The sequence below is a fragment of the Enterobacter sp. EC_64 genome (genome assembly GCF_019584165.1).
GTDB classification, from domain to species: Bacteria; Pseudomonadota; Gammaproteobacteria; order Enterobacterales; family Enterobacteriaceae; genus Enterobacter; species Enterobacter roggenkampii.
In genome coordinates this window covers 1-55,406 of sequence record NZ_VDAS01000024.1, presented here as the reverse complement: position 1 = coordinate 55,406, position 55,406 = coordinate 1, and the positions used below count along the sequence as shown (strand labels likewise).

55 protein-coding genes and 5 tRNA genes (1 of these 60 running past the window's edge) are annotated in these 55,406 nt (G+C 59.6%); 26 read left to right on the top strand and 34 right to left on the bottom strand.

Features of this window, described 5'->3' with window-relative positions; translation table 11 throughout:
• The 15 genes from yqaB to mltB form a co-directional block, all read right to left on the bottom strand.
• Positions 1–397: the 5' portion of a fructose-1-phosphate/6-phosphogluconate phosphatase gene (gene yqaB / locus FHC52_RS17800; RefSeq protein ID WP_008499542.1), read on the bottom strand. Its footprint begins 170 nt before the window's first position; only the first 397 of its 567 coding nucleotides appear in the window; the start codon lies at positions 395–397; its stop codon lies off the left edge, out of view.
• 125 nt (positions 398–522) lie between these two features.
• Positions 523–599: transfer RNA gene (locus FHC52_RS17795), tRNA-Arg, on the bottom strand.
• A 64-nt stretch (positions 600–663) separates the two neighbouring features.
• Positions 664–740, bottom strand: a tRNA-Arg gene (locus tag FHC52_RS17790).
• A gap of 29 nt (positions 741–769) precedes the next feature.
• A tRNA-Arg gene (locus tag FHC52_RS17785) sits at positions 770–846 on the bottom strand.
• Between the two features lie 64 nt (positions 847–910).
• A tRNA-Arg gene (locus FHC52_RS17780) sits at positions 911–987 on the bottom strand.
• Positions 988–991: 4 nt separating this feature from the next.
• Positions 992–1,084 (bottom strand) — tRNA-Ser (locus FHC52_RS17775).
• A gap of 342 nt (positions 1,085–1,426) precedes the next feature.
• Entirely contained in the window at positions 1,427–1,612 is a 186-nt protein-coding gene (csrA, locus tag FHC52_RS17770) for a carbon storage regulator CsrA (protein WP_000906486.1), read from the bottom strand.
• Between the two features lie 241 nt (positions 1,613–1,853).
• Entirely contained in the window at positions 1,854–4,481 is a 2,628-nt protein-coding gene (gene alaS, locus FHC52_RS17765; protein WP_025912372.1) for an alanine--tRNA ligase, read from the bottom strand.
• A gap of 131 nt (positions 4,482–4,612) precedes the next feature.
• Positions 4,613–5,113 carry a recombination regulator RecX gene (gene recX, locus FHC52_RS17760; RefSeq protein ID WP_032675391.1) on the bottom strand — a complete coding sequence of 167 codons (501 nt, stop codon included), beginning with the start codon at positions 5,111–5,113 and terminating at the stop codon, positions 4,613–4,615.
• A gap of 68 nt (positions 5,114–5,181) precedes the next feature.
• Positions 5,182–6,240 (bottom strand): recombinase RecA, encoded by a 1,059-nt coding sequence (gene recA / locus FHC52_RS17755; protein WP_126289088.1) that lies wholly within the window; start codon positions 6,238–6,240, stop codon positions 5,182–5,184.
• Between the two features lie 89 nt (positions 6,241–6,329).
• The gene (gene pncC / locus FHC52_RS17750) at positions 6,330–6,827 is read right to left on the bottom strand and encodes a nicotinamide-nucleotide amidase (protein WP_008499547.1); all 498 of its coding nucleotides are present in this window, start codon (positions 6,825–6,827) and stop codon (positions 6,330–6,332) included.
• 130 nt (positions 6,828–6,957) lie between these two features.
• On the bottom strand, positions 6,958–7,842 hold the full coding sequence (locus FHC52_RS17745) for a metal ABC transporter substrate-binding protein (protein WP_126289090.1): 885 nt from the start codon (positions 7,840–7,842) through the stop codon (positions 6,958–6,960).
• A 14-nt stretch (positions 7,843–7,856) separates the two neighbouring features.
• A complete protein-coding gene (locus FHC52_RS17740) occupies positions 7,857–8,717 on the bottom strand; it encodes a metal ABC transporter permease (protein WP_021241951.1) in 861 nt (286 codons plus the stop codon).
• A complete protein-coding gene (locus FHC52_RS17735) occupies positions 8,714–9,367 on the bottom strand; it encodes a metal ABC transporter ATP-binding protein (protein WP_023344785.1) in 654 nt (217 codons plus the stop codon). The genes FHC52_RS17740 and FHC52_RS17735 overlap by 4 nt, the downstream gene beginning before the upstream one ends.
• 300 nt (positions 9,368–9,667) lie before the next feature.
• Positions 9,668–10,768 (bottom strand): lytic murein transglycosylase B, encoded by a 1,101-nt coding sequence (mltB, locus tag FHC52_RS17730; protein WP_206513389.1) that lies wholly within the window; start codon positions 10,766–10,768, stop codon positions 9,668–9,670.
• A gap of 251 nt (positions 10,769–11,019) precedes the next feature.
• Between mltB and srlA the strand changes: the two genes are divergently transcribed.
• The 7 genes from srlA to gutQ all read left to right on the top strand — a co-directional run bounded on the left by srlA (position 11,020) and on the right by gutQ (position 15,954).
• Positions 11,020–11,583, top strand: a complete 564-nt coding sequence (gene srlA, locus FHC52_RS17725; RefSeq protein ID WP_045354347.1) for a PTS glucitol/sorbitol transporter subunit IIC — start codon at positions 11,020–11,022, stop codon at positions 11,581–11,583.
• Complete coding sequence (locus FHC52_RS17720) at positions 11,580–12,539, top strand: PTS glucitol/sorbitol transporter subunit IIB (protein WP_008499553.1); 960 nt, start codon at positions 11,580–11,582, stop codon at positions 12,537–12,539. Before srlA ends, FHC52_RS17720 begins: the two co-directional genes overlap by 4 nt.
• A 12-nt stretch (positions 12,540–12,551) precedes the next feature.
• Positions 12,552–12,914: a PTS glucitol/sorbitol transporter subunit IIA gene (gene srlB / locus FHC52_RS17715; protein ID WP_008499554.1), complete on the top strand. Its 363-nt coding sequence runs from the start codon at positions 12,552–12,554 to the stop codon at positions 12,912–12,914.
• A 14-nt stretch (positions 12,915–12,928) separates the two neighbouring features.
• Entirely contained in the window at positions 12,929–13,708 is a 780-nt protein-coding gene (gene srlD / locus FHC52_RS17710) for a sorbitol-6-phosphate dehydrogenase (protein ID WP_008499555.1), read from the top strand.
• Positions 13,709–13,799: 91 nt separating this feature from the next.
• Positions 13,800–14,159: a transcriptional regulator GutM gene (gutM, locus tag FHC52_RS17705; protein WP_126289095.1), complete on the top strand. Its 360-nt coding sequence runs from the start codon at positions 13,800–13,802 to the stop codon at positions 14,157–14,159.
• Between the two features lie 63 nt (positions 14,160–14,222).
• Positions 14,223–14,996, top strand: coding sequence for a DNA-binding transcriptional repressor (locus FHC52_RS17700; RefSeq protein WP_008499558.1), 774 nt, complete (start codon positions 14,223–14,225; stop codon positions 14,994–14,996).
• Complete coding sequence (gene gutQ / locus FHC52_RS17695) at positions 14,989–15,954, top strand: arabinose-5-phosphate isomerase GutQ (RefSeq protein ID WP_021241948.1); 966 nt, start codon at positions 14,989–14,991, stop codon at positions 15,952–15,954. The genes FHC52_RS17700 and gutQ overlap by 8 nt, the downstream gene beginning before the upstream one ends.
• Here the strand turns inward: gutQ and norR are convergent.
• A complete protein-coding gene (norR, locus tag FHC52_RS17690; protein WP_021241947.1) occupies positions 15,951–17,462 on the bottom strand; it encodes a nitric oxide reductase transcriptional regulator NorR in 1,512 nt (503 codons plus the stop codon). The two genes, gutQ and norR, sit on opposite strands and share 4 nt — an antisense overlap.
• A gap of 188 nt (positions 17,463–17,650) precedes the next feature.
• Between norR and norV the strand changes: the two genes are divergently transcribed.
• Together norV and norW are read left to right on the top strand one after the other, a co-directional pair.
• Positions 17,651–19,093, top strand: coding sequence for an anaerobic nitric oxide reductase flavorubredoxin (gene norV, locus FHC52_RS17685; RefSeq protein WP_220420169.1), 1,443 nt, complete (start codon positions 17,651–17,653; stop codon positions 19,091–19,093).
• Positions 19,090–20,223, top strand: a complete 1,134-nt coding sequence (gene norW / locus FHC52_RS17680) for an NADH:flavorubredoxin reductase NorW (RefSeq protein WP_135345443.1) — start codon at positions 19,090–19,092, stop codon at positions 20,221–20,223. Before norV ends, norW begins: the two co-directional genes overlap by 4 nt.
• 81 nt (positions 20,224–20,304) lie before the next feature.
• Here the strand turns inward: norW and FHC52_RS17675 are convergent, their stop codons facing one another.
• The 4 genes from FHC52_RS17675 to FHC52_RS17660 all read right to left on the bottom strand — a co-directional run bounded on the left by FHC52_RS17675 (position 20,305) and on the right by FHC52_RS17660 (position 25,244).
• Positions 20,305–21,327, bottom strand: a complete 1,023-nt coding sequence (locus tag FHC52_RS17675; protein WP_023325958.1) for a HoxN/HupN/NixA family nickel/cobalt transporter — start codon at positions 21,325–21,327, stop codon at positions 20,305–20,307.
• 1 nt (position 21,328) lies between these two features.
• A complete protein-coding gene (gene hypF, locus FHC52_RS17670) occupies positions 21,329–23,545 on the bottom strand; it encodes a carbamoyltransferase HypF (RefSeq protein ID WP_220420168.1) in 2,217 nt (738 codons plus the stop codon).
• 5 nt (positions 23,546–23,550) lie between these two features.
• Entirely contained in the window at positions 23,551–24,096 is a 546-nt protein-coding gene (hydN, locus tag FHC52_RS17665; protein WP_220420167.1) for an electron transport protein HydN, read from the bottom strand.
• A gap of 134 nt (positions 24,097–24,230) precedes the next feature.
• Positions 24,231–25,244 carry a LacI family DNA-binding transcriptional regulator gene (locus FHC52_RS17660; RefSeq protein WP_023325960.1) on the bottom strand — a complete coding sequence of 338 codons (1,014 nt, stop codon included), beginning with the start codon at positions 25,242–25,244 and terminating at the stop codon, positions 24,231–24,233.
• Positions 25,245–25,457: 213 nt separating this feature from the next.
• Between FHC52_RS17660 and ascF the strand changes: the two genes are divergently transcribed.
• Complete coding sequence (gene ascF / locus FHC52_RS17655; protein ID WP_008499568.1) at positions 25,458–26,909, top strand: PTS cellobiose/arbutin/salicin transporter subunit IIBC; 1,452 nt, start codon at positions 25,458–25,460, stop codon at positions 26,907–26,909.
• A gap of 18 nt (positions 26,910–26,927) precedes the next feature.
• Entirely contained in the window at positions 26,928–28,352 is a 1,425-nt protein-coding gene (locus tag FHC52_RS17650) for a 6-phospho-beta-glucosidase (RefSeq protein ID WP_045354360.1), read from the top strand.
• 81 nt (positions 28,353–28,433) lie between these two features.
• Here FHC52_RS17650 and hycI read toward each other — a convergent pair whose 3' ends face one another.
• The 9 genes from hycI to hycA all read right to left on the bottom strand — a co-directional run bounded on the left by hycI (position 28,434) and on the right by hycA (position 36,213).
• Positions 28,434–28,889 (bottom strand): hydrogenase maturation peptidase HycI, encoded by a 456-nt coding sequence (gene hycI / locus FHC52_RS17645; RefSeq protein WP_032664243.1) that lies wholly within the window; start codon positions 28,887–28,889, stop codon positions 28,434–28,436.
• Positions 28,882–29,292, bottom strand: coding sequence for a formate hydrogenlyase maturation HycH family protein (locus tag FHC52_RS17640; protein WP_021241939.1), 411 nt, complete (start codon positions 29,290–29,292; stop codon positions 28,882–28,884). Before FHC52_RS17640 ends, hycI begins: the two co-directional genes overlap by 8 nt.
• Positions 29,289–30,056: an NADH-quinone oxidoreductase subunit B family protein gene (locus FHC52_RS17635; protein ID WP_021241938.1), complete on the bottom strand. Its 768-nt coding sequence runs from the start codon at positions 30,054–30,056 to the stop codon at positions 29,289–29,291. Before FHC52_RS17635 ends, FHC52_RS17640 begins: the two co-directional genes overlap by 4 nt.
• On the bottom strand, positions 30,056–30,598 hold the full coding sequence (locus tag FHC52_RS17630; protein ID WP_008499573.1) for a formate hydrogenlyase complex iron-sulfur subunit: 543 nt from the start codon (positions 30,596–30,598) through the stop codon (positions 30,056–30,058). The genes FHC52_RS17635 and FHC52_RS17630 overlap by 1 nt, the downstream gene beginning before the upstream one ends.
• A gap of 9 nt (positions 30,599–30,607) precedes the next feature.
• Positions 30,608–32,317 (bottom strand): formate hydrogenlyase subunit HycE, encoded by a 1,710-nt coding sequence (gene hycE / locus FHC52_RS17625; protein WP_025912384.1) that lies wholly within the window; start codon positions 32,315–32,317, stop codon positions 30,608–30,610.
• Positions 32,318–32,332: 15 nt separating this feature from the next.
• Complete coding sequence (locus FHC52_RS17620) at positions 32,333–33,256, bottom strand: respiratory chain complex I subunit 1 family protein (RefSeq protein ID WP_023294425.1); 924 nt, start codon at positions 33,254–33,256, stop codon at positions 32,333–32,335.
• Between the two features lies 1 nt (position 33,257).
• Positions 33,258–35,072 carry a formate hydrogenlyase subunit 3 gene (hycC, locus tag FHC52_RS17615; protein ID WP_032664254.1) on the bottom strand — a complete coding sequence of 605 codons (1,815 nt, stop codon included), beginning with the start codon at positions 35,070–35,072 and terminating at the stop codon, positions 33,258–33,260.
• Positions 35,069–35,677 carry a 4Fe-4S dicluster domain-containing protein gene (locus FHC52_RS17610; RefSeq protein ID WP_023294427.1) on the bottom strand — a complete coding sequence of 203 codons (609 nt, stop codon included), beginning with the start codon at positions 35,675–35,677 and terminating at the stop codon, positions 35,069–35,071. The genes hycC and FHC52_RS17610 overlap by 4 nt, the downstream gene beginning before the upstream one ends.
• 71 nt (positions 35,678–35,748) lie before the next feature.
• A complete protein-coding gene (gene hycA, locus FHC52_RS17605) occupies positions 35,749–36,213 on the bottom strand; it encodes a formate hydrogenlyase regulator HycA (protein ID WP_126289117.1) in 465 nt (154 codons plus the stop codon).
• Between the two features lie 210 nt (positions 36,214–36,423).
• On the opposite strand from hycA, the gene hypA reads away from it, so the two are divergent.
• The 10 genes from hypA to FHC52_RS17555 all read left to right on the top strand — a co-directional run bounded on the left by hypA (position 36,424) and on the right by FHC52_RS17555 (position 46,359).
• Positions 36,424–36,774, top strand: a complete 351-nt coding sequence (gene hypA, locus FHC52_RS17600; RefSeq protein WP_220420166.1) for a hydrogenase maturation nickel metallochaperone HypA — start codon at positions 36,424–36,426, stop codon at positions 36,772–36,774.
• A gap of 3 nt (positions 36,775–36,777) precedes the next feature.
• On the top strand, positions 36,778–37,641 hold the full coding sequence (gene hypB / locus FHC52_RS17595) for a hydrogenase nickel incorporation protein HypB (protein ID WP_126289119.1): 864 nt from the start codon (positions 36,778–36,780) through the stop codon (positions 37,639–37,641).
• The gene (locus FHC52_RS17590; protein WP_008499582.1) at positions 37,632–37,904 is read left to right on the top strand and encodes a HypC/HybG/HupF family hydrogenase formation chaperone; all 273 of its coding nucleotides are present in this window, start codon (positions 37,632–37,634) and stop codon (positions 37,902–37,904) included. Before hypB ends, FHC52_RS17590 begins: the two co-directional genes overlap by 10 nt.
• A gap of 2 nt (positions 37,905–37,906) precedes the next feature.
• Positions 37,907–39,028, top strand: a complete 1,122-nt coding sequence (gene hypD, locus FHC52_RS17585; RefSeq protein ID WP_126289121.1) for a hydrogenase formation protein HypD — start codon at positions 37,907–37,909, stop codon at positions 39,026–39,028.
• Positions 39,025–40,035 carry a hydrogenase expression/formation protein HypE gene (hypE, locus tag FHC52_RS17580; RefSeq protein WP_032653169.1) on the top strand — a complete coding sequence of 337 codons (1,011 nt, stop codon included), beginning with the start codon at positions 39,025–39,027 and terminating at the stop codon, positions 40,033–40,035. Before hypD ends, hypE begins: the two co-directional genes overlap by 4 nt.
• A gap of 64 nt (positions 40,036–40,099) precedes the next feature.
• The gene (gene flhA, locus FHC52_RS17575; protein ID WP_021241929.1) at positions 40,100–42,172 is read left to right on the top strand and encodes a formate hydrogenlyase transcriptional activator FlhA; all 2,073 of its coding nucleotides are present in this window, start codon (positions 40,100–40,102) and stop codon (positions 42,170–42,172) included.
• 153 nt (positions 42,173–42,325) lie between these two features.
• On the top strand, positions 42,326–43,324 hold the full coding sequence (locus FHC52_RS17570) for an ABC transporter substrate-binding protein (RefSeq protein WP_023325969.1): 999 nt from the start codon (positions 42,326–42,328) through the stop codon (positions 43,322–43,324).
• Positions 43,324–44,361 carry an iron ABC transporter permease gene (locus FHC52_RS17565; protein WP_008499587.1) on the top strand — a complete coding sequence of 346 codons (1,038 nt, stop codon included), beginning with the start codon at positions 43,324–43,326 and terminating at the stop codon, positions 44,359–44,361. The genes FHC52_RS17570 and FHC52_RS17565 overlap by 1 nt, the downstream gene beginning before the upstream one ends.
• Positions 44,361–45,122: an ABC transporter ATP-binding protein gene (locus tag FHC52_RS17560; RefSeq protein ID WP_220420165.1), complete on the top strand. Its 762-nt coding sequence runs from the start codon at positions 44,361–44,363 to the stop codon at positions 45,120–45,122. The genes FHC52_RS17565 and FHC52_RS17560 overlap by 1 nt, the downstream gene beginning before the upstream one ends.
• A 16-nt stretch (positions 45,123–45,138) precedes the next feature.
• Positions 45,139–46,359 carry an MFS transporter gene (locus FHC52_RS17555; protein ID WP_220420164.1) on the top strand — a complete coding sequence of 407 codons (1,221 nt, stop codon included), beginning with the start codon at positions 45,139–45,141 and terminating at the stop codon, positions 46,357–46,359.
• Between the two features lie 5 nt (positions 46,360–46,364).
• Here FHC52_RS17555 and FHC52_RS17550 read toward each other — a convergent pair whose 3' ends face one another.
• The gene (locus FHC52_RS17550; protein ID WP_008499590.1) at positions 46,365–46,709 is read right to left on the bottom strand and encodes a nitrous oxide-stimulated promoter family protein; all 345 of its coding nucleotides are present in this window, start codon (positions 46,707–46,709) and stop codon (positions 46,365–46,367) included.
• 175 nt (positions 46,710–46,884) lie between these two features.
• Here FHC52_RS17550 and FHC52_RS17545 point away from each other — a divergent pair, with 175 nt between their 5' ends.
• Entirely contained in the window at positions 46,885–47,115 is a 231-nt protein-coding gene (locus tag FHC52_RS17545; protein ID WP_008499591.1) for a SymE family type I addiction module toxin, read from the top strand.
• 113 nt (positions 47,116–47,228) lie between these two features.
• On the top strand, positions 47,229–49,790 hold the full coding sequence (mutS, locus tag FHC52_RS17540) for a DNA mismatch repair protein MutS (protein ID WP_047748599.1): 2,562 nt from the start codon (positions 47,229–47,231) through the stop codon (positions 49,788–49,790).
• Between the two features lie 93 nt (positions 49,791–49,883).
• Here the strand turns inward: mutS and FHC52_RS17535 are convergent, their stop codons facing one another.
• Genes FHC52_RS17535 through FHC52_RS17525 form a run of 3 tightly spaced genes read right to left on the bottom strand, consistent with a single transcriptional unit; the run spans position 49,884 to position 52,135 of the window.
• A complete protein-coding gene (locus tag FHC52_RS17535) occupies positions 49,884–50,105 on the bottom strand; it encodes a non-oxidative hydroxyarylic acid decarboxylases subunit D (RefSeq protein ID WP_003862116.1) in 222 nt (73 codons plus the stop codon).
• Positions 50,106–50,115: 10 nt separating this feature from the next.
• Positions 50,116–51,543: a non-oxidative hydroxyarylic acid decarboxylases subunit C gene (locus tag FHC52_RS17530; RefSeq protein WP_220420163.1), complete on the bottom strand. Its 1,428-nt coding sequence runs from the start codon at positions 51,541–51,543 to the stop codon at positions 50,116–50,118.
• Positions 51,533–52,135: a non-oxidative hydroxyarylic acid decarboxylases subunit B gene (locus tag FHC52_RS17525; protein ID WP_008499595.1), complete on the bottom strand. Its 603-nt coding sequence runs from the start codon at positions 52,133–52,135 to the stop codon at positions 51,533–51,535. Before FHC52_RS17525 ends, FHC52_RS17530 begins: the two co-directional genes overlap by 11 nt.
• Positions 52,136–52,307: 172 nt before the next feature.
• Here FHC52_RS17525 and FHC52_RS17520 point away from each other — a divergent pair, with 172 nt between their 5' ends.
• The gene (locus FHC52_RS17520; RefSeq protein WP_047746443.1) at positions 52,308–52,715 is read left to right on the top strand and encodes a MarR family winged helix-turn-helix transcriptional regulator; all 408 of its coding nucleotides are present in this window, start codon (positions 52,308–52,310) and stop codon (positions 52,713–52,715) included.
• On the opposite strand, the gene FHC52_RS17515 is transcribed toward FHC52_RS17520, so the two are convergent.
• Positions 52,712–53,599, bottom strand: coding sequence for a LysR family transcriptional regulator (locus tag FHC52_RS17515; RefSeq protein ID WP_126289131.1), 888 nt, complete (start codon positions 53,597–53,599; stop codon positions 52,712–52,714). The two genes, FHC52_RS17520 and FHC52_RS17515, sit on opposite strands and share 4 nt — an antisense overlap.
• A 108-nt stretch (positions 53,600–53,707) precedes the next feature.
• On the opposite strand from FHC52_RS17515, the gene FHC52_RS17510 reads away from it, so the two are divergent.
• Positions 53,708–54,910: an MFS transporter gene (locus tag FHC52_RS17510; RefSeq protein ID WP_220420162.1), complete on the top strand. Its 1,203-nt coding sequence runs from the start codon at positions 53,708–53,710 to the stop codon at positions 54,908–54,910.
• On the top strand, positions 54,907–55,287 hold the full coding sequence (locus tag FHC52_RS17505; protein WP_021241912.1) for a DUF4440 domain-containing protein: 381 nt from the start codon (positions 54,907–54,909) through the stop codon (positions 55,285–55,287). Before FHC52_RS17510 ends, FHC52_RS17505 begins: the two co-directional genes overlap by 4 nt.
• The last annotated feature ends 119 nt before the right edge of the window (positions 55,288–55,406 follow it).

Below are 55,406 nucleotides of genomic sequence, written 5' to 3'. Positions count from 1 at the left end.
CCACGGCAGAAAAATAGTGGCGCAGGCCAAGATGATTGAGCAAGGCTTCTGCAATCGCGCTTTCGCTGCCCGTCCCCACCGACATCGGGCGACGCCCGTGCCACTCTTTTACCACATCAATCAGTGGTAACGGACGTACCGTATCTAAAAGCATGGCTTTTACCGCATCGGTTTTTTCGCGCGCGAGCAGGTGCGGGTCGAGATCGGCCTGATTCAGTTCAATCACGGCCTGCGCAATACGCCAGGTGGGGGAGCCGTTGAGGGCGATCATCGCCTGAAGGTCGAAACGCATGCCGTAGCGGCCCAGGACGTCGGTCCAGGCTTGACGATGCGTGGGTTCGGTGTCCAGGAGGGTACCATCCATATCGAAGATCAAACCGTCATACTGTGCGTACATCGTGCTCTCGCTAACCGATTAACAAAGCATTACTTTATCGTAAATGGTGGTTTTTGTCGCTGATTGCGAAATGATAACAACGAGAGTGATTAAGAACTAAACATCGAAGGGAAAGGCAGAAGAGATGGTGCATCCGGGAGGATTCGAACCTCCGACCGCTCGGTTCGTAGCCGAGTACTCTATCCAGCTGAGCTACGGATGCATCGGGATTTACTACTGTACTGCTCGATATTCATATCACTTCTAAAGCAATATGAATTAATAGATGGTGCATCCGGGAGGATTCGAACCTCCGACCGCTCGGTTCGTAGCCGAGTACTCTATCCAGCTGAGCTACGGATGCATCAGGGTACTGCTTTCAGAAATAGTAAATGGTGCATCCGGGAGGATTCGAACCTCCGACCGCTCGGTTCGTAGCCGAGTACTCTATCCAGCTGAGCTACGGATGCATCGGGATTTACTACTGTACTGCTCGATATTCATATCACTTCTAAAGCAATATGAAGTAATAGATGGTGCATCCGGGAGGATTCGAACCTCCGACCGCTCGGTTCGTAGCCGAGTACTCTATCCAGCTGAGCTACGGATGCAAAATGGCGGTGAGGCGGGGATTCGAACCCCGGATGCAGCTTTTGACCGCATACTCCCTTAGCAGGGGAGCGCCTTCAGCCTCTCGGCCACCTCACCACACAACGCCTCTTTCGAGTGCTTCGAGCAACTCGTTAAGAGCTTCTCGTCGCTGCGTGGCGCATATATTACTTTCTGGGACTTATAAGTCAAACAATTTTCCAAAAGCTTTTATCGTTTGCACAAATCACACGCAATTCGCATGTAAAAGCCGCAAAGAGGGTGTTTTATAAGCGGATTTTGCAGGCATCTTCACAGAAAACTGATGCGGAAAGTACAGTGTTGGGACGAGATAAGGGTAACGGAGTGGTCAAAAAGAGAGCGATTGAAATTAAACGGTAACTTTGAGCAGGAAAAATAGCGGGAGGGTTGCGTCTCGCCCGACAGCGAGACGCGACAATATCAGTAACTGGACTGCTGGGATTTTTCAGCCTGGATACGCTGGTAGATCTCTTCACGGTGGACAGATACTTCTTTAGGAGCGTTAACACCAATACGTACCTGGTTACCCTTTACCCCTAAAACTGTCACGGTGACCTCATCCCCAATCATGAGGGTCTCACCAACTCGACGAGTCAGAATCAGCATTCTTTGCTCCTTGAAAGATTAAAAGAGTCGGGTCTCTTGTATCCCGGCATTATCCATCATATAACGCCAAAAAGTAAGCGATGACAAACACGTAAAGTGTAAGCAGTCACGGCATCACATTCTGTTAAACGTAAGTTTAGCCGATATACACAAACTCAACCTGACTTTATCGTTATCGATAGCACAGTGAACAAGACGCCATAACGTTACCGCTATGGCGCCTGCTTGTGCTTTGTAGTTATTACAGTTTCGCGCTTACCCAGCTTTCAACGCTGGCTAATGCCGCAGGAAGTGCCGCCGCATCCGTACCACCGGCTTGCGCCATGTCCGGACGACCGCCACCTTTGCCGCCCACCTGCTGAGCGACCATACCAATCAGTTCCCCTGCTTTTACGCGGTCAGTCACATCCTTAGAGACGCCCGCAATCAGAGAAACCTTACCTTCTGCCACTGTCGCCAGCACGATAACGGTAGAACCAAGCTGGTTCTTGAGATCGTCGACCATAGTACGCAGCATCTTAGGCTCAACGCCCGCCAGATCGCTGACCAGCAGTTTGACGCCCTTAATGTCTACAGCCTTGCTGGAGAGGTTTGCACTCTCCTGCGCCGCAGCCTGCTCTTTCAGCTGCTGCAGCTCTTTTTCCAGCTGACGCGTGCGTTCCAGCGCAACGCGCACTTTCTCGCCCAGGTTCTGGCTATCGCCTTTCAGCAGCTGCGCGATGTCGTGCAGCTGATCGCTCTGCGCATGCAGGCTGGCAATCGCGCCTTCACCGGTCACCGCTTCAATACGACGCACGCCTGCCGCCGTTCCCGACTCGGAAACGATGCGGAACAGGCCGATGTCACCGGTGCGCGAGGCGTGTGTACCGCCGCACAGTTCGGTAGAGAAGTCGCCCATGCTCAGCACGCGAACACGTTCGTCGTATTTCTCGCCAAACAGCGCCATCGCACCTTTTTTCTTCGCGTCTTCGAGATCCATGATGTGGGTCTCGATTGGCAGGTTACGACGGATCTGCGCGTTCACCAGATCTTCCACCGCGCGGATTTCAGACGGCTTCATCGCTTCAAAATGCGAGAAGTCGAAGCGCAGCACTTTATCGTTAACCAGAGAACCTTTCTGTGCAACGTGGGTACCGAGCACGTCGCGCAGGGCAGCGTGCATCAGGTGGGTTGCCGAGTGGTTCAGACGAATGCGCGCGCGGCGAGCTTCATCAACGTTAGCCTGGACGCCCTCGCCCACTTTCAGAGAACCGGAAACCAGTTTGCCCTGGTGGCCAATCGCCTGACCGTATTTCTGGGTGTCGGTCACGCTGAAGCTAAAGCCATTGCCTTTCAGCTCGCCTTTATCGCCAACCTGGCCGCCGGATTCGGCGTAGAACGGCGTTTTGTCCAGAATGACTACGGCTTCCTGACCTGCGCTGATGCTGTCCACGGCTTTACCGTCAACAAACAGAGCGGTCACTTTGCCGGTCAGTTCCAGCGCCTCATAGCCTTTGAATTCAGACGCGCTGTCAACGCGGATCATCGCGTTGTAGTCTGCACCGAAACCGCTGGACTCGCGCGCACGACGGCGCTGCTCTTCCATCGCGGCTTCGAAGCCCGCTTCGTCAACTTTGATGTTACGCTCGCGGCAAACGTCCGCCGTCAGGTCAACCGGGAAGCCGTAGGTGTCGTACAGGCGGAAAGCAGTTTCGCCATCCAGCGTGTCGCCCTTAAGCTTCGCCAGCTCTTCGTCCAGCAGCGCCAGACCGCGCTCCAGCGTACGGGCAAACTGCTCTTCTTCGGTTTTCAGAACCTGCTCAACCTGCGCCTGCTGGCGTTTCAGCTCGTCACCGGCTGACCCCATCACGCCAATCAGTGGCCCAACGAGTTTATAGAAGAAGGTGTCCTTCGCGCCCAGCATGTTGCCGTGACGAATAGCACGACGAATGATACGACGCAGCACGTAGCCACGGTTTTCATTCGACGGGATAACGCCGTCAGCAATCAGGAACGCGCAGGAACGAATGTGGTCTGCGATAACGCGCAGCGATTTATTATTCAGGTCGGTCGCGCCGGTCACTTCCGCAACGGCTTTGATCAGGGTGCTGAACAAGTCAATCTCATAGTTGGAGTTAACGTGCTGCAGTACCGCGGCAATACGCTCCAGACCCATACCGGTATCAACGGACGGCTTCGGCAGCGGCTCCATGGTACCGTCGGCCTGACGGTTGAACTGCATGAAGACGATGTTCCAGATCTCAATGTAGCGATCGCCGTCTTCTTCCGGGCTGCCTGGAGGGCCACCCCAGATGTGGTCGCCGTGATCGTAGAAGATCTCGGTGCACGGACCGCAAGGACCGGTGTCACCCATCTGCCAGAAGTTGTCAGACGCGTATGGCGCGCCTTTGTTATCACCGATGCGAATAATACGCTCGCGCGGGATACCGACCTCTTTTTCCCAGATTTCGTAGGCTTCGTCATCGGTTTCATAGACGGTAACCCACAGACGCTCTTTCGGCAGGTTGAACCAGTTTTCACCGGTCAGCAGTTCCCACGCGTATTGAATGGCATCGTGTTTGAAGTAGTCGCCGAAGCTGAAGTTACCCAGCATTTCGAAGAAGGTGTGGTGACGCGCGGTGTAACCGACGTTTTCCAGGTCGTTGTGTTTACCGCCCGCACGCACGCAACGCTGTGAGGTTGTGGCGCGGGAATAATTACGCTTGTCGAGACCAAGGAACACATCCTTGAACTGGTTCATCCCGGCGTTGGTAAACAGCAGAGTCGGATCGTTGTTCGGTACCAGGGAGCTGCTGGCAACAACCTGGTGTCCCTTACTATGGAAAAAATCGAGAAACGCCTGACGGATCTCAGCGGTGCTCTTGCTCATAATTATCCTGAAATCAAGCTAACGAAATGTCGTAGCCAGCCTGTATCGGTAAACCGTTGGACAGACCAGCTACTGGAAAAAGTGGGAATAAGATAAGTTTTCTTTAGTGGGAAGTAAAATCCCGCATGCGTTCAATCGGCAAAATTACGCCAGATATCCTGAATATCTTCCATCAGAAAGCCGCGGTAGAGCAAAAAGCGCTGGATTTTGACTTTTTCTGAAAAATCACGCGGCAGCGGTTCGCCGTACTTGCGAATCGCCTGCTCTTTTGCCAGCTCGCACCAGTCCGTATCGCATTCGCGCATCGCTTTTTCGATGGACTCCCGGGCCACCCCTTTCTGGTTCAGCTCCTGCCGGATGCGCGCAGGGCCGTACCCCTTGCGGCCGCGGCTGGCGAGAAAGCGGGAAGCAAAGCGATCGTCGTCCAGGTAATGATGCTCATAGCACCAGGCCACCACGCGGTCGTAGTCTTCCGCCGTGGCATCAATCTCTTCCGGCCCGTTTTTACTCATCACCGGAGCCGACAGCTTCCGCCGCAGCTCCTGCTCACTGTGGTCACGCACGGCCAGGATGCGCACCGCACGATCCAGCAAGCGCGCGTAGGCGGGTCGGCGTGATGTCGGTTCACTCATAAAAAACCTGTAGAATCAGAAATGCAAAAAGGGCCGCATCAGCAGCCCTTCATCTTTACACGAGAGACTTAAAAGTCTTCGTTGGTTTCTTCAGCATCCTCAGCATCGACTACGAAATCAGGTTTGGAGTCCTGGTTGTTCAGCAGAAGCTCGCGCACCTTCTTCTCAATCTCTTTCGCCGCAGCCGGGTTCTCTTTCAGCCAGGAGATAGCATTCGCTTTACCCTGACCAATCTTGTCACCGTTGTAGCTGTACCAGGCGCCCGCTTTTTCAATCAGCTTCTCTTTCACGCCCAGGTCAACCAGTTCACCGTAGAAGTTGATCCCTTCACCGTAGAGGATCTGGAACTCAGCCTGTTTGAACGGTGCAGCGATTTTGTTCTTCACCACCTTCACGCGGGTTTCGCTACCGACGACGTTTTCACCCTCTTTCACCGCACCGATACGGCGGATATCCAGACGGACAGACGCGTAGAATTTCAGGGCGTTACCACCGGTTGTGGTTTCCGGGTTACCGAACATCACACCAATTTTCATACGGATCTGGTTGATGAAGATCAGCAGCGTGTTGGACTGCTTCAGGTTACCGGCCAGCTTACGCATCGCCTGGCTCATCATACGTGCCGCGAGGCCCATGTGAGAGTCGCCGATTTCACCTTCGATTTCGGCTTTTGGCGTCAGTGCGGCAACGGAGTCAACAACGATAACGTCAACTGCACCGGAGCGCGCCAGCGCGTCACAAATTTCCAGGGCCTGTTCACCGGTGTCCGGCTGAGAACACAGCAGGTTGTCGATGTCCACGCCCAGCTTACGCGCATAAACAGGATCCAGCGCGTGCTCGGCATCGATGAACGCACAGGTTTTACCTTCGCGCTGTGCCGCAGCAATCACCTGCAGCGTCAGGGTAGTTTTACCGGAGGATTCTGGCCCGTAGATCTCTACGATACGGCCCATTGGCAGGCCGCCCGCGCCCAGCGCGATATCCAGAGAAAGCGAACCGGTGGAGATCGTTTCCACATCCATGGTACGGTCTTCACCCAGGCGCATGATGGAGCCTTTACCGAATTGCTTTTCGATCTGGCCCAGTGCTGCCGCCAACGCTTTCTGTTTGTTTTCGTCGATAGCCATTATTACTCCTGTCATGCCGGGAGAAGCGACTGTGCTTCACCGTGGATTTCTGTTCTGTTGGTGCAATTATACTGTATGGTCATACAGTATCAAGTATTTTGTAGAAATTGTTGCCAGAGCGTTTTTAACGCATATTCCGTTGCCTGACGGCGCACGCTTTCGCGATCGCCGCTGAAGCACTCCCGACGGGTGATCCCTTCCCCTTTAGACGTGGCAAACCCAAACCAGACGGTGCCAACAGGCTTCACGTCGCTGCCGCCGTCCGGCCCCGCGATGCCGCTAATGGAAATCGCGTAATCTGCCCGCGCCGCCTTGAGCGCGCCAATGGCCATTTCAATGACCACCGGTTCACTGACCGCGCCATGCTGTTCCAGCGTAGCTTCACGCACGCCAATCATTTGTGCCTTAGCTTCGTTACTGTAGGTCACAAAACCGCGTTCAAACCAGGCGGAACTGCCGGCAATATCGGTAATCACTTTCGCCACCCAGCCGCCGGTGCAGGATTCCGCGGTGGTCATTGTCGCCCCACGCTGCTTAAGCGCCAGGCCAACGATCTCGCTAAGCTGCATCAATTCATGGTCAGTCATTCTCGCTCCAGGCATCAGAAAAACGTGCTGCACAAGATAGCACTTTCTCGTCAGATGTGGGGATGCGCTTCAGGTTTTACGAGGGGGCTTCAGAAAAAAGCCGGTGCAAACGCACCGGCTGTGGAAGAGGTTATTTCATGCTGTCGGCGAGGGTATTCACATTGTGGCGGAACGCCTTGACGTAGGTGTCTGCCACGCCGCCTTTTGCCGACAAGGCCTCCGGATAAAGTTCTCCCCCTGGCTGCGCGCCCGTCGCTGAGGCAATCTGCTTCACCAGACGCGGATCGAGCTGGTTTTCCATAAACCAGGTTTTTACGCCGTCGGCTTTGATCTGATTGATGATCTCAGCAACCTGCGCCGCGCTGGCCTCGCTCTCTGAAGAGAGTCCTTGAGGTGCCATGAAGGTTACGCCATAAGCGCGGCTGAAATAGCCGAAGGCGTCATGGCTGGTCAGCACCTTGCGCTTCGCCTGCGGGATCTGGCTAAAGCGCGTTTTGGCCCAGCTATCCAGCTGGTTGAGCTGCGTGATATAGGGTTTACCGGAGGCTTCCAGCGCGGCTTTGTCCTGCGGATCGGCTTTCACCAGCCCGTTAAGAATATTTTGTGCATATAACGCCCCGTTCGCCGCGCTGTTCCACGCGTGCGGATCGGTCACGGTCTTTCCATCTTCCTCAAGCGTGTGCGTTTTCACGCCTGTTGAGGCGACGACCAGTTGCCCTTTGAACCCGGAGGCTTTCACCAGGCGGTCAAGCCAGCCCTCCAGCCCCAGACCGTTCACCACCACCACATCGGCCTTGCTCAGCGCCGCGCTGTCCTTCGGCGACGGTTCGAAGGTATGCGGATCGCCGTCCGGCCCCACCAGCGTCGTCACCTTCACATGATCGCCGCCCACCTCCTGGGTGATGTCCCCCAGTATCGAGAAGCTGGTGACCACATTCAGCGTTTTCGCCATCACGCCATGCGACATCATCCCCAGCGCGAGCGCCACTCCCACTACTAGTCCTGTACGTTTCATCGTTTCCCCTTGCGTTAAAAATACGCCCGCAGACTGCCAGCGAGCCTGCTTCGCGTACCCAATAAAATGGAAATAAAGAACAGCGCGCTGGCGGTGAGCACAATGGATGGCCCAGCCGGGAGACTCATCGCCCAGGAGAGGCTCAACCCCAGCCATGCGCAGACAATACCGCTGATGCCCGCCATCAGGAGTAACGCCGGTAGCGTGCGTACCCAGCAGCGTGCCGCCACGGCTGGCAGCATCATCAGACCGACGGCCATCAGCGTGCCGAGCACCTGAAAACCGGCCACCAGGTTAAGAACCAGCAGCGCCAGAAACAGTCCGTGCAGCAGGCCGGGCAGCCAGCGGGCGTTCACCTGTAGCCAGGCGGTGTCAAACGCTTCGGTAACCAGGCCGCGATAAAACATTGCCAGCACGATAAGAGTGAACATGCACACGCCCGTGACAAACAGCGCGGCGTCGTTGTCCACGGCGAGGATGGAGCCAAACAGCAGATGCAGCAGATCGACATTCGACCCACGAAGCGATACCAGCGTGACCCCCAGCGCCAGTGAGCCAAGATAAAACCCGGCAAAGCTGGCATCTTCCTTAAGCGGCGTGCGTCGGCTGACCAGACCGGCCAGCAGCGCCACGGTAATGCCCGCGACAAAACCGCCGATACTCATTGCCAGCAGCGACAGGCCGCTGAGCAGGTATCCCACGGCGACGCCCGGCAAAATAGCGTGAGAAAGGGCATCGCCCATCAGGCTCATCCGGCGCAGCTGGAGGAATACGCCGAGCGCGGTGGTGCTGATAGAAAGCGCCAGGCAAACCACCAGCGCGCGGCGCATAAAGCCGTACTCGATGAACGGCTGGAAGAATGTGTGCCAGATCATGCCACCCTCACCCGCTCGGTTTTCCACTGAGGCACATCAGCATCCAGCCGCAACGTCTGCGGGAAGTGGCGCGACACGCGCTCGCTGTCGTGCAGTACCGCGAGCAGCGTTTGCCCCTGCATATACATCTCCAGCATCACATCCATCAGCACGTTACAGGTGGCTTCATCGATGCCGGTAAAGGGCTCGTCCAGCATCACCAGCGGCGCCTGCTGTACCAGGACGCGGGCAAACAGCATGCGCTGGAACTGACCGCCGGAGAGCTCATCAATGGTGGATAACGCCATGGATGCCAGCCCGACCCGCTCAAGCGCGCTGGCAATGCGCAACCGCGTTTCGCGACGAAACCCGGAAAGCAGCGAAATGCCCGGCCAGCAGCCCATGCTGACGACATCGCGCACGGTCAGCGGAAACTGCGCCTCCAGCGCGTGACGCTGTGCCAGCCAGCCAATCACCGGGCGCTTCCCCTGCCAGCGAAAACCGCCGCTTACGGGTGGGATAAAACCGGCGAGCGTTTTCAGCAGCGTGGATTTGCCGCAGCCGTTGGCCCCAACAATGGCGGTCATGCTGCCGCGTTCAATGACGCCCGAAAGCGCGCGCGTGACGGGCTGGTGGTCGTAACCCGCAACCAGTTCATTCATCACGATCATGGCAATGCCACCGCCCAGCGCACGGCCAGGCCGAGAAAGACGATAAGCACCAGCGCCAGCAAAAGCCGAACCGGCGCAGAAAGAGAGAAAAGGGACGTTGACATCTCGGCACCAATTTAAATGTTATAACATAACAATAATGAAAGGTGGTTAGGATGTAAATGGCAGGGTTGAAAAGGGAGTGTGGCGAAATGTTTCTGCAAAACGCCCTCTCCCGTGGGAGAGGGCAACAGGCCGCACCGTGCGCGCAGCCATGCCGGGTGGCGGCGTTGCCTTACCCGGCCTACCCGTCGGGGTAACTTACTGACTAAACGGTGACGCCGCCGGCACGCGGGCCTGCGATACCGCCAGCCCCAGCTGCCACACGGCCATCGCATAGTGGGTGCTGTGGTTATAGCGGGTGATGGTGTAGAAGTTCGGCAGCCCGTACCAGTACTGATAGCCCGTTCCGACATCGAGACGCAGCAGACTCGCCTGCTGTGCATTGCCCAGCGGCTGCGTTGGCGTTAGGCCTGCCGCGGACAGCTGCGAAATGCTGTAGTTGGTTTTGAAGCCGTTTTCCAGCCCCGGCGCCTGGCCGTTCGCCTGCACCGCCACCTGGCCACCCGGCACCCAGCCGTGCGCTTTGAAGTAGTTCGCCACGCTGCCGATGGCATCCACCGGATCCCACAAGTTGATATGGCCATCTCCGTTAAAGTCGACGGCATACTGTTTATAGGACGACGGCATAAACTGGCCGTAGCCCATCGCGCCGGCAAACGACCCTTTCAGATCGAGCGGATCGTCCTGCTCGTTGCGCGCCATCAGCAGGAAGGTTTCCAGCTCGGAAGAGAAATACTCCGCGCGGCGCGGGTAGTTAAAGGAGAGCGTCGCCAGCGCATCCAGAATGCGGGTTTTGCCCATCACGCGGCCCCAGCGGGTTTCCACGCCGATAATCCCGACGATGATTTCAGGCGGCACGCCGTACACCTGCCACGCGCGGTTAAGCGCATCTTCATGCTGATTCCAGAACGCCACGCCGTTTTGCACGTTGTCCGGGGTAATGAACTGTTTGCGATAGCGCAGCCACGCCCCGTTTGGCCCGCTCGGCACCTGGGCCGTCGGCGCCTGTCTGTCCATCAGGCGCAGCACGTAGTCCAGACGCTTGGCCTGAGACAAAATTTCGTGCAGCTGCTGTCTGTCAAAGCCGTGCTTGCTCACCATTTTATCGATGAACTGCTCGGCCGCCGGGTTATTCGCGAAGTCGCCGCCCATCTGCATCATATTGTGCTGCGGCTCCAGCAGGAATCCTCCGGAAGGCGCGCCCGCCGTTTGCTGAACGGCTTCGGTCTTAGGTTTGCTACTACAGGCAGACAGCAGAATAAGCGCAGGCAACAGCGCTGCATAACGACGCTTGAACATGAGACATCCATTTAACGGGTTCGATAAGAACCCAGTATGGTAAAGCATCCGCAACACCTCAAGGAAGCGGTACGCACCTCCCCAACGCAAATCCGTGCTTTTTTCCCCCGAAAATCATTCACCACGTCAATTATCTTTCAAAATAATCCATTTTTCTTTCATTGTGAGATCTAACTAACACTTTAAAACCTTTCAAAGTGATTATTATTAGCCACAGATAGACAAAAACAAACGCCCTACAGGAGAGAAGAATGATAGAAACCATCACCCACGGCGCCGAGTGGTTCATCGGGCTGTTTCAGAAAGGCGGAGACGTGTTCACCGGCATGGTGACCGGGATCCTGCCCCTGCTGATCAGCCTGCTGGTGATCATGAACGCGCTGATTAACTTTATCGGCCAGCAGCGCATTGAGCGCTTCGCCCAGCGCTGCGCCGGAAACCCGCTGTCCCGCTACCTGATACTGCCCTTTATCGGCACCTTCGTGTTCTGCAACCCGATGACCTTAAGCCTCGGCCGCTTTATGCCAGAGAAGTACAAGCCGAGCTATTACGCCGCCGCCTCCTACAGCTGCCATTCCATGAACGGCCTGTTCCCGCACATCAACCCCGGCGAACTGTTTGTCTATCTCGGGATCGCCAGCGGCCTTACCACGCTTGGCCTGCCGCTCGGCCCGCTGGCGGTGAGCTACCTGCTGGTCGGTCTGGTGACCAACTTCTTCCGCGGCTGGGTGACCGACCTCACCACCGCTATTTTCGAGAAAAAAATGGGCATCCAGCTTGAACAGAAAGTCCATCTTTCAGGAGCAACAGCATGAACCGGATCCGCATTGAGAAAGGCACGGGCGGCTGGGGTGGCCCGCTGGAGTTCGACGCCACCGAAGGCAAAAAGATTGTGTACATCACCGCGGGCACGCGCCCGGCGATCGTCGACACGTTGCGCGATCTGACCGGCTGGGAAGCGGTCGACGGCTTCAAGGAAGGCGAACCGCCGGAAGCGGAAATCGGCGTGGCGGTGATCGACTGCGGCGGCACGCTGCGCTGCGGCATCTATCCGAAGCGCCGCATTCCGACGGTAAATATTCACTCCACCGGGAAATCCGGCCCGCTGGCGCAGTACATCCTCGAAGACATTTATGTCTCAGGCGTTAAGGAAGACAACATCACCCTGGTGAAGGGGACGTCTGCGCCGCAAAAAGCGGCCCCGCGCGAGTACGACACCAGCAAGAAAATTACCGAGCAGAGCGACGGCCTGCTGGCGAAGGTCGGGATGGGGATGGGGTCCGCCGTGGCGGTGCTGTTCCAGTCCGGGCGCGACACCATCGACACGGTGCTGAAGACCATTCTGCCGTTTATGGCGTTCGTCTCGGCGCTGATCGGCATCATCATGGCCTCCGGCCTGGGCGACTGGATTGCCCACGGCCTCGCCCCGCTCGCCAGCCACCCGCTCGGGCTGGTAACGCTGGCGCTGATCTGCTCCTTCCCGCTGCTGTCGCCGTTTCTCGGCCCGGGCGCGGTGATTGCTCAGGTTATCGGCGTGCTGATTGGCGTGCAGATTGGTCTGGGGAACATTCCCCCGCACCTCGCCCTGCCCGCCCTGTTTGCCATTAACGCCCAGGCAGCGTGCGACTTTATCCCCGTGGGGCTGTCGCTGGCGGAAGCACGCCAGGACACCGTGCGCGTGGGCGTGCCGTCCGTGCTGGTCAGCCGCTTCCTGACGGGCGCGCCGACGGTGCTGATTGCCTGGTTTGTCTCCGGCTTTATTTATCAATAAGAGGTTCCTGCCATGACCGTGATTTACCAGACCACCATTACCCGCATCGGCCAGAGCGCGGCGGATGCGCTGAGCGACCAGATGCTGATCACCTTTCGCGAAGGGGCGCCTGCGGATATCGAAGAGTTTTGCTTCATCCACTGCCACGGCGAGCTGAACGGTGAGCTAAAGGCCGGGAGCCAGCTGGAGCTGGGCGAGGCGCGCTATGCCGTGACCGCCGTCGGCGACGTCGCTGAACAAAACCTGCGCGAGCTGGGCCACATCACCCTGCGTTTCGACGGTCAGCCGCAGGCGGAGTATCCCGGCACGGTTCACGTAGCGGGCCCGGTTCCGCAGGCCGTTACCCCAGGCTGCACGTTAAAATTTGTTGCGTAATTAAGGAGATAGACATGAGTCAGGTTGCCGTTGTCATTGGTGGGGGACAAACCTTAGGCGAGTTCCTCTGCCGTGGGCTTGCCGCTGAGGGTTACCGCGTGGCGGTAGTGGATATTCAGAGTGAAAAGGCCGCCCGCGTGGCGGACACCATCAACACCGAGTTTGGTGAAGGAATGGCGTACGGGTTTGGCGCCGACGCCACCAGCGAGCAGAGCGTGATGGCGCTCGCGCGCGGCGTGGACGACATTTTTGGGCGTACCGACCTGCTGGTTTACAGCGCCGGCATTGCGAAAGCGGCCTTTATCAGCGACTTCGAGCTGGGGGATTTTGACCGCTCGCTGCAGGTCAATCTGGTGGGCTATTTCCTCTGCGCCCGCGAGTTTTCCCGTCTGATGATCCGCGACGGCATTCAGGGGCGCATCATTCAGATCAACTCAAAATCGGGGAAAGTGGGCAGCAAGCACAATTCCGGCTACAGCGCGGCGAAGTTTGGCGGCGTGGGGCTGACGCAGTCTCTGGCGCTGGATCTGGCCGAGTACGGCATTACCGTGCACTCGCTGATGCTGGGCAACCTGCTGAAATCGCCGATGTTCCAGTCCCTGCTGCCGCAGTACGCCACCAAGCTCGGTATTAAAGCGGAAGAAGTGGAGCAGTACTACATCGATAAAGTGCCGCTCAAGCGCGGGTGCGACTATCAGGACGTGCTGAACATGCTGCTGTTTTACGCCAGCCCGAAAGCCTCGTACTGCACCGGACAGTCGATTAACGTCACCGGTGGGCAGGTGATGTTCTGAGTTCATTCCCCGGTGGCGCTGCGCTTACCGGGGCTACAATCCCCGTAGGCCGGGTAAGGCGCAGCCGCCACCCGGCAATTAAGGAGCCGATATGGTCACCGCACTCATTACCGTCGCCGCCCTCGCCTGGATCTGCCAGATGGCGTTTGGCGGCTGGCAAATCCATCAGTTTAACCGCGCGTTTGACGCCCTGTGCCAGAAAGGCCGCGTGGGCGTCGGGCGTTCCGGTGGACGCTTCAAGCCGCGGGTCGTCGTCGCTGTTGCGCTGGATGAAAACAACAAGGTCTGTGATTCCCTCATCATGCGCGGCATGACCGTCTTTGCCCGTCCGGTGAAAATCCAGGCAATCAACGGCATTTCGCTGCAGGAATTGCAGCCCGATGTGATCTTTCCCCATGATCCACTTTGTCAGAATGCACTATCATTAGCGCTTAATCTGAAACATGGATAATTTCGTTGTGAAAGATATAGACTTGCGAAATTATCATTTCGCAACCTAAGGAACGAAGCGCCTATGAAACCTCGTCAGCGGCAGGCGGCCATTCTTGAGCATCTGCAAAAGCAGGGAAAATGCTCGGTAGAGGATCTGGCCCACTACTTTGACACCACCGGCACGACGATACGCAAGGACCTCGTATTGCTCGAAAACTCTGGCGCCGTCATTCGAACCTACGGCGGCGTGGTGCTCAATAAAGACGAAGCGGATCCGCCTATCGACCACAAAACGCTGATCAATACCCACCAGAAAGCGCTGATTGCCGAAGCCGCCGTTAAATTTATCCACGATGGCGACTCGATCATTCTGGATGCAGGCAGTACCGTCCTGCAGATGATCCCCCTGCTCAGCCGCTTTAACAACATCACGGTGATGACCAACAGCCTGCACATCGTCAACGCCCTGTCGGAGAACGACTGCGAGCAGACCATCCTGATGCCCGGCGGCACCTTCCGTAAAAAATCCGCGTCGTTCCACGGGCAGCTGGCGGAGAACGCCTTCGACCACTTCAGCTTCGATAAACTGTTTATGGGTACCGACGGCATCGACCTGAACGCGGGCGTCACGACGTTTAACGAGGTGTTCAGCGTCAGTAAAGCCATGTGCAACGCCGCGCGGGAAGTGATTTTGATGGCAGACTCGTCGAAGTTTGGCCGCAAAAGCCCCAACATTGTCTGTAGCCTTGAAAGCGTTGACAAGCTGATTACCGACGCGGGTATCGACCCGGCGTTCAAAAAAGCGCTGGAAGAGAAAGGCATCGACGTGATCGTAACCGGAGAGAGAGATGAGTGATTTTCTGTTAGAAACGGGCCGCCAGACGCTGATGCTGGAGCTGCAGGAAGCCAGCCGCCTGCCGGAACGTCTGGGCGAGGATTTTGTCCGCGCGGCCAACACCATTATCCACTGCGAAGGCAAAGTGATCGTGGCGGGCATCGGTAAATCCGGTCACATCGGCAAAAAGATTGCCGCGACGCTGGCCAGCACCGGCACCCCGGCCTTCTTCGTGCACCCTGCCGAAGCGCTGCACGGCGATCTGGGAATGATTGAGAGCCGCGATGTGATGCTGTTTATCTCCTACTCCGGTTCGGCGAAAGAGCTGGATCTCATTATTCCACGCCTGCAGGAAAAATCGGTCGCCCTGCTGGCGATGACCGGGAAATCCCGCTCGCCCCTGGCGCTGGCCGCCAAGGCAACGCTGGATATTTCCGTTGAGCGTGAAGCCTGTCCGATGCACCTCGCCCCCACCTCCAGCACCGTGAATACCCTGATGATGGGCGACGCGCTGGCGATGGCGGTAATGCAGGCGCGCGGGTTTAACGAAGAAGATTTCGCCCGCTCGCATCCGGCGGGGGCGCTTGGGGCGCGCCTGCTCAACAAGGTCCACCACCTGATGCGCACAGAAGATGCGATTCCGCAGGTCAAGCTCAATACCAGCGTCATGGACGCGATGCTGGAGCTGAGCCGTACCGGTCTGGGGCTGGTGGCGGTGTGCGATGACGACGGATACGTCAAAGGCGTGTTCACCGACGGCGACCTGCGCCGCTGGCTGGTTGGCGGCGGCAAGCTGGAAACAGACGTGTCGGACGCCATGACCCAGGGCGGGCTGACGCTGAACGCCGAGAGCCGCGCCATTGAAGCCAAAGAGGTGCTGATGAAGCGCAAAATCACCGCCGCACCGGTGGTGGATGACACCGGCAGACTGTGCGGTGCCATTAACCTGCAGGATTTCTATCAGGCCGGGATTATCTAACCCTTCAGCCCGAGACGCTTCGCCAGCCGGTGCAGGTTGGCGACGTCCATCTCCAGCGCCCGGGCGCACGCCGCCCAGTTGCGGTTATTCTGCTCCAGCGCGCGGGTAATCATCTGACGCTGAAACGCCTCCGTGGCGTCACGCAGATTTTCATTCGCTCTCTCTGGTACAGCCTGCGCAATAGACGCAATTTCATCATGCTGCGCAAAATGCCGGGCATGTATAACCACTTCATCACCCGAACGCGTCGCTCGCGCCAGCACCACCGCGCGGTGAATCGCGTGCTCCAGCTCGCGCACGTTGCCCGGCCAGCCGTAGCTCAGCAGATGCGCCCTCGCCCCCGGGCTTAACACCACGCGGGAAAGCCCCATCCTGAGACGGCACTGCTCGCAGAAATAGCCCGCCAGCAGCACCACGTCGTCCCCGCGCTCGCGCAGCGGCGGCACGGTAAGCGGGAACACGCTCAGGCGGTGGAACAGGTCGGCGCGGAACTGCCCGGCCAGCACCGCCTCACGCAGGTCGCGGTTCGTCGCCGCCAGCACGCGCACATCCACTCTTAAGCTGCGGTCATCCCCCACGCGCTGGATATCGCCGTACTGTAATACGCGCAGAAGTTTGGCCTGTAGCGACAGGGAAAGCTCGCCTATTTCATCCAGAAACAGCGTACCGTTATCGGCCATTTCGAACTTGCCGCTGCGGTTGCTGATGGCGCCGGTAAACGCCCCTTTGACGTGACCAAACAATTCGCTTTCCGCCACGCTTTCCGGCAGCGCGGCGCAGTTGAGGTACACCAGCGGATTAACCGCGCGCGGCGACGCTTCGTGAATCGACTTCGCCACCAGCTCCTTGCCGGTGCCGGTCTCCCCGAAGATCAGCACATTCAAATCGGAGGCGGCAACAATCTCAATCTCTTTTTTGAGCTGCGCCATGCCCGGCGAGAGGCCAATCATCTCCGTGTGCGTCACCTGCTCAAACGCCGCCGGGCTGCCGGGAGAAATATTCTGACTCTCCAGCTGTTCAATCAGCAGCGCATTGTTCAGCGCCCCGGCGGCCAGGGCGGCAATCAGGCGAAGCTCCTCATCGCTGAAGGTATCGAACTGGTCCGGCGACAGGCCGTCGAGGGTCAGCGCCCCAATCAGATTCTGCCCGGCAAACAGCGGCAGGCCGATACAGGCGTGCACCTTCAGGCTCTCCTGGCCTGGAATCAGCCCGTCGTACGGGTCGGGCAGATCGCTGTCCGCCGGGAAGCGCACCACGTCACCCGCGCGGGCGATAGTTTCCAGACGCGGATGGCCTTCAAGGGTAAAGCGCCGCCCGAGCACGTCCTTCGCCAGGCCGTCGATGGCCAGCGGAATAAACTGCCGTCCTTCGTAGCGCAGCAGCGCCGAGGCGTCGCACGCCAGCACGTGGCGCAGCGTGGAGATCAGCCGCTGGAAGCGGTCCTGATGACCAATACCGGTTTGCAGTTCAATGGCGATTTTCGCCAGCACGTCTACGGAAAAGCTCATCTCTGCCTCGCTGTCATTTTGACAATGCATGTTGTCATAGTGACACTGTTTTTAATAGTCATAATGACTACCCATTTCGGATCATCAAAATATTAACCTATAAAAATCAATAGATTAAAAGTTGGCACGCGGCTTGATATAAGCAAACCATCCTATTTGAAAAACGCAATATTACGCTGAGGTTTGCTATGTCTATTCTGGTTAAAAATAACATTCATTGGGTGGGTCAACGTGACTGGGAAGTGCGCGATTTCCACGGGACGGAATATAAAACGCTGCGCGGCAGCAGCTACAACAGCTATCTCATTCGTGAAGGTAAAAATGTGCTGATCGATACCGTCGATCACAAGTTCAGCCGCGAGTTCGTGCAGAACCTGCGCGGCGAAATCGATCTGAACGCCATCGACTACATCATCATCAACCACGCGGAGGAGGATCACGCCGGGGCCCTGACCGAGCTGATGTCGTATATTCCGGACACCCCGATCTACTGCACCACCAACGCCATCGACTCGATCAACGGCCACCACCACCATCCGGAGTGGAACTTCCACACCGTGAAAACGGGCGACGCGCTGGATATCGGCAACGGCAAGCAGCTGATCTTCGTGGAAACGCCGATGCTGCACTGGCCGGACAGCATGATGACCTACATGACCGGCGACGCGGTGCTGTTCAGCAACGACGCCTTCGGCCAGCACTACTGCGACGAACGTCTGTTCAATGACGAGGTGGATCAGACCGAGCTGTTCGAACAGTGCCAGCGCTACTACGCCAATATCCTCACCCCCTTCAGCCGTCTGGTGACGCCTAAAATCACCGAGATCCTCGGCTTTAACCTGCCGGTGGAGATGATTGCCACCTCCCACGGCGTGGTGTGGCGTGAAAACCCCACCCAGATCGTGGAGCTGTACCTGAAGTGGGCGGCGGATTACCAGGAAGATCGCATCACGATCTTCTACGACACCATGTCCAACAACACCCGCATGATGGCGGACGCCATTGCCCAGGGCATCAACGAAGTGGACCCGAACGTGGCGGTGAAAATCTTCAACGTGGCGCGCAGCGATAAAAACGAGATCCTCACCAACGTCTTCCGCTCCAAGGGCGTGCTGGTGGGCACCTCCACCATGAACAACGTGATGATGCCGAAGATTGCCGGTCTGGTCGAAGAGATGACCGGCCTGCGTTTTCGCAACAAGCGCGCCAGCGCCTTTGGCTCCCACGGCTGGAGCGGCGGCGCGGTCGACCGCCTTTCCACCCGTTTACAGGATGCAGGGTTTGAGATGTCGATGAGCCTGAAGGCGAAATGGCGGCCGGATATCGGCGCACTGGAAATCTGCCGCCAGCACGGCCGCGACATCGCCCGTCAGTGGGCGCTCGCACCGCTGCCGGAAACCGCCCCCGCCGCGGCGGTTGCGCCGGAAGCCGTAGCTGAAGCCGCCGCTGCCGACCTCGGTCCTTGCATGCAGTGCAGCGTGTGTCAGTGGATTTACGACCCGGAACGGGGCGAGCCGCTGCAGGATGTCGCCCCGGGCACGCCGTGGAGCGAGGTGCCGGACAATTTCCTCTGCCCGGAATGTTCCCTCGGGAAAGACGTCTTTGATGAACTGGCAACGGAGGCAAAATGAGCCACGGTATCGTCATTATCGGCTCGGGCTTTGCTGCCCGCCAGCTGGTGAAAAATATCCGCAAGCAGGACGCTAACGTGCCGCTGACGCTGATCGCCGCCGACAGCATGGACGAGTACAACAAGCCTGATTTAAGCCACGTCATTAGCCAGAACCAGCGCGCCGATGATCTCACCCGCCAGACGGCGGGGGCGTTCGGAGAACAGTTTAACCTGCGTCTGTTTCCGTACACCTGGGTTACCGATATCGACGCCAACGCCCGTCTGGTGAAAGCGAAAGATAAAACCTGGCACTACGACAAGCTGGTGCTGGCCACGGGTGCCTCTGCGTTTGTGCCGCCGGTTGAGGGCCGCGAGCTGATGGTCACGCTCAACAGCCAGCAGGCGTATCAGGCCAGCGAAACGGAGCTTCGCGACGCCACGCGGGTGATGATTGTCGGCGGCGGGCTGATCGGTACCGAGCTGGCGATGGACTTCTGCCGGGCGGGAAAATCCGTGACCCTGGTCGACCACGCGGCGAGCATTCTGTCAGCGCTGATGCCCGCGGAAGTGAGCAGCCGCTTACAGCATCGTCTGACCGACATGGGCGTCCATCTGCTGCTGAAATCGCAGCTGCAGAGCCTGAGCAAAACCGGCAGCGGCATACGTGCAACGCTCGACCGCAGCCGCAGCGTGGAGGTGGATGTGGTGATTGCGGCGACGGGGCTGCGCCCGGAAACGGCGCTGGCGCACCGCGCAGGCGCCGAAATTAATCGCGGCGTGAAGGTTAACAGCTACCTGCAAACCACCCAGCCGGACATGTATGCCCTGGGCGACTGCGCGGAAATTAACGGCCAGGTGCTGCCGTTCCTGCAACCGATTCAGTTAAGCGCTATGTGCCTGGCGAAAAACCTGCTCGGCGGCAACGCTCCGGTGAAATTACCCGCCATGCTGGTGAAGGTAAAAACGCCGGAATTACCGCTGCATCTCGCAGGCGAAACGCAGCGTCAGGATCTGGACTGGCAGATTGCCCTTTCGCCGCAGGGCATGGTGGCGCGCGGCACCGATACCGACGGTCAGATGCGCGCCTTTGTCGTCAGTGAGGACAGAATGAAGGAGGCCTTCGCCCTGCTGAAATCGCTCCCTGCTTAACCCTCGTATTGCCGGGTGGCGCTCCGCTTACCCGGCCTACATGCAGACCCGTGAAAGCATAGCGCCACCGGACTGGGTCGTTCAGGAACGCACCACCAGCGCGTCGTAGCCGCGCCAGCGGTAATTCGCCATGGAGATCAGCCAGCAGGCGACAAACAGACCCACGACGACAAACCCGGCGTTGCCCAGATTGTCGTTCACCGCGCCAATCAGATCCCACAGGCCGCCGCTGAGGGCAAATTTATCCATCAGCAGACCCAGCGCTTCCAGCCCGCCGATAAACAGCGCCACCACCACCGAGGTGCCGGTGATGGTCATGTTGTAGTAAAGCTTGCGCTGCGGTTTGTTAAACGCCCAGCCGTAGGCGCCCACCATCAGCAGGTTGTCGAGGGTATCCACCAGCGCCATGCCGCTGGCGAAGAGTGCCGGGAAGATCATGATTGACCACACCGACATTCCGCTGGACGCGCTGGCGGCAGAGATCCCCAGCACGCCGATCTCGGTGGCCGTGTCAAAGCCGAGACCAAACAGGAAACCGACCAGGTACATCTGCCAGCTTTTATTGACGAGGCGGAAGGTCTTGCCGAACAGCCAGTTCATCACCCCGCCCTGAGCCGGTAGCGTGATGTCGTCCTGCACGGGCCTGCCGCGTTTTAGCGCCTGAAAATTGCGCCAGACGCCGCGCAGGATCACCATATTCACCAGCGCCATCGCCAGCAGGAAGGTCGCGGAAACGGCGGTGCCAATCAGGCTGCCGGTTTCGTGGAACCACGCCATGTTCTTCTGAAACGCCGTGGCGGTAGCGGCGATGGCAATGGAGGCCAGCACCACGATGGTGGAGTGGCCCAGCGAGAACCACGCCCCCACGCCAGACGGGCGTTTGCCCTGCTGCATCATCTTACGCGTCACGGTATCAATGGCGGCAATGTGGTCAGCGTCCACCGCATGACGCAGTCCGTAGCACCACGCCAGCAGGCTTGCCGCCATCAGCGCCGTGCTGCCGCTAAAGGTGTGCCATGCCCATCCCCAGGCCAGCAGGTTTGCCATTACCAGAGCCAGCAGCAGGAGCGCGGCGCGAGGTTCATTGCGTAACAGTCGTAACATTTTAATTCCTTTGTAAACATGACCGGGCAGCGGCGACCACCGCCTGCCCGAAGGAGATCGCTCCGTCACCTGCGGGCAGGCGCGAAGGAAAAAGAAGCGTAAAGTCAGAAAGATAATGACGCAGACGCGCGCGCAGCAGACGGTTGTGCAATACCCCGCCGCTGAGGCAGATTGTCGACAGCGACAGGCGCCGGGCGTGAAACGCGGCGAGCTGCGCCAGCCCTTTTGCCAGCGCGTCGTGAAACGCCCAGGCGCGCGCGCAGGGCTCCGCCTGCCAGCTCAGCCACTGCTGCCAGAAAAGCGCGAGATTATCCGCGTCCAGCGTCACCGGATGGTCGACACCCGCGCACTGCGATGCCAGGGCTTCCAGCCGGCAGGCGGCTTCACCTTCCCAGGATTGCGTTTCGATACCCAGCGCGCAGGCGACTGCATCAAACAGGCGACCGCAGGACGAGGCCCGCGGCGCGTTGAGGCCACGCTGGATCGCCGTCGCCAGCAGCGGCCAGTTCTGGCGCTGTACCGCGTGGGTTTCCGGGTACTGCTGCCAGTCAGGCACAAACGCCAGGCAGTGGGCGAGCAGATTGCGCCACGGCTGCCGCGCCGCCAGATCGCCACCCGGCAGCGCAACGGCAGGCAGTCCACCCAGATGCGCGTATTCGAGATAGCTGACCCGAAGGCACTCTCCGCCCCACAGCGCGCCGTTTTCCCCCATGCCGATCCCGTCCAGCGTCAGGGCGATAACGTCTCCGCCCTCGCGCGGCCAGCCGTTTTCGGCCATGCACGCCGCTGCGTGAGCGTGATGGTGGTGTACCTCTTCAAGGGGCAACGCCTGCGCCTGCGCCCACTGGCGAGCGCGATACCCCGGATGGGCATCGCACACCACGCGCGTCGGCTGAAAGGCGTAAATGTCCTGCATCACCGACAACGCGGAACGCCACTGCGCTTCCACACCCTCGTCACCGAGATCGCCAAAATGCTGGCTCAGCACCGCCTGGTTCCCACGCACCAGGCAGAAGGTGTTTTTCATCTCCGCCCCGGTGCACAGCATGGCGGGAATATTGTCGAACCCGGCAGGCAGCGTGATGGCATCCGGCACAAAACCGCGCGCGCGGCGCAGCATCGCACCGTCCCGATCCATCACCGAATCGTCCATCCGCTGCAGGATATCGCGGTTATGCAGCAGGAAACCGTCCGCGATGCCGCTGAGCTCATCCAGTGCCTGGCGGTTGGTGACGGCAGGTGGTCTGCCGCTGAGGTTGCCGGAGGTCATCACCAGCGGGCGCTGACAGTCCATCATCAGAAGATGCTGCAGCGGGTTCGCAGGAAGCATGATGCCCACGGAATCCAGACCGGGCGCGATACCTTCCGGGAGCGCGGGCAGCCAGGCTTTTGGCGCGAGCACAATGGGTGCGGCGGGTGAGCGTAGCAGCGCCTGAACCGTCTCCGGCAGGTCATCCGCATGTGGGATCATTACCGCCAGCGGCTTCGACGGGCGCTGCTTGCGTGACCGAAGCGTCGCGACCGCCTGCGGGTTACGCGCATCGCAGACGAGGTGAAAGCCGCCCAGCCCTTTAACCGCGACAATACCGCCGCTTTTCAGCATCGCCACCGCCGCGCGCAGCGCAGCCTCGCGCTCAGCGGTCATGTCGCCCGCACGCCACGCCAGCGCGGGTCCGCAGTCCGGGCAGGCGACCGGCTGGGCGTGAAAACGGCGGTCGGCAGGATTACGGTACTCTGCTTCACACGGCCCGCAGAACGGGAACGGCGCCATTGCCGTGGCCGGGCGGTCGTAGGGCATGGCGCGGATAATGGTAAACCGCGGCCCGCAGTGGGTGCAGTTGATAAACGGATAGCGATAGCGGCGTTCGCGTGGGTCGCCCATCTCAGCCAGACACGCCGGGCAGGTCGCGGCATCGGGGACAATCTGGGTGTCCATCGTCCCGGCCCCGCTGTGGCGGATGGTAAAGTCCTCCGGCACGTGCGCCCAGGTAAACGGCTGCGTTTCCACGCGATCAATGCGTGCCAGCGGCGGGCAGTCCTGATGCAGCCTCGCGGTAAAGGCCCCCCCATTACCCGCGAGGCGCACCAGCACGCCCTCTCCGTCATTGCAGACGTCACCGGTCAGCTGAAGCGCCTGCGCCAGCTGCCAGACGAAGGGACGAAACCCCACGCCCTGCACCTTGCCGCGCACCCGCAGCTGAACGCCGTTGCTGCTCATACGGTTCAGAATAGCAGTGATGACGAGGTGTCGAACGCCGCGCGACGGCGCTTTTCGGCGCTCATCTGCTCAAGCTTGTCGCGATCCACGCAGACCAGCGCGTGCGTCGGGCAGGCTTGCATACAGGCCGGGCCGGCCTCACGGTGGTAGCACAGGTCGCACTTGTTGGCTTCGGCTTTCTCCGCCCGCACGCTCAGCCCCATGCCGCTGTTGCGCACGACCGGACGGACCACCACCTCCATCGCGCCATACGGGCAGGCAACCACGCAGGTTTTGCAGCCAATGCAGCGCTCCTGCATCACGTGCACAAAGCCTTTCTCGCGTTTAATCGCCCCGTTCGGGCAGACGTTCGCGCACGGAGCGTCTTCGCACTGGCGACAGATGGCGGCGGTGGAAATATTCACGCCTTTGATGACGTGGATGCGCGGCAGGAAGGTGTCAGGGGTGAGCGACGCACAGTCCTGCTCCGCCTGATGGGAAACCACGCACGCCACTTCACAGGTACGGCAACCAATACACTTACTGGCATCGGCCATAATAAAACGGTTCATCTGCTTCTCCAGCATTACAGTTATGCGCGGAGATATTCATAAACCGTGCCAATAATTAACACATTGATTTTATAGAACTTTAAAAATCGCAGCGGCGCTGTCATCGTCACTTATGACGATGACAGCTGTCGACATCAGCGGTGTGGGCCGTCAATAACCGAGTCGCGCAGGACAAGCTCGCCGGAGAAGGTTTGCTGATATTTAAACTCGCCGCCGTCGAGCATGAAGATCAGGCGGCTGATGGTCTCCTGAATCATCTCCGTTACCGGAATGCGTACGCTGGAGAGCGACGGCACGATGTAGGGCGCGATGGCCACATCGTCGAAACCGATCACCGACACCGCGTCCGGCGTGGCCACGCCGCTGTCGTGCAGCTGCTTCAGGGCACCGATGGCCATATCGTCATTGCTCGCCACCAGCGCCGTAAAGCGCTCACCGCGCGCAAGCAGGTCGGACACCGCCGCCGCACCGCTGGCGGGGTTCCACTTCCCCTGTGCGATCAGCCCCTCGCGCAGCGGAATACCGTGCTGCGCCAGCGCGTCCTTGTAGCCGGAGAGACGCTCGACCCCGGTGGGGGAATCCATCGAGCCGGTGATAAAGGCGATCTCCCGATGCCCTTTCGCAATCAGCTGTGACACCGCGTCCTGGCTGGAGGCTTTATGATCGGACCAGACGCTGTGGCTGCTGTTTTTCCGCAGGCGGCGGTTGAGCACCATAATGGGCTGCTCGCACTTCTCGACGATCGCATCCATCTCATCCACGCTCAGAAAACGCGGATAGATGATCACCGCGTCGCAGCGCATATCCAGCAGATACTGGATCGCCTCGCGCTCCTCATCGGCGCTGTGCTTGCCGTCCGCGAGGATCAGCTGTCGCCCTTTCTCTTCGGTCATGCGCGCGGCGTGAAACAGCAGTTCGCTAAAGTAGACGCCGTGATAAAGGGTGTTCGTCACCACCAGGCCCAGCGTCTGGGTGCGTTTGGTCGCCAGGTTGCGCGCCAGCAAATTTGGGCGATAGCCGCTCTCTTCAATGGCCTGAAACACCCGGTCTTTGGTCTCCTGGCTGACGTAGCCATTACCCGACAGCACCCGGGACACCGTCGCTTTCGAAACGCCTGCCCGCTTCGCCACTTCCAGCATCGTGGTCATGTTTTTTTTCCATCCGAAACTCATGCGGGCAGTGTACTGCACTGCAGAAAAATTGTCGCAGCGGCGACATCACGCTTTCGGCACCTCATTGCGACATTCATCACGAAACGAAAAAATGGTCAAAAAGCGATCTTGTTTCATTCATAAAAACTCATGATGATTATGTGGAACCGGTTTCCTACATTTCACACAACGATAACAGGATCACATCCGATGGCCAAAAATTACGCTGCGCTGGCGAACGACGTTATCAGCGCGCTGGGCGGCAAAGAGAATATCGTCGCCGTCACCCACTGCATGACGCGACTGCGTTTCGTTCTGAAAGACGAAACCCTCACCGACGCCGCGCGCCTGAAAAGCATCAGCGGCGTGCTCGGCGTGGTGCGTAACGACAACCAGTGCCAGGTGATTATTGGCAATACCGTCTCTCAGGCGTACCGCGAGGTGGTAAGCCTGCTGCCCGCTGACCTGCAGCCCGCGGTGCCGGAAGGCCCGCAAAAGCTGACGCTTCGCCGCATTGGCGCCGGGATCCTCGACGCGCTGATCGGCACCATGTCCCCGCTGATCCCGGCGATCATCGGCGGCTCGATGGTCAAGCTGCTGGCGATGATCCTCGAGATGACCGGCGTGCTGCCCAAAGGCGCACCGACGCTCACCATTTTGACCGTCATCGGCGACGGCGCGTTCTTCTTCCTGCCGCTGATGGTGGCGGCCTCGGCGGCGGTAAAATTCAAAACCAACATGTCGCTGGCGATAGCCATTGCGGGCGTGCTGGTGCACCCGAGCTTTATCGAGCTGATGGCGAAAGCCGCGCAGGGCGAGCACGTTGAGTTCGCCTTTATCCCGGTGACGGCGGTGAAATACACCTACACCGTCATCCCCGCGCTGGTGATGACCTGGTGCCTGTCGTACATCGAACGCTGGGTGGATCGCATCACCCCGGCGGTGACGAAAAACTTCCTCAAGCCGATGCTGATCGTGCTGATTGCCGCCCCGCTCGCCATCGTGCTGATTGGCCCGCTGGGGATCTGGATCGGTAGCGCCATCTCCGCGCTGGTCTACACCATTCACGGCTACCTGGGCTGGCTCTCCGTGGCGATCATGGGCGCATTGTGGCCGCTGCTGGTGATGACCGGGATGCACCGCGTCTTTACGCCGACCATCATTCAGACCATTGCCGAAACGGGCAAGGAAGGGATGGTGATGCCGTCGGAAATTGGCGCCAACCTGTCGCTCGGCGGTTCGTCGCTGGCGGTGGCGTGGAAAACGAAAAACCCGGAGCTGCGCCAGACGGCGCTGGCGGCGGCGGCCTCCGCCATCATGGCGGGGATCTCTGAACCGGCGCTGTACGGCGTCGCGATCCGTCTGAAACGCCCGCTGATTGCCAGCCTGATCAGCGGCTTTATCTGCGGCGCGGTGGCGGGCATAGCCGGTCTTGCCAGCCATTCGATGGCGGCACCGGGGCTGTTCACCAGCGTGCAGTTCTTCGACCCGGCCAACCCAATGACCATCGTCTGGGTGTTTGGCGTGATGGGTCTGGCAGTGGTGCTGTCGTTTATTCTGACCCTGATACTGGGCTTTGAGGATATTCCGGTCGAAGACGAGGCTGAAAAAGCGCGCGCCCTGCAGACCGCACCGGTACAGAACAACGCAGCAAAAGCATAAATTGAAAGCGAGGTAAGAATGTCTGTTTTTCCACAAGGATTTTTATGGGGCGGCGCGCTTGCCGCCAACCAGAGCGAAGGGGCTTACCGTGAAGGCGGCAAAGGGCTGACGACGGTCGATATGATCCCCCACGGCGCGAACCGCCTGGCGGTGAAGCTCGGTAAGGAAAAGCGTTTCTCGCTGCGTGACGACGAGTTCTACCCGAGCCACGAGGCGATTGATTTTTACCATCGCTATAAAGAGGACATCGCCCTGATGGCGGAGATGGGCTTTACGGTGTTCCGCACCTCGATCGCCTGGAGCCGCCTCTATCCGAACGGCGACGAGCCGCTGCCGAACAAAGAAGGCATTGCCTTTTACCGCGCGGTGTTCGAGGAGTGCAAAAAGTACAACATCGAGCCGCTGGTGACCCTCTGCCACTTTGACGTGCCGATGCACCTGGTGACGGAGTACGGCTCCTGGCGCAACCGCAAGATGGTCGATTTCTTCGCCCGCTACGCCCGCACCTGCTTTGAAGAATTTAACGGGCTGGTGAAATACTGGCTGACCTTCAACGAAATCAACATCATGCTGCACAGCCCGTTTTCCGGCGCGGGACTGGTGTTTGAGGAAGGCGAAAACGAAGACCAGGTGAAATACCAGGCCGCGCACCACGAGCTGGTGGCGAGCGCGCTGGCGACCAAAATTGCCCACGAGGTAAACCCGGAAAACCAGGTGGGCTGCATGCTGGCGGGCGGTAACTTCTACCCCTACTCCTGCAAGCCGGAAGACGTGTGGATGGCGCTGGAGAAAGACCGCGAGAACCTGTTCTTTATCGACGTGCAGGCGCGCGGCCGCTATCCGGCCTATTCTGCCCGCGTGTTCCGCGAGAAAGGCGTCGTGATTGTGAAAGACCCGGGCGATGACGAACTGCTGAAAAATACCGTCGATTTTGTCTCGTTTAGCTACTACGCCTCGCGCTGCGCCTCGGCGGACATGAACGCGGGCAACACCAGCGCGGCGAACATCGTGAAGTCCCTGCGCAACCCGCACATCCAGGTGAGCGAATGGGGCTGGGGTATCGACCCGCTCGGGCTGCGCATCACCATGAACATGATGTACGACCGCTACCAGAAGCCGCTGTTCCTGGTGGAGAACGGCCTGGGAGCGAAAGACGTCGTTGATGAAAACGGCGAGATTAACGACGACTACCGCATCAGCTACCTGCGCGAGCACATCCGCGCAATGGGGGATGCGATTGAGGACGGCGTGCCGCTGATGGGCTACACCACCTGGGGCTGCATTGACCTGGTCTCGGCCTCAACCGGTGAGATGAGCAAGCGCTACGGGTTTGTGTACGTTGACCGCGACGACGCCGGGAACGGCACGCTGGAACGGAAACGCAAGAAATCGTTCGGATGGTATAAGAAGGTGATTGCGAGTAACGGGGCGGATCTCGAGTAGCCTGTTTTGCCGGGTGGCGGCTTCGCCTTACCCGGCCTACAAAACCGTAGGCCCGGTAAGCGTAGCGCCACCGGGCGCTGCTCAGAGCTGAGAAAAACCTCCATCCCCAACCCACCCGGCAAGCCGTGAATACACCACGTCCACCGCCTCTTTCACCGGCGGCGTCATCGGGTAATAAAACCCGACAATATCCGGCTGAATGCCCAAAAACAGCACCTCGCCCACGTCACCTTTGATCTGATCCACGAGGTAGTTCAGCGGCATATTGTGGGTGGTCATCATAAACATCTCGGCGATGTCGTCCGGGTCAATCAGGCGGATCTCGCCGGGGTTGAGCCCCATATCGGTGGCATCGACGATCAACAGCCTGTCCGGACGCAGCTCGCGGATGGCCACCACGTCGTTTTCCGGCGCGCTGCCGCCGTCAATCACCACCCAATCGCCCTGCGGGTTCGCGGCACACATCTCTGCGAGCAGCGGACCCGCGCCGTCGTCGCCCATCATGCTGTTGCCGACACACAGTAAAACGTCAGTCACGTAATCTCCTCACCATCAGGTAGATGGCGCTCTCCTGATGAATATCATGCAGCATGCCGAGCAGCGTTTTGCTCCAAGTCTGCTGCTCGGGGGTTTGCCTGCCCAGCGCCGCGTCAAAGGCGTTGGCGAGCATGGCAATGTGGTTCACATCGATCACGATCTCACCGTACTTCGGCACGCCTTCCATTTTGCGCCGCGCCGTGCTGCCCTCCTCCAGCGTGGCAATCCACGCCAGGTATTCCGGCCAGGGGCAGCTCAGCGCGGCCTCCAGGCAGTCAATTACCCCGAGGTGATGCCCAATCGCCAGGCTGTAATAGACCACCTGCTGCGCCGCATCCGGCGTGGCATCGTTCTCATCAATAAACTTACGGCTCAGCTGGCTGAACACCACCGTTTCACTCATCGAATACGCGCCTCGTCGACGATGCTGTTCAGGTTCGCCACAATCTCATTGAGGCGCGGATCGTTTTCCGCCTCCAGCCAGCGTGCGACCTGGTGGTCACCCTGGCTCAGCAGGCGCAGATAATCATCGGCAATCTGGCGCCCGTAGCGGTACCCCGCCAGCCTGCGCGCCGTGCGGTCAACCTTCACCCGCAGCGGCTGCACCATGTCCGGGTGCAGAATGGCGGCCGGCTGGTTGTCGAGTTCGCCCGGCTCGCGGGCGTGGATTTTCTGCTCCAGCAGGCCGAGCGCCATCGCAAAGCCGTACAGCGTGGCGGCGGGCGTCGGCGGGCAGCCCGGAATGTAGACGTCCACCGGCACGATTTTGTCGGTGCCGCCCCAGACGCAGTAGAGGTCATGGAAGATGCCGCCGCTGTTGCCGCAGGCGCCGTACGAGATGCAGATTTTCGGGTCCGGCGCGGACTGCCAGGCGCGCAGCGCGGGCGAGCGCATGGCGCGGGTGACGGCCCCGGTGAACAGCAGGATGTCCGCATGACGCGGGGACGGCACCACCTTGATGCCGAAGCGCTCCGCGTCAAACAGCGGCGACAGCGTAGCGAAGATCTCAATCTCGCAGCCGTTGCAGCCGCCGCAGTCCACGCGGTAGACGTAGGCCGAGCGTTTGATTTTTTTCAGCAGCGACGCCTTCATGCTGGCGATGGATTCGTCCACCGTCATCGGCACCGGAATGCCGTTCGCGTCGCGCGGGCCCAGTAGGTTTTCCATCAGCTGGCCTCTCTCATGTGGCGGGTGATATCAATGCGGTCGGACGGCAGCAGGCATTTCTGACGCTTGCACGCCGGGCAGGTTTCGAAGCTTTCGCGGTGGTGTTCCGCGCGCGCGTCGCCGTTGTGCTGCAGCAGCGCGATGGCGTAATCGATCTCTTTTTGCACGGCGAACGGGCGCTGGCAGACCCGGCAGTGGCACAGGTCAAAGCGCGACTGCTGCAGGAAATCCTCTTTCTTCCACACCGCCAGCTCGTACTCCTGAGACAGGCGAATGGCGACCGTCGGGCAGACCTCCTCACAGCGGCCGCAGAAGATGCAGCGTCCAAGGTTAAACTGCCAGGCCAGCTCGCCGGTTTTGAGATCCGTTTCCACCGTCAGGGCGTTCGACGGACAGGCGTTGACGCAGGCCGCGCAGCCGATGCACTGCTGCGGGTTGTGCTCCGGCTTGCCGCGAAAGTTTTTGTCGACCGGCATCGGCTCCAGCGGATAGCGGCTGGTCTGCGTGCCGGTTTTGATCACTTTTTTGATAAAGGTAAACATGGCGAGTCCTTATTTCAGCGGCGAGTTCTTACGCTCGATGCTGTAGCGCTCAAGCTCTTTGTACGGCACCACCTGGCTTTTTTTCTTGCGCACGTCCACGACGGTCATGCGGTCGGTGCAGGAGTAGCACGGGTCGAGGCTGCCGATGATCAGCGGCGCGTCGGAGACCGTGTTGCCACGCAGCATATAGCGCAGGGTTGGCCAGTTGGCGTAGGTCGCCGCACGGCAGCGCCAGCGGTAGAGCTTCTGGTTGTCGCCGGTCATGCTCCAGTGGATGTCGTCCCCGCGCGGCGCTTCGGCAAAGCCGAGGGCAAAGCGGTTTGGAATGTAGGTGAAGCCTTCCACCATCAGCGGGCCGCCCGGCAGGTTGTCCAGACCGAAGTCGATCATGTTCAGCGCGGTGAACACCTCGTTGATGCGCACCTTCAGGCGGGAAATGACGTCGCAGCCCTGCTCGCTGTGCACGGTCATCGGCAGCAGGCCATAGCCGACGAACGGGTGATCGGCGCGGGTGTCGCGGGCGTGGCCGCTGGCGCGCACCATCGGGCCGACGTTGCTGAAGTCGCGGGCGATTTCCGGGTCAAGACGGCCAATGCCGACGGTGCGCTGCTCGATGTTGGGCGTGCTGAGCAGCATATCCACCAGCTCCTGCACGTCGCGGCGCATCTGCTGCGCCAGCTGGCGGGTCTGGATCATGTCGTTTTTCAGCAGGTCGCGGCGGATGCCGCCGATCAGGTTCAGGCCGTAGGTTTTGCGCGCCCCGGTGAGGATCTCCGCCATCTTCATCGACGCTTCGCGCACGCGGAAGAACTGCATAAACCCGGAGTCAAAGCCGACGAAGTGGCAGGCCAGGCCGAGGTTCAGCAGGTGCGAGTGCAGGCGCTCCACCTCCAGCAGGATGGCGCGGATCATCTGCGCGCGTTCCGGCACCACGATCCCCATGCCGTTCTCTACCGAGGTGGTGTAGGCGGTGCTGTGGGCGAAGCCGCAGATGCCGCACACGCGGTCAGAAAGAAACGTCACTTCGTTGTAGCCCATGCGGGTCTCCGCCAGCTTCTCCATGCCGCGGTGGACGTAGAACAGGCGGTAGTCGGCGTCGATAATGTTTTCGCCGTCAACGAACAGGCGGAAGTGGCCCGGTTCGTCAGAGGTGACGTGCAGCGGGCCGATCGGCACCACGTTATTCTTCTTGCTGCCCAGCTCGTTGATGAACTCGTAGGTTTCGCTGTCGGTAGTCGGCGCCGGGCGCTGGCGGTAGTCCATGCTGTCTTTGCGCAGCGGATAGAGTTCGTCCGGCCAGTCGTCCGGCAGCACCAGACGGCGCTCGTCCGGCAGGCCAACCGGCACCAGGCCATACATATCGCGCACTTCGCGCTCACCCCAGACGGCGGCGGGCACGCGCGGCGTGACGGACGGGTATTCCGGTTTATTCGGGTCGACCTCGACGCGCACGGTGATCCAGCACTTCTCGCCCTGCTCCATCGACATCACGTAGTACACCGCGTAACTGCCGCACAGCTGGCGCTCGTCGTTACCGAACAGCACCGACAGCCAGCCGCCCTGCTGGTAGTAGAGAAACTCCACCACTTCCGGCAGATAGTTCACCTTAATGGTGACGGTGATCTGGTCTTTGGTTTGCCAGGACTCCTCCAGCACCACGCCCGGGAAAGCCTGATGCAACGCGGCGAGATACTGCTGACCTTTCTTTTCTTCAGACATAAATACTCTCTTTAATCACGCCACCAGCAAGGAGACGAACGCTAAAAATGCAAAACCAAACCCGGCCCAGGTGATGCGGGACGTTTCCACAAAACGCAGGCGCGCCATGCTGTTTTCGAACAGGGCAATCACCAGCACGCCGACCAGCAGCTTGAGGGCGGCAACCACGACGGCCAGCAGCAGACCGCCCGCGGAGAAGTGCGTCATCTGCCCCCAGGGGAAGAAGACGCCGACAAACATCTGCAGCACCACCAGCTGTTTGAGGCTGATGCCCCACTTCAGCACCGCAAAGCCGTAGCCGCTGTATTCGGTGAGCGGCCCTTCCTGCAGCTCCTGCTCGGCTTCGGCCAGATCGAACGGCAGCTTGCCCATCTCGATAAACGTGGCGAACGCGCAGGCGCACAGCGCCAGCACCAGCGGAAGGGAGCGGGCAACTGGCCAGTGGTAAACGGTGTCGGTGATAAAGCTGATGTGCGTGGAACCCGCAACCTGCGCGGCGACCCACAGCCCCAGCAGCAGGATCGGCTCAACCAGCACGCCGAGCATTGCCTCGCGGCTGGCACCGATGCCGGTAAACGGGCTACCGGTGTCCAGGCCCGCAATCGCAAAGAAGAAGCGGGCGATGGCGAAGAGGTAGATAAGGGTAATCAGATCGCCAAGCACGGGCAGGGGCGAAGCCACCGTCACCACCGGCAGCGCGGTGGCGACGGTGAGCATCACGCCCACCATCACAAACGGCGTCAGGCGGAAGACCCAGCCTGCGGCATCCGGGGCCACGCTCTGGCGAGAAAGCAGCTTGAAGAGATCGCGGTACTCCTGAAGTACGCCAGGCCCGCGACGGTTGTGCATCCGGGCACGCGCCACGCGCGTGATGCCCGACAGCAGCGGCGCGGCGGCGAACAGCACCAGCGCCTGAAGAATTGCCAGTAACAGACTCATGTCAGGCTCCTCGTGAAATCACAATCACTACCAGCACCGCCAGCTCGATCAGCGCCAGACGGCGGAACAGCGCGGGCGCGGCAGCGTTCTGCCAGCCGGGTACCCAGCCCACCGGGTTCAGCCAGTGGCGCAGCTTCAGCACGGCGGCGAAGTTCTCTTTCACCGGCATAGCAAAACCGTGGGCGGTGATGACCATCGACTGTTCGTGTTCGTAGCCGCAGGCCCACGCGGCACCGCGCGAGCGGGAGGTGAGCCGGTCGCGTTTGAAGAACAGCATCAGCACGAACGGCAGCAGCGGCGCGGCAATCAGCAGCAGTGCAATCATCGGCTGGGAAACGACGGTGTGCGCCGTCTCAAGCGGCAGCGGAATGGCGTGGCCCAGCAGCGGCAGCAGCCACGGCGCGGCAACCCCGCCCGCGATGCAGCACAGCGCCAGCGCGACCACGCTTACGCCCATCAGTACCGGTGCGCAGCAGGCGTTCTCAGCCTCACGCGTACGCGGTGCGCCAAGGAAGGTCACGCCATAGACTTTCGCCATGCACATCACGGCCAGCGCCCCGGTAATCGCCAGCCCGACCGCCAGCAGCGGCCCCAGCAGACGGGCGATAAACGCCTCGCTCTGACCGAGGGCGAAGAAGGACTGATAGATCACCCACTCCCCGGCAAAGCCGTTCAGCGGCGGCAGCGCGGCCATCGCCATCAGCCCGACCAGCATCGCCAGCGAAATCACCGGCATTTTTTTGCCAATCCCACCGAGCTTTTCGATATCCCGATGGCCGGTGCGGAACCAGACGCTGCCCGCCCCGAGGAACAGGGTGCTTTTAAACAGGCTGTGGTTAATCAGGTGATACAGACCGCCGATAAAGCCGGCGGCAATCAGCGCCGGTTGATTAAGCGCCAGCCCGGTCACGCCCGCGCCCATGCCGAGCAGGATGATGCCGATATTCTCCAGCGTGTGGTACGCCAGCAGGCGCTGGATATTGTGCTCCATCAGCGCGTACAGGCCGCCGATGAAGGCGGTGATCATGCCCGCAATCAGCAGCACCACGCCCCACCACAGCGGCGGCTGGCCGCCGGTCAGCGTCATCGCCAGAATCCCGAACAGACCGACCTTCATCACCACCACAGAAAACAGCGCGGCGGCGGGCGCGGAAGCATTCGCATGCGCCTGCGGCACCCAGCCGTGCAGCGGGATAATCCCGGCCAGCAGGCCAAAGCCGATCACGCCCAGCAGCCAGACGTCATTGCCCAGCGGATGCCCGTTAAGCGCAGCGAACTCCAGCGTGCCGAAACGCTGCCACACCCGCCAGCAGGCCAGCGCCAGCAGCAGCGTCCCGAGGCGTCCCAGCGCAAACCACACTTTCCCGGAGGCGCTGCAGCCGGTCAGGAACACGCCGCAGAGCGCCATGATCTCCGCCATCACCACCAGCGCGCCGAGGTTGCTGGCGATCACGGTGCAGACCGCCGTCGCCATCAGCAGGTTCACCAGCAGGCCGTTGGCTTTGGCGTGCGGATGGCGGTGCCAGTCGATATTGAACAGGCTGATAAACAGCCCGCACAGGCCAAAGGTCACCAGCCAGATGGCGTTCAGCGGCGTAATCGCAACGGTGTGGCGAATCAGCGGCATCACGGCCTCTGCGGACTGCCCGCCGAGCAGGACAACCCCACCCGCCGCCAGCGTCATCAGGCTGCCGACCGCCCCGCCGATCCCGGCGATCCAGCCGCTCAGGGTTTTATGGAATGACAGAAGCCACGCCAGCACGGCGGCGGCGGCAAAGTACGCCACGGCGCTGGTAATCATCGTAATCGCGTTCATTTCACCCCCTCGTTGAGCGCCTGCAGAAGCGAAAGATCGCCGACGTCGGTATTAATGGTCAGCTCGCGCTTGCGCTTGCTGGTGCGGGCGATGTCGCGAATGTTCACCAGAATCAGCGCTTTGGTTGGACAGGTGCGCACGCAGGCCGGGCCCTGTTCATCGAAGCTGCACAGGTCGCACTTCACCGCCACGGCACGGATGCCGGGCACCCAGTCCAGCAGCGTGCTGACGCGTGCAGGCGCCGGAGGCGCGGGCGGGGCTTTAGGCGAATTGGCATTGGCCGGAATATGCAGCGGGCGGCTGCCGGAGAATTCAATCGCACCGAACGGGCAGGCAATGCCGCACAGCTTGCAGCTTACGCACAGGCTTTCGTTCAGCTGGACTGCGCCATCCACGCGGGTGATGGCGTTCACAGGACAGACACCCGCGCAGGGGGCATCTTCACAGTGATGGCAGAGCTGCGGGGCAGACTCTTTTTCATTACGCATGACGTGCAGGCGCGGCATGGACTGTAGCCCATGCAGGCGATGCGTTTCCGAACACGCCGCCTCACAGGTTCGACAGCCAATACAGACCGTCGAGTCAGCAATTACAAAACGGTTCACCGGGTTATCCTCTGGTGATAGTCATTTTTGACGAAAAACTGTCTTGTCGACACTTCTCGACACACTGGGGGTCAGGCCACGTTCGCTGAAGTATTTCCGTCCATCAGCTGCTTCAGGTTGACCGGGAGATCGTGTTCAACGGCGGTGTACAGGCCGTTATAAACCGGGGCGATTTTTTCCAGATAGTGCTCCAGTACCTGCTGGCGATCGCGGTTGCTGACGTGGCCGTCCACCATGCCGTCAGCCATCAGCTGCGCCGTTGCAATACACTGTTTTTCACCGTCTTTTGTCTCGAGGTAGTACTCGATAGTGTGGCTGTTGAAGTTATCCGCCAGGGTGACGTTGATGATGAAATGGCCGAAGAGGACAAAGCGCATATCGCCCTGCGCCGCACAGCTCATCGCGTGGTGAAGACGCGCTTTCGACAAGGTAATGCCCTGAACCAGAGAGTTGCAGTAAAGGTGCCACTGGTCCTGTAACTGCTGATGACGCTGCGCGATGTATTCCGCTTTTTCGCTGATTTCCCAAATAGTCATAAAAGGTATCCGTTTAATGGAGATAGCGGCTGTTAAGCAGATTCCATGCCAGTTTTTATGCTTATGATTTTCAATGGATTTAATTAAAAATTCGCTGTCAACATCGCGGTGTCGACGTGTCATTTCGACAGCGGTGACATCGACACGCCTTAACAAAAATCAAGCTGGCACTGTTATTGCATTACCGGGGCAATTCATTGAGGAGGCGTCATGCACGAAATCACCCTCTGCCAGCGGGCTCTGGAACTTATCGAACAGCAGGCTGTGCGAAACCACGCGAAACGCGTCACCGGCGTCTGGCTGAAGGTCGGGGCGTTTTCCTGCGTCGAGACCAGCGCCCTGACCTTCTGTTTTGAGCTGGTGTGCCGCGGCACGCTGGCGGAAGGCTGCGAACTGCATATTGAGGAGCACCAGGCGGAGTGCTGGTGCGAACAGTGTCAGCAGTACGTCACCCTGCTCTCATCAAAGGTACAGCGCTGTCCGCAGTGTCAGAGCACCGGGCTGCGCATCGTGGCGGATGACGGCATGCAGATCCAACGCCTCGAAATCGAGAAGGAGTAAAGTATGTGTAGTACCTGCGGTTGCGCCGAAGGCAACCTGTATATAGAAGGGGATGAGCACCGCCCCCACTCCGCGTTTCGCTCCGCGCCCTTTTCCCCTGCCCCGCGCCCTGCGGCAGCCCTGACCGGCATTACCTTTGCGCCGCAGCGTTCCGACGCGGGCGACCTGCATTACGGCCACGGCGAAGCGGGTACCCACGCGCCGGGCATGAGCCAGCGCCAGATGCTGGACGTGGAAATCAACGTGCTGGACAAAAATAACCAGATCGCCGCCCGCAACCGCGCCCGCTTTGCCACCCGCAAACAGCTGGCGCTGAACCTGGTCTCCAGCCCCGGATCCGGTAAAACCACGCTGCTGACCGAAACGCTCAAACGCCTCAACGGGCGCGTCTCCTGCGCGGTGATCGAGGGCGACCAGCAAACGGTAAACGACGCGGCGCGCATCCGCGAAACCGGCACCCCGGCAATTCAGGTTAACACCGGCAAAGGCTGCCACCTGGATGCGCAGATGGTTGCCGACGCCGCCCCGCGCCTGCCGCTGGCGGATAACGGCATCCTGTTTATTGAAAACGTCGGCAACCTGGTCTGCCCGGCGAGCTTCGATCTGGGTGAACGACACAAGGTGGCGGTGCTTTCGGTGACCGAAGGCGAAGACAAGCCGCTGAAATACCCCCACATGTTCGCCGCGGCATCCCTGATGCTGCTGAACAAAGTCGACCTGCTGCCGTACCTGAATTTCGACGTGGATAAGTGCCTGGCATATGCCCGCGAGGTGAACCCGGAGATTGAGATCCTGCTGGTCTCCGCCACGCGCGGCGACGGCATGGACGGCTGGTTACGCTGGCTGGAGAACGAAAGATGTGCATAGGCGTACCGGGACAAATCCATTCCCTCAACGGTAATCAGGCCAAAGTCGAGGTTTGCGGCATCCTGCGTGATGTAGACCTGACGCTGGTGGGCAGCACCGATGAAACGGGCGCGTCGCGTCTCGGCCAGTGGGTGCTGGTCCACGTGGGGTTTGCCATGAGCGTGATTAACGAAGCGGAAGCCCGCGACACGCTGGATGCGTTGCAAAACATGTTCGACGTGGAGCCGGACGTCGGCGCGCTGCTGTACGGCGAGGAGCGGTAATCATGCGTTACGTTGATGAATACCGCGCGCCGGAGCAGGTGCTGCAGCTTATCGGACACCTCAAAACGCGCGCGGCGCTGCTGGACTACACCAAAGAAAGGCCGCTGCGGATCATGGAGGTGTGCGGCGGGCACACGCACGCGATCTTTAAATTTGGCCTCGACCAGCTGCTGCCGGAGAATATTGAGTTTATCCACGGCCCCGGCTGCCCGGTCTGCGTGCTGCCAATGGGACGCATCGACAGCTGTATCGAGATTGCCAGCCGGCCCGACGTCATATTCTGCACCTTTGGCGACGCGATGCGCGTGCCGGGGAAAAACGGCTCGCTGCTGCAGGCGAAAGCGCGCGGGGCCGACATCCGGATCGTCTATTCGCCGATGGATGCCCTGACGCTGGCAGCGGATAACCCCGCGCGCAAGGTGGTATTTTTTGGCCTGGGGTTTGAAACCACCATGCCCGCGACGGCCATCACGCTGCAGCAGGCGAAAGCGCGCGGCGTCGATAACTTTTTCTTCTTCTGCCAGCACATTACGCTTATCCCCACCCTGCGCAGCCTGCTGGAAGCGCCAGGCAACGGCATTGACGCCTTTCTGGCACCGGGCCACGTCAGCATGGTGATTGGCACAGACGCCTATGGTTTTATCGCTGAACAGTACAATCGTCCGTTAGTGGTCGCTGGTTTCGAACCACTTGATCTACTGCAAGGTGTCACCATGCTGGTTGAGCAGAAAATAGCGGCCCTGAGCGCGGTCGAAAACCAGTACCGCCGCGTGGTGCCGGATGCCGGCAATGAACGGGCTCAGCGTGCCATTGCGGAGGTGTTCAGCGTCGAAGGCGACAGCGAGTGGCGAGGACTGGGGCTGATTGCCGAATCCGGCGTGCGCCTGACGCCAGCCTATCGCGCGTTCGATGCCGAAGCGCATTTCCGCCCGCAGCCGCAGCAGGTTTGCGACGATCCCCGGGCCCGCTGCGGCGAGGTGCTCACCGGCAAATGCAAACCGCATCAGTGCCCGTTATTTGGCAATACCTGTAACCCGCAAACGGCGTTTGGCGCGCTGATGGTCTCCTCCGAAGGGGCATGCGCCGCGTGGTATCAATATCGCAACCAGGAGTGTGAAGCATGAACACGGTGGAAATGGCGCACGGAAGCGGTGGACAGGCGATGCAGCAGCTGATTAACCGGCTGTTCATGGAGGCCTTTAACAACCCCTGGCTCGCCGAGCAGGAAGACCAGGCGCGCATTGACCTCGCCACCCTCACCGCCCAGGGCGACCGGCTGGCCTTCTCCACCGACAGCTATGTCATCGATCCGCTGTTCTTTCCCGGCGGCGATATCGGCAAGCTCGCCGTCTGCGGCACGGCCAACGACGTGGCCGTCAGCGGCGCCATTCCCCGCTACCTCTCCTGCGGATTCATCCTCGAAGAGGGGCTGCCGATGGAGACGCTCACGGCGGTGGTGAACAGCATGGCACACACCGCGCGCGAGGCGGGTATCGCTATCGTCACCGGGGACACCAAAGTGGTCCAGCGCGGTGCGGCCGATAAGCTGTTTATCAACACCGCCGGAATGGGGGCTATCCCCGCCAACATTCACTGGGGCGCACAGCGGCTTAGCGCGGGCGACGTGCTGCTGGTAACCGGCACGCTGGGCTGCCACGGAGCGACTATCCTTAACCTGCGCGAAGGCTTAGGGCTGGACGGTGAACTGCGCAGCGACTGCGCGGTGCTCACCCCGCTGATTCAGACGCTGTGTGCTATTCCCGGCGTGAAGGCCTTGCGCGATGCCACCCGCGGCGGGGTGAATGCGGTGGTTCACGAATTCGCCGCAAGCAGCGGGTGCGGAATTGAACTGACCGAGCGTGGCCTGCCTGTAAAAGCTGCCGTGCGCGGGCTGTGCGAACTATTGGGACTTGACCCACTGAACTTTGCTAACGAAGGCAAGCTGGTGATCGGCGTGGAACGCGCGGCGGCGGAAGCCGTTCTTGCAGAGCTGCGCGCGCATCCATTAGGGAAAGAGGCCGCCATCATCGGCGAAGTGGTTGAGCGCAAGGGGGTGCGCCTGACCGGACTTTACGGCGTGAAGCGCACGCTGGACCTGCCGCACGCGGAACCGTTACCCCGAATTTGCTAGAGCCGCGCCATAAGCGGTCAGCACTGAATGTCTCTTTTTTGCCAGTTTCTATTGGAAAGCAATAATGCCGTATACACCGATGAGCGATCTTGGACAGCAGGGCCTGTTTGATATCACGCGCACACTTTTACAGCAGCCCGATCTCGGCGCGCTGAGCGATGCCCTGACGCGGCTGGTCAGGCAATCAGCGCTGGCCGACAGCGCGGCGATTGTACTGTGGCATAGCGGAACGCACCGCGCGAGCTACTACTCAACGCGCGATAATGGCAAAACGTTTGAGTACGAAGACGAAACGTATCTCGCGCATGGCCCGGTGCGCCGTATTCTCTCCCGTCCGGAAGCGCTGCACTGCAACTTTGAGGAGTTCCGCACGGCGTGGCCGCGGCTCGCGGAGAGCAACCTCTACCAGCCGTTCGGCCACTACAGCATGCTGCCGCTCGCGGCGGAGGGACATATTTTTGGTGGCTGCGAGTTTATTCGCACGACCGACCAGCCCTGGAGCGAGGCGGAATACGAGCGTCTGCACACCTTTACCCAGATTGTGGCCGTCGTCGCGGAGCAGATCCAAAGCCGCGTGACCAATAACGTGGATTACGACCTGCTGAGCCGCGAGCGCGACAACTTCCGCATTCTGGTCGCCATCACCAACGCCGTGCTGTCGCGCCTTGATATGGACGAGCTGGTCAGTGAAGTGTCGAAAGAGATCCACCACTATTTCAAAATCGATGCCATCAGCATCGCGCTGCGCGGCCATCGCAAGGGCAAGCTGAACATCTACTCCACGCATTATCTGGATGAAGCCAACCCGGCGCACGAGCAGAGCGAAGTGGACGAAGCGGGCACCCTGTCTGAGCGGGTATTTAAAAGCAAAGAGATCCTGCTGCTCAACCTGAGCGAGCAGGACCCGGTGGCACCGTACGAGCGGATGCTGTTTAACACCTGGGGCAACAAGATACAGACCCTGTGCCTGCTTCCCCTGATGTCCGGCAACACCATGCTGGGGGTGCTGAAGCTGGCGCAGTGTGATGAAGCCGTGTTTACCACCGCCAACCTGAAGCTGCTGCGCCAGATCGCCGAGCGTATCTCCATCGCGCTGGATAACGCCCTCGCCTATCAGGAGATCCACCGCCTGAAAGAGCGGCTGGTGGATGAGAACCTTGCCCTGACCGAACAGCTCAACAACGTGGACAGCGAGTTTGGTGAAATCATCGGGCGCAGCGACGCCATGTACAGCGTGCTCAAGCAGGTTGAGATGGTGGCGCAAAGCGACAGCACGGTGCTGATCCTTGGCGAAACCGGTACGGGTAAAGAGCTGATTGCCCGCGCCATCCACAACCTGAGCAACCGCAACAGCCGTCGGATGGTGAAGATGAACTGCGCGGCGATGCCCGCAGGCCTGCTGGAAAGCGACCTGTTCGGCCACGAGCGCGGTGCATTCACCGGGGCCAGCAGCCAGCGGCTGGGCCGTTTTGAGCTGGCGGACAAGAGCTCGCTGTTTCTCGACGAAGTGGGCGATATGCCGCTGGAGCTACAGCCGAAACTGCTGCGCGTCCTGCAGGAGCAGGAGTTTGAACGTCTTGGCAGCAACAAGCTTATCCAGACTGACGTGCGGCTGATTGCCGCCACCAACCGCGACCTGAAAAAAATGGTCGCCGACCGCGAGTTTCGCAGCGATCTCTACTATCGCCTGAACGTCTTCCCGATCTTCCTGCCGCCGCTGCGCGAGCGCCCGGAAGATATTCCCCTGCTGGTCAAAGCGTTTACCGCCAAGATCGCGCGTCGGATGGGGCGAAACATCGACAGCATTCCTGCCGAGACGTTACGTACCCTTTCATCGATGGAGTGGCCCGGCAACGTGCGCGAGCTGGAAAACGTCATCGAGCGTGCGGTGCTGCTGACGCGCGGCAATGTGCTGCAGCTCTCCCTGCCTGAAGTGACGCTGCCTGACGTGACCGTGCCCGCCGCCGAGACGGCGAAAGAGGGAGAAGATGAATATCAGCTCATTATGCGCGTACTCAAAGAGACCAACGGCGTGGTTGCCGGGCCAAAAGGTGCCGCCCAGCGTTTAGGGTTAAAACGCACTACCCTGCTGTCGCGCATGAAGCGTCTCGGGATCGATAAAGAGAGCCTGGTTTAAGCCCCCAATCCGGCGGTGTTTTTCTGGCACCGCCTTTCGTTACCCTGCGCAATTGTCCCTCATTGACACAAAATCGTTTCCTCTGTATAAAATTCCGCCTTAATAATGAGTTTCATTTGCATCAATAATAATATTAATCAAGGGTAGCGTTTCATGAAGAAGGTCATCTGCGCGTTAGGCCTGGCGGTTGCGTCGGTCAGTTCTGCTCTGGCAACCACATATCCTCTGACGATTGAAAACTGTGGCTATAAAGAGACATTCACCAAAGCGCCGGAACGCGTCGTGGCTCTGGGTCAGAATACCGTCGAAATTCTGCTCCTGCTGGGGCTGGAAGATAAGGTGAAGGCCAGCGCCTTCTGGCCGACGAAAGTGCTGCCGCAGCTGGCGGAACAGAACGCAAAAATCAAAACCCTGACGGTCGAAATCCCTACCCTTGAATCCGTGCTTGCGCAAAATCCCGACTTTGTCCCCGCGCAGTCACCGCTGCTGCTGGGGCCAGAAAGCAAGGTCGCAAAACGCGACGATCTGATGACCCTGGGCGTGAACAGCTACGTGTCCCCGGGCATGTGTGCGACCAAAAAAGCCACCGGCGATATGTACGGCAGCCGCCAGAAACTGTGGGATATGACGTATCTCTATCAGGAGATTGAGGATTTCGCCAAAATCTTTAACGTTGAAGACCGCGGTCAGGCCGTGATTGCCGATTTCAAAAAACGTGAGGCCGACTTGCGTAAGGAATTCGGCAAGAACAAAAAAGATCTCTCCTTTGTTTTCTGGTTCTCAAGCTCCTCCCCTTCTGCGGACGCCTACGTAGGCGGTAAAAATAGCCCCTCCGGGTTTATCGCCAGCCTGATGGGCGGGCATAACGCCATCACCTCAGAGACCGAATGGCCAACCGTGGGCTGGGAAAGCATTATTGCCGCCAATCCGGATGTGATTGTGGTCTCGAGCCTGGATCGCAACCGCTGGGCGCTGGATAACGCGGAAGAGAAAATCAAATTCCTGAAAAGCGATCCGGCCGTCAGCCAGCTGGACGCGGTGAAAAAAGGCCATATCGTGGTGATGGACGGTCAGGCCATGAACCCGACAATTCGCACGATTTACGGGGCTGAGCAGGTTGGCGAACAGCTCAGAAAACTGGGGCTGAACTGATGACCACCGCTGTCCTTCAGGCCAGGCAGAGCCTGGTTCTGACGACCTCGTGTTTGCTCGCCTTTGTCCTGCTATTTCTGGTTATCGCGCTGAGCGTCAGCGTCGGCGAGCTGTCCATCCCGCTGGATAACGTGTTTTACGCCATCAGCAATAAAATGGGGCTCACCGATGTTCCGCTCACTCGCATCTATGAGAGCGTGATCTGGGACTTCCGCCTGAGCCGCGCGCTGGTGGCGGCCTGCTGCGGCGCAGGTCTGGCCATCTGCGGGGCCGTATTGCAGAGCCTGCTGAAGAACGCGCTGGCGGAACCCTACGTGCTCGGCGTGTCCGCGGGCGCATCGACCGGGGCGGTTTCTGTCGTCGTGTTGGGGATCGGCACCGGTGCGGTTTCGCTCTCTGCCGGGGCCTTTGCCGGGGCGTTCGCCGCGTTTGCGTTTGTCGCGTTTCTGACGAACGGGGCGCGCGGCGGGAATGAACGTACGATTCTGGCAGGCGTCGCCGCCTCGCAGCTTTTTAACGCCATTACCGCCTACACCATTAGCACCTCCGCCAGTGCCCAGCAGGCGCGCGACGTAATGTTCTGGCTGCTGGGCAGCTTCAGCGGCGTACGCTGGCCTGAATTCCAGCTGGCACTGGTCGTGGTGCTGATTGGGTTAGCCGTGTGCCTCTACTATTCCCGGGCGCTGGATGCCTTTACGTTCGGCGATGACGCCGCAGCGTCGCTGGGCATTGCAGTCCCCTGGGTGCGCCTGGCGCTCTTTACCACCACCGCGCTGATTACCGCAACCATCGTCAGCATGGCGGGCTCAATCGGCTTTGTCGGGCTGGTGGTGCCGCACGTCATGCGTTTCCTCTTCGGGCCGCTGCACCGCACGCTGCTGATTGCCAGCGCGCTGGCAGGCGCGATCCTGATGGTGCTGGCAGACATTGCCTCGCGCATGCTGATTGCGCCGCAAAGCCTGCCCGTCGGCGTGGTCACCGCGCTGGTTGGCGTTCCGTTCTTTGCCGTGATTATCTACCGCTCAAGGAATAAGTGATGAGCATCTGCGCTGAAAATATTACCTGGAAGGTCGGCAAAAAAGTCATCGTTAATGACGTCTCGCTAAAGGTTTCCCGGGGCGAAACGGTAGGACTGCTTGGCCCTAACGGCTGCGGTAAATCGTCTCTTTTACGTATCCTCGCGGGGCTGCGTCGCCCGGATGCGGGCTGTGTGACGCTGGACGGCCAGGACATCTCTCGTATTGCCAAAAAGCAGCTGGCCCGCCGGGTCGCCTTCGTGGAGCAGCACGGCATGACTGACGCCAACATGCGCGTGCGCGACGTGGTCAAACTTGGGCGGATTCCGCACCACTCCGCCTTTTCCAACTGGAGCACGCACGATGACGAAACCGTCACCGCCGCTCTGCAGCGCGTGGATATGCTGGATAAAAGCGACCAGGGGTGGCTGAGCCTCTCCGGCGGTGAGCGCCAGCGCGTCCACATTGCCCGCGCGCTGGCCCAGACCCCGACGGAAATCCTGCTGGATGAACCAACAAACCACCTGGACATTCATCATCAGATGCAGCTGATGCAGTTGATCAGCGAATTACCGGTCACCAGCATTGTCGCTATCCACGATCTCAACCACGCCTCGATGTTCTGCGACTCGCTGATTGTGATGCAGAAAGGGCACATTGTGGCGACGGGGACACCGCAGGACATCCTGTCCGAGTCGTTGCTCTGGGACGTCTTCCGGGTCAAAACCAAAATCGAGATCTCGCCGTTCCATGGCAAAAAACACATTCACTTTATCGTTTAGGGGCGAGTGACCAACGATGCCCCTACGCCCTGCCACCACGCTCTGGCCGCCCGTTTTACTGTGTAGCCAGTTTGTTTTTAACATCGGCTTTTACGCCGTTGTCCCCTTCCTGGCGATATTCCTGCGCGACGATATGCTGCTCTCCGGCGGGCTGATCGGGCTGATCCTCGGCCTGCGCACGTTCTCTCAGCAGGGGATGTTTATCGTCGGCGGCGCGCTCTCGGACCGGTTTGGCGCGAAAATCGTTATCCTGAGCGGGTGCATTATTCGCGTCACGGGGTATCTGCTGCTGGCGCTTGGTGAATCGCTGTGGCCGATTATTCTGGGCGCGTGCCTGACGGGGGTGGGCGGCGCGCTGTTTTCTCCCTCTATTGAGGCATTGCTGGCGAAAGCGGGCACGCACAGCGAGGCGAAAGGTAAACGAAGCCGGGCGGAGTGGTTCGCGCTGTTTGCGGTCTGCGGGGAACTCGGTGCGGTACTGGGCCCGGTTGCCGGCGCCCTGCTCACCGGCCTGGGCTTTCGCCAGGTGGCGCTGGCGGGCGCTGGCGTCTTTCTCGTTGCGCTGGTGGTTCTCTACTTTTGCCTGCCCGCGTCACGCCACGCTGCGCGGACGCTAAAACTCGTTCCCTGGTGGACGACCTTTCGCCAGCCCCGCTTTGTCGCCTTTATCATTGCCTATAGCTCGTGGCTTTTAAGCTATAACCAGCTCTATCTGGCGCTGCCGGTAGAGATCCAGCGCGCCGGCGGTAACGAGAAAGATCTCGGCCCGCTTTTTATGCTGGCCTCTGTACTGATTGTTGCTTTACAGCTGCCGCTGGCGCGATTCGCCCGGCGCGTGGGCGCGGTGAGGATCCTGCCGGTGGGCTTTTTATTCCTCTCCGCCGCCTTTGCAAGCGTGGCAATGTTTGCGCCGACGGCACCGCCTGAGGGCTGGCTTCGCCTGCTGCCGTCGGTCTGTTTCGTGACGCTGTTGACGCTGGGACAGATGCTGCTGGTACCCTCAGCTAAGGACCTGGTCCCCCGGTTTGCCGAGGAGTCCACGCTGGGGGCGCACTACGGCGCACTCGCCACCGCCGGAGGCATTGCGGTACTGGCCGGAAATTTGCTGTTTGGCAGCCTGCTGGATCGCGCGCTGGTGCCCTCAACGCAGGCGATGCTCCCCTGGCTGCTGCTGGCCCTCTTCCCGCTCTGCAGCGCGCTGGCCCTTAACGTGATTTGCCGCCCGCTCAGAAGCTGAACCGGTCACTTTTTCGGACGATACTTTTCCGGCAGTTCCGGTACGGGACGACGGTCATCCATCAGATGGCGGACGGTCAGAATGGGGTGACGCCAGAGCATTCGCGGGCCTGCCCAGCGCATAATCTGCTTCATCTCTTCGCGTTTTGCAGGCTGGTAGCAGTGGACCGGACACTGTTTACAGGCGGGCTTTTCCTCCCCGAAAACGCATTTATCCAGACGCTTATCGGCATAGGCATTTAGCGCCTGATAGTGCCCCTCTTCCACAGAGGCCTGAGGACACTGCTTCTGATACAGCGCGATCATTTTCGCGATGGTCTCTTTTTCGCGTGAAATTCGTTTACCGGACATAGCGACTTACCGAACAATAAAGTGCAAAAATAATACACCTTTCAATGCGGGATTTCAGTTATTGCATGTCGTTTTCTGAAGCCTGATTCCAGTTTTAGCCCTGCAAGGCCCAACCATCACTGGTATTTTATACAGGCATCAGTAATGACTTTTATCCGTGTTGTCGGGAGACCCTATGCAAGAACTCGCTATCAACAAACCCTATCGCCATTTAACAGTGGGATATTTCAGAAAGCGCCATGAAGACCGCAATACCAAGATACCGAAGCGCTACAGCGTGCATGCGGCGCTGAGCTTAAAAGGTGACTGGCTTGAAAAGGCAGGGTTTACCACCCACTCCCGGGTGCGAGTGGGTGTGGAGCATGGAAAAATCGTCATTGAGCTCATGTCGGAAGATGCCTCGTAAAGCGGCGACATTTTTCTGCGCCGTACCTTTTTTTCATGCGACAATAGAAGGAACAAACGGCCACTGAGCCGCTCAAAACGGTTTATATTCAAAGAAATGGACATCATAACTCCATGAGCACACTCGACAATTTCGACGCACATACGCCGATGATGCAGCAGTATCTGAAGCTGAAGGCACAGCATCCGGAAATCCTGCTGTTCTATCGTATGGGCGATTTTTACGAGCTGTTTTATGACGATGCCAAACGCGCATCGCAGCTGCTCGACATCTCGCTGACCAAACGGGGCGCATCGGCTGGTGAACCCATTCCAATGGCCGGTATTCCGCACCACGCGGTAGAAAACTACCTGGCGAAACTGGTGAATCAGGGTGAGTCTGTTGCCATCTGCGAACAGATCGGCGACCCCGCAACCTCAAAAGGTCCGGTGGAACGCAAGGTCGTGCGCATCGTCACGCCGGGCACCATCAGTGATGAAGCCCTGCTTCAGGAGCGCCAGGATAACCTGCTGGCCGCGCTGTGGCAGGACGGCAAAGGCTTTGGCTACGCGACGCTGGACATCAGCTCCGGGCGTTTTCGTCTGAGTGAACCGGCCGATCGTGAAACGATGGCTGCCGAACTGCAGCGCACCAACCCGGCAGAACTGCTCTACGCCGAAGATTTCGCCGAAATGGCGCTGATTGAAGGTCGTCGCGGGCTGCGCCGCCGTCCACTGTGGGAATTCGAAATTGATACCGCGCGCCAGCAGCTGAATCTGCAGTTTGGCACCCGCGATCTGATTGGCTTTGGCGTTGAAAATGCCCCGCGCGGGCTGTGTGCGGCAGGTTGCCTCCTGCAGTACGTAAAAGATACCCAGCGCACCGCCCTGCCGCATATCCGCTCTATCACCATGGAGCGCCAGCAGGACAGCATCATCATGGATGCCGCCACGCGCCGTAACCTGGAGATCACCCAGAACCTGGCGGGCGGCGTAGAAAATACGCTCGCGTCGGTCCTCGACAATACGGTAACGCCAATGGGCAGCCGTATGCTGAAACGCTGGCTGCATATGCCGATTCGCGATACCGCTACGCTGGTTTGCCGTCAGCAGACGATTGCCGCCCTGCAGGATCGCTATACCGAGCTGCAGCCGGTCCTGCGTCAGGTGGGCGATCTGGAACGTATCCTGGCCCGTCTGGCGCTGCGCACGGCGCGACCGCGCGATCTGGCGCGGATGCGTCATGCTTTCCAGCAGCTGCCGGAACTGCGTGCGCAGCTGAGTGACGTTGACAGCGCGCCGGTACAGAAACTCCGCGAAACCATGGGCGAATTTACCGAACTCCGCGAGCTGCTTGAACGCGCCATTATTGATGCGCCTCCGGTTCTCGTACGTGATGGCGGCGTGATTGCCCCGGGCTACAACGAGGAGCTGGACGAATGGCGCGCGCTGGCCGACGGCGCGACGGACTACCTTGATAAGCTGGAGATCCGCGAGCGCGAGCGTCTTGGTCTCGACACCCTGAAGGTGGGGTATAACGCGGTTCACGGTTACTACATTCAAATCAGCCGCGGGCAGAGCCACCTGGCGCCGATTCACTACGTGCGCCGCCAGACGTTGAAAAACGCTGAACGCTACATCATTCCCGAGCTGAAAGAGTACGAGGACAAAGTTCTCACCTCGAAAGGCAAAGCGCTGGCGCTGGAAAAACAGCTCTATGAAGAGCTGTTTGACATGCTGATGCCACACCTGGCCGACCTGCAGCTGAGCGCCAGCGCGCTGGCGGAACTTGACGTGCTGGTGAACCTGGCCGAACGCGCGGAAACGCTGAACTACACCTGCCCGACCTTTACCGACAAGCCCGGCATTCGCATCACTGAAGGCCGTCACCCGGTGGTCGAGCGGGTGCTGAACGAACCGTTCATCGCCAACCCGCTGAGCCTGTCGCCCCAGCGAAGAATGCTGATCATTACCGGTCCGAACATGGGCGGTAAGAGTACCTATATGCGTCAGACGGCGCTGATTGCCCTGCTTGCCTATATCGGCAGCTACGTTCCGGCGCAAAACGTGGAGATTGGCCCCATCGACCGTATCTTTACCCGCGTCGGGGCTGCGGACGATCTGGCGAGCGGCCGCTCAACCTTCATGGTCGAAATGACTGAAACGGCTAACATTCTGCATAACGCGACGGAGCACAGCCTGGTGCTGATGGACGAAGTCGGACGCGGAACGTCAACCTACGATGGTCTGTCGCTGGCCTGGGCCTGTGCGGAAAGCCTCGCGAATAAAATCAAGGCCATGACGCTGTTCGCCACCCACTACTTCGAGTTGACGCAGTTGCCGGAGAAAATGGAAGGCGTGGCTAACGTCCACCTTGATGCGCTGGAGCACGGCGACACCATCGCCTTTATGCACACGGTGCAGGATGGCGCGGCAAGCAAGAGCTATGGTCTGGCCGTTGCGGCGCTGGCCGGTGTACCGAAAGAGGTGATCAAGCGCGCGCGTCAGAAACTGCGTGAGCTGGAAAGCCTGTCACCGAATGCGGCGGCGACGCAGATCGATGGTACGCAGATGTCGCTGCTGGTGCCAGCGGAAGAGACATCGCCTGCAGTGGAAGCGCTGGAAAATCTCGATCCGGATTCCCTGACGCCGCGTCAGGCGCTGGAGTGGATTTATCGGTTGAAGAGTCTGGTTTAGTTCTCTGCGGTCTGTTTTGTCGGGTGGCGGCTTCGCCTTACCCGACCTACAAAACCGTAGGCCCGGTAAGCGCAGCGCCACCGGGCTTTTTTTTTAGAGCAGCGGCGGGATTGTCGGCACCTGCGGCGCCTCGTCAATATCCTTCTGCGTCATGCGGAACGCTTCCGGGTAGTGCTCGCGGCTGGTACGACGCAGCGGTTCGGTATCGCGCCAGGTATACAGACAATGCTGGCACTGGTAAACGGTCCAGACCCCTTTCACCGGTGACGTCGCCATCACTTCAATATGCTCATCGGCACAACGTGGACAAATCATCTTTTCCTCCTTATTGGCGTGCAGCCAGCATCGCGGTCAGTTTTTCAGCCCAGGCTTTGGTTTCAGGCAGATCCTGAACCGGCTGGCTATAGTGGCCCCGGGTGTCCGGTGCGACAGGCGTGGTCGCATCAATAATCAGTTTGTCGGTAATGCCCGCCGGGCTGGATCCCGGATCGAGTTCAAGCACCGACATGTTCGGCAGCTGCACCAGATCGCCTGCCGGGTTGACCTTCGATGACAGCGCCCACATCACCTGCGGAAGGTTGAACGGGTCGACATCCTCATCCACCATGATCACCATCTTCACGTATCCCAGGCCGTGCGGCGTGGTCATGGCGCGCAAGCCAACCGCGCGGGCGAAGCCGCCGTAACGCTTTTTGGTGGAGATGATCGCCAGCAGACCGTGGGTGTACATCGCGTTTACCGCCTGCACTTCCGGGAACTCCGCTTTCAGCTGCTGGTAGAGCGGCACGCAGGTGGCTGGCCCCATCAGATAATCAATCTCGGTCCACGGCATGCCGAGGTAAAGGGATTCGAAAATCGGTTTGGTGCGGTAAGAAACTTTGTCGATACGCACAACCGTCATGTTACGGCCACCGGAGTAGTGGCCGGTAAACTCGCCGAACGGCCCTTCAATTTCGCGCTTACGGCCTTCAATCACCCCTTCCAGGATCACTTCAGAACCCCAAGGCACGTCAAAGCCGGTCAGCGGCGCGGTGGCAATCGGGTACGGGCTTTCACGGAGCGCACCGGCCATTTCATATTCCGACTGATCGTATTTCAGCGGCGTCGCGCCCATCAGGGTGATGATCGGGTCGTTGCCCAGCGTAATCGCAATCGGCAGGTCTTCGCCGCGTTCTTCCGCTTTGTGCAGATGCAGAGCGATATCGTGCATCGGCACCGGCTGCAGGCCGAGCTTGCGCTTGCCCTTCACTTCCATGCGGTAGATGCCAACGTTCTGCTTGCCGAAGTTATCCGGGTCGAGCGGATCGCGCGAGACAACGCACGCTTTGTCGAGATAAAAACCACCGTCCCCGTCGTTCAGGCGGAACAGCGGCAGGATGTCGAACAGGTTAATGTCTTCACCGTCCACCGTATTCTGCGCCCAGGCCGGGTTGGCGCGGCGCTCTGGCGCAATCGGGAATTTATCCCAGCGGCGAATAAACTCGTCGATCTGCTTTTTCACCGGCGTGTTCGCAAGCAGCCCCATCGAAATAGCGTGATTTTGCCAGGAGCCGATGGTGTTCATCACCACGCGGGCATCGGTAAAGCCGCGAATGTTGTCGAACCACAGCGCGGGTGCGCCGTCACCGATGCGGCCTGTCGCGTTGGCTGCCGCCGCCAGATCCGGCTCGGCGTTTACCTCTTCCTCAATTCTCAGCAGTTGCCCTTGCTCATCGAGCGCCTGCAGGAAGCTTCTCAGATCATCAAATGCCATCTTTATTCTCCTGTGAAAAATGTTTCGCCTCCCGCAACCCGTTCCAGCGGCGCGCCTTTTTATGCTCCAGGCCAAACTGGTCGAGCACGCGGGTCACAATATGCTGGGTAATGTCATCGGCGGTTTGCGGGTGGTTGTAGTACGCAGGCATGGGCGGCACCATCGCCACGCCCATGCGGGAGAGCGCCAGCATGTTCTCCAGATGAATGGTGCTGAGCGGCGTTTCACGGGGCACCAGCACCAGCTTACGCCCCTCTTTCAGCACCACATCCGCCGCACGGCCCACCAGCCCTTCGGCATAGCCCGCGCGGATCCCGGCCAGCGTTTTCATGCTGCAGGGAATGACGATCATGCCGTCGGTACGAAACGAGCCGGAGGAGATGGTGGCGGCCTGGTCAGCCGGGCTGTGGACGACGTCAGCCAGGGCAGCAACGTCCTGGGCGGTGTAAGGCGTTTCCAGCTCAATGGTGGTTTTTGCCCACTTCGACATCACCAGATGCGTCTCTACTTCCGGCATTTCCCGCAGCGCCTGCAGCAGCGCCACGCCCAGCGGAGCACCCGTCGCCCCCGTCATTCCCACGATCAATCTCATTCATCACCTCAATCAATTTGTTCGTGTACGAACATTAGAGGTAAACTACTCCCGGATTGTTTTTCTGACAAGATTGTTCGTACACGATCACACAGAATGCTAAAAAATGCCGCATTATCATCCTGGACTTTAGCGGCTATCATAGAGGGTGATTTTTTCTGTCGGAGTGTTCATGGAACTAAGACAAGAGGCGTTCCACCTGTTACGTCAACTTTTTCAACAGCATACCGCGAAGTGGCAACATGCCCTGCCGGAACTGACCAAGCCGCAGTATGCGGTGATGCGCTCGATTGCCGAGCATCCGGGCATTGAACAGGTGGCATTGACTGAAGTCGCGGTCAGCACGAAAGCGACCCTGGCGGAAATGCTGAGCCGCATGGAGGCGCGCGGACTGGTCAAACGCGAGCACGACCCTGCGGATAAGCGCCGTCGCTTTGTCTTCCTCACGCCAGAAGGTGAGGCCCTGCTTGCAGAGTGTAAGCCGGTAGGCAATGAGGTTGATGAAGCCTTTTTAGGACGCCTTAACAAGGCCGAGCGGGAGCAGTTCTCTGCGCTCATCAAAAAGATGATGCACGATTAACTCACGCTGGTGCGCATAAAATCGATAAAGGTGCGCACTTTTGCGGGCACATGCCGGGCATCAGGATAGACCGCATAGATCCGCTGCCGCGCAAAGGTATACTCCGGTAAAATCGTCACCAGCGTTCCCGCATCAAGCGCATCGCGCACCAGCCATTCCGGCAGTAACGCCACCCCACCGCCTGCGAGCGCAAAAGCCATAAGGGCCTGAGCGCTGTCGGCAAACAAACGCGGCGCTTTTTTTATCTCCAGCATGTCAGGCGCACCGCGGGCATCTTTCACCTGCCAGCGCAGCGGCGAGGCTAAGCGCTCGTGGATAATCCAGTCGGCCTGCGCCAGCTGTGCAAGCGATTCGATCGGGTTTCTCGCAAGCCACTCGGGCGTCGCGACGGGGAGAATAGGAAAGTGAGAAATCAGTGCGGCGTGGTTGCGCGAATCAACAAGCGTTCCCAGCCGGATGGCCACGTCAAAGCGCTCCGAGATAAGGTCTGCGTGCAGTGACGATGAAACATGTCGGACGCGAAGATCCGTGTGCTGCTGGCTAAACCTGGCCAGCAGCGGCACCACGACCCGGGCGCCATATTCAGACGTGGTCGTGATCCGCAGCTCGCCGGTGAGTCCCGCATGGTTCGCACGGACATCATCCTGCAGCCGTTCGGCCTCCTTCAGAAGCGCCACGCTGCGCTGATGAAAAAGCACGCCCGCCTCGGTTAGCGTCAGGCGGCGGGTGGAGCGCAGCAGCAGCGTAACGCCCAGCTCATCTTCAAGCTGGCGGATATTGAAGCTAACCACCGCTTTTGTCAGCCCCATCGCCTCGGCGGCGGCCGTAAAACTGCCGGTGTCGGCCACCGCGATAAACATCTGCGTCCGCTGTAGGTTAATCATCATCACGCCCTTTACTGTCAAAATATTTTTGACAGTATATCGCGCTTTGTCAGGTTTATCCGTGCTTCCCGAGCCGATACGATACGCCACCTCACCGGAGGATCCACCATGACGTATCGCAGCCAAGTTGCCGTTGTCTATCTGCTGGGCTTTTTTCTTGATTTGATCAACATGTTTATTGCCAGCGTCGCCTTTCCGGCGATGGCTCACGCCTTTAACACCACGCCTTCTGCCCTTGCCTGGGTCAGTAACGGCTACATTGCCGGCCTGACGCTGGCGATCCCGTTCAGCAGCCTGCTCTCGCGCCGCATCGGACCAAAGCGCGTCATCCTGCTTTCGCTTTTTCTGTTCAGCGCAGCCTCCGCAGCGGCGGGCCTGTCTGCAACGCTTGAAAGTCTGATCGCCTGGCGAGTGCTTCAGGGCGTGGGAGGAGGCTTACTGATCCCCGTTGGACAGGCGCTGACCTGGCAACAGTATAAGCCTCACGAGCGTGCCAGACTCTCCTCGGCGGTGATGCTGGTCGCGCTGCTTGCCCCGGCCTGCTCCCCGGCTATCGGGGGACTGCTGGTACAGACGCTAAGCTGGCGATGGATCTTTTTCGCCACGCTACCGGTCGCTATCGTGACCTTTGTTCTGGCCTGCCTGTGGCTTAAACACGAAATGCCTGCGATGAACGCGGCCAGACTGCTAAACCTGTCATTGCTCGCGGACCCGCTTTTGCGTTTTTCCATGCTTGTCTATATCTGCGTTCCTGGCGTATTTATTGGGGTGAACGTCACGGGCATGTTTTATCTTCAGAACGTGGCGAACATGAGCCCAGCCGCTACGGGCATGCTCATGCTGCCGTGGTCTGTGGCATCGTTTATCGCCATCACGGCAACGGGACGTTATTTTAACCGTATCGGCCCCCGCCCCCTGATCGTCATCGGCTGCCTGTTGCAGGCGACGGGCATTCTGCTTTTGATTGACGTCAGTTCGGCTACGCTGTTGCCTGCCGTCGCGTTTGCCCTGATGGGCGCCGGGGGAAGCCTGTGCAGCAGCACGGCTCAGAGCAGCGCGTTTCTGACAACGCGCCGGGACGAGATGCCGGATGCCAGCGCGCTGTGGAATCTCAATCGTCAATTGAGCTTTTTTGCCGGTGCCCTGCTGCTGGCGCAGGTGCTGAACCTGGCGCAGGCGTGGCTGACGCCACACGCCGCCTGGCACGGGATGTTTATTTTTGCCGGAGGCATGACCTTGCTGCCTGTACCGTACGTTTTTCGTCTTAACAATACGCAGGTGCTAAACCCGCTGCGACAGGAGAATTCATGACGCCTTTCGAACACGACATTATCGACCTCCACATTGCGCTTGAAGCATGGTTAGGCAAAGGTGAAGGCGAGGCCGACGCGCTGCTCGCCCGTTTCCAGCGCGATTTTCTGATGATCCCGCCGGGCGGTGTGCAGGTCGACTATAACGGCCTGGCCAGTTTTCTGGAAAAACAGCGCGGAAGCCGTCCCGGGCTGAAAATCGTCATTGACGAATTAACCACGATCCAGAGCGGCGAACGGGGTGCAGTGCTTCACTACCGGGAGACGCAAACCCGGCCAGACCTGCCCGTTAACGTGCGCTGGTCAACCGCGGTGCTTAATCAGGAAGGTGACAAAATAACCTGGCGTCTGCTGCACGAGACGGCGACGCAGCCGTAACACAAAGTAAAAGACCACCTTCTTAGAAGGTGGCTTTCTAGAATGCCCCCTGTAAGGGGGGCTATTGTTTCCTTCCTGTTTCTACTCTAGCAATTCCATCTGCTGTTCGTGCGTTTGTT

Bases quoted from the DNA above. Each gene is read 5' to 3' on its own strand.
- csrA (WP_000906486.1), bottom strand. From the start codon at position 1,612: ATGCTGATTCTGACTCGTCGAGTTGGTGAGACCCTCATGATTGGGGAT.
- alaS (WP_025912372.1), bottom strand. From the start codon at position 4,481: ATGAGCAAGAGCACCGCTGAGATCCGTCAGGCGTTTCTCGATTTTTTC.
- recX (WP_032675391.1), bottom strand. From the start codon at position 5,113: ATGAGTGAACCGACATCACGCCGACCCGCCTACGCGCGCTTGCTGGAT.
- recA (WP_126289088.1), bottom strand. From the start codon at position 6,240: ATGGCTATCGACGAAAACAAACAGAAAGCGTTGGCGGCAGCACTGGGC.
- pncC (WP_008499547.1), bottom strand. From the start codon at position 6,827: ATGACTGACCATGAATTGATGCAGCTTAGCGAGATCGTTGGCCTGGCG.
- FHC52_RS17745 (WP_126289090.1), bottom strand. From the start codon at position 7,842: ATGAAACGTACAGGACTAGTAGTGGGAGTGGCGCTCGCGCTGGGGATG.
- FHC52_RS17740 (WP_021241951.1), bottom strand. From the start codon at position 8,717: ATGATCTGGCACACATTCTTCCAGCCGTTCATCGAGTACGGCTTTATG.
- FHC52_RS17735 (WP_023344785.1), bottom strand. From the start codon at position 9,367: ATGATCGTGATGAATGAACTGGTTGCGGGTTACGACCACCAGCCCGTC.
- mltB (WP_206513389.1), bottom strand. From the start codon at position 10,768: ATGTTCAAGCGTCGTTATGCAGCGCTGTTGCCTGCGCTTATTCTGCTG.
- srlA (WP_045354347.1), top strand. From the start codon at position 11,020: ATGATAGAAACCATCACCCACGGCGCCGAGTGGTTCATCGGGCTGTTT.
- FHC52_RS17720 (WP_008499553.1), top strand. From the start codon at position 11,580: ATGAACCGGATCCGCATTGAGAAAGGCACGGGCGGCTGGGGTGGCCCG.
- srlB (WP_008499554.1), top strand. From the start codon at position 12,552: ATGACCGTGATTTACCAGACCACCATTACCCGCATCGGCCAGAGCGCG.
- srlD (WP_008499555.1), top strand. From the start codon at position 12,929: ATGAGTCAGGTTGCCGTTGTCATTGGTGGGGGACAAACCTTAGGCGAG.
- gutM (WP_126289095.1), top strand. From the start codon at position 13,800: ATGGTCACCGCACTCATTACCGTCGCCGCCCTCGCCTGGATCTGCCAG.
- FHC52_RS17700 (WP_008499558.1), top strand. From the start codon at position 14,223: ATGAAACCTCGTCAGCGGCAGGCGGCCATTCTTGAGCATCTGCAAAAG.
- gutQ (WP_021241948.1), top strand. From the start codon at position 14,989: ATGAGTGATTTTCTGTTAGAAACGGGCCGCCAGACGCTGATGCTGGAG.
- norR (WP_021241947.1), bottom strand. From the start codon at position 17,462: ATGAGCTTTTCCGTAGACGTGCTGGCGAAAATCGCCATTGAACTGCAA.
- norV (WP_220420169.1), top strand. From the start codon at position 17,651: ATGTCTATTCTGGTTAAAAATAACATTCATTGGGTGGGTCAACGTGAC.
- norW (WP_135345443.1), top strand. From the start codon at position 19,090: ATGAGCCACGGTATCGTCATTATCGGCTCGGGCTTTGCTGCCCGCCAG.
- FHC52_RS17675 (WP_023325958.1), bottom strand. From the start codon at position 21,327: ATGTTACGACTGTTACGCAATGAACCTCGCGCCGCGCTCCTGCTGCTG.
- hypF (WP_220420168.1), bottom strand. From the start codon at position 23,545: ATGAGCAGCAACGGCGTTCAGCTGCGGGTGCGCGGCAAGGTGCAGGGC.
- hydN (WP_220420167.1), bottom strand. From the start codon at position 24,096: ATGAACCGTTTTATTATGGCCGATGCCAGTAAGTGTATTGGTTGCCGT.
- FHC52_RS17660 (WP_023325960.1), bottom strand. From the start codon at position 25,244: ATGACCACGATGCTGGAAGTGGCGAAGCGGGCAGGCGTTTCGAAAGCG.
- ascF (WP_008499568.1), top strand. From the start codon at position 25,458: ATGGCCAAAAATTACGCTGCGCTGGCGAACGACGTTATCAGCGCGCTG.
- FHC52_RS17650 (WP_045354360.1), top strand. From the start codon at position 26,928: ATGTCTGTTTTTCCACAAGGATTTTTATGGGGCGGCGCGCTTGCCGCC.
- FHC52_RS17640 (WP_021241939.1), bottom strand. From the start codon at position 29,292: ATGAGTGAAACGGTGGTGTTCAGCCAGCTGAGCCGTAAGTTTATTGAT.
- FHC52_RS17635 (WP_021241938.1), bottom strand. From the start codon at position 30,056: ATGGAAAACCTACTGGGCCCGCGCGACGCGAACGGCATTCCGGTGCCG.
- FHC52_RS17630 (WP_008499573.1), bottom strand. From the start codon at position 30,598: ATGTTTACCTTTATCAAAAAAGTGATCAAAACCGGCACGCAGACCAGC.
- hycE (WP_025912384.1), bottom strand. From the start codon at position 32,317: ATGTCTGAAGAAAAGAAAGGTCAGCAGTATCTCGCCGCGTTGCATCAG.
- FHC52_RS17620 (WP_023294425.1), bottom strand. From the start codon at position 33,256: ATGAGTCTGTTACTGGCAATTCTTCAGGCGCTGGTGCTGTTCGCCGCC.
- hycC (WP_032664254.1), bottom strand. From the start codon at position 35,072: ATGAACGCGATTACGATGATTACCAGCGCCGTGGCGTACTTTGCCGCC.
- hycA (WP_126289117.1), bottom strand. From the start codon at position 36,213: ATGACTATTTGGGAAATCAGCGAAAAAGCGGAATACATCGCGCAGCGT.
- hypA (WP_220420166.1), top strand. From the start codon at position 36,424: ATGCACGAAATCACCCTCTGCCAGCGGGCTCTGGAACTTATCGAACAG.
- hypB (WP_126289119.1), top strand. From the start codon at position 36,778: ATGTGTAGTACCTGCGGTTGCGCCGAAGGCAACCTGTATATAGAAGGG.
- FHC52_RS17590 (WP_008499582.1), top strand. From the start codon at position 37,632: ATGTGCATAGGCGTACCGGGACAAATCCATTCCCTCAACGGTAATCAG.
- hypD (WP_126289121.1), top strand. From the start codon at position 37,907: ATGCGTTACGTTGATGAATACCGCGCGCCGGAGCAGGTGCTGCAGCTT.
- hypE (WP_032653169.1), top strand. From the start codon at position 39,025: ATGAACACGGTGGAAATGGCGCACGGAAGCGGTGGACAGGCGATGCAG.
- flhA (WP_021241929.1), top strand. From the start codon at position 40,100: ATGCCGTATACACCGATGAGCGATCTTGGACAGCAGGGCCTGTTTGAT.
- FHC52_RS17570 (WP_023325969.1), top strand. From the start codon at position 42,326: ATGAAGAAGGTCATCTGCGCGTTAGGCCTGGCGGTTGCGTCGGTCAGT.
- FHC52_RS17565 (WP_008499587.1), top strand. From the start codon at position 43,324: ATGACCACCGCTGTCCTTCAGGCCAGGCAGAGCCTGGTTCTGACGACC.
- FHC52_RS17560 (WP_220420165.1), top strand. From the start codon at position 44,361: ATGAGCATCTGCGCTGAAAATATTACCTGGAAGGTCGGCAAAAAAGTC.
- FHC52_RS17555 (WP_220420164.1), top strand. From the start codon at position 45,139: ATGCCCCTACGCCCTGCCACCACGCTCTGGCCGCCCGTTTTACTGTGT.
- FHC52_RS17550 (WP_008499590.1), bottom strand. From the start codon at position 46,709: ATGTCCGGTAAACGAATTTCACGCGAAAAAGAGACCATCGCGAAAATG.
- FHC52_RS17545 (WP_008499591.1), top strand. From the start codon at position 46,885: ATGCAAGAACTCGCTATCAACAAACCCTATCGCCATTTAACAGTGGGA.
- mutS (WP_047748599.1), top strand. From the start codon at position 47,229: ATGAGCACACTCGACAATTTCGACGCACATACGCCGATGATGCAGCAG.
- FHC52_RS17535 (WP_003862116.1), bottom strand. From the start codon at position 50,105: ATGATTTGTCCACGTTGTGCCGATGAGCATATTGAAGTGATGGCGACG.
- FHC52_RS17530 (WP_220420163.1), bottom strand. From the start codon at position 51,543: ATGGCATTTGATGATCTGAGAAGCTTCCTGCAGGCGCTCGATGAGCAA.
- FHC52_RS17525 (WP_008499595.1), bottom strand. From the start codon at position 52,135: ATGAGATTGATCGTGGGAATGACGGGGGCGACGGGTGCTCCGCTGGGC.
- FHC52_RS17520 (WP_047746443.1), top strand. From the start codon at position 52,308: ATGGAACTAAGACAAGAGGCGTTCCACCTGTTACGTCAACTTTTTCAA.
- FHC52_RS17515 (WP_126289131.1), bottom strand. From the start codon at position 53,599: ATGATTAACCTACAGCGGACGCAGATGTTTATCGCGGTGGCCGACACC.
- FHC52_RS17510 (WP_220420162.1), top strand. From the start codon at position 53,708: ATGACGTATCGCAGCCAAGTTGCCGTTGTCTATCTGCTGGGCTTTTTT.
- FHC52_RS17505 (WP_021241912.1), top strand. From the start codon at position 54,907: ATGACGCCTTTCGAACACGACATTATCGACCTCCACATTGCGCTTGAA.